The organism is Paenibacillus sp. 1011MAR3C5, from assembly GCF_003591485.1.
Lineage (GTDB): Bacteria > Bacillota > Bacilli > Paenibacillales > Paenibacillaceae > Pristimantibacillus.
Map to the genome: position 1 here is coordinate 173,015 of NZ_QZCF01000007.1, position 57,671 is coordinate 230,685.

Sequence of the window (57,671 nt, forward strand, 5' to 3'; positions counted from 1 at the left end):
TAATGACAACACTATCTGATTCTATTGCCGTATTGTGTACTAAGCATCAACACCAGCATTATCCTGAGTCTCTTAAATTGGAGGCTATACGATTACATGTTGATGAGGGGTGGAGCTACAGCAAGATTACAGATCACCTAGGAGTGCATGATAAGGATCGAGTTAAAGTCTGGATAAGGAAATACCGGGAAAAGGGAGCAGCAGCATTCGAGGATAGACGTGGAGATCCACACAGGGTTGAAACGGAACAAGAACGTGAACTGCGTCGTCTATACCTGGAGGTAGATGTCCTAAAAAAGTGGTTACAAATCTTGAATCGAGAGGGTTGAAGAGCAAGCATACCGTCATTGACGAACTGAAGCCCAAGAGACAAGAGAACAGTAAAGGAACTTTGTGGCTATCTGGGAATCAGTCGAAGCGGTTACTTCGTCTATCTAAAGCGCAAGGATAACGATACTGATGAGGAGTTATAACGTAAGATTCGTGACAAAAGCATAGGGTATCGCAGTATACAGGATGAGCTGTACCGTCAGTACAGGCTTGTAGTGAATCATAAGAAAGTTCTGCGGTTAATGGCAGCAACTTGGTATTAAAGCGATTATACGCCGTAAGTACGCCCATAGAACAAGCTATGTAGCCACTGTATCCGATGGTAGAATCGCTGAGAATAAGCTGCAAAGGGATTTAGCGATCAGGGATGCCAGTACACGTCCCATGCATACTACGACATGCTGCCACAGGTTGGAGCCCAAATCAGCATGTCACGCCGAGGCAATTGTTATGACAACGCCTCAATCGAGAGCTTCTTCTCTCATCTTAAAGTCGAAGCACTCTATCCTTATGATATACGAAGTATCGATGAGGCACAAAGAAGAATTGAGGAATATATACGTTTTTACAAAGAAGATAGGGCACAGCGAAAACTAAACAAGCTGACTCCTGTTGAATACAGGAACCAGCTTGTAGCCTAGATGTTTTTAAATGTCTCCTTAATTGGGGCATGACCAGTGGGGCGGGGTTCTATTTTTTTTCTTCATCCGTATTGATTGATGTGTTCCCAAGAATTACCATGAAATATTCGAATGTGATGCATTACCGATAGCCAAACAAAAATAAATTTGAAGTCTTGCTTTGTATGAATATACAATTTATTTAAAGGTTTATTCAAATAGATTAATTTATCGCAAAAAGGCCTATTTTTATACAAGATACTGCAATTGGAAAATGAGCATATTACCACAGCATTAATTTATCGATTTCTTCCTTATCAAGGAATGGCGCCATATCTTGCAAGGCAGGCGTAGAAAAAGTTCCGTCTGCATTCATTCTTGACATAACCTTTGGAGTAACTGGGTCATCTAGCTTTTGCATTATTTCCAATATTGCAAAGCCGTTTTGGTTACAAAGCCACTCTAAACTCTCGTCAAGCTCTCCATTGCAATTGCAGCGATGATAAGGGCTGTCAAATACAGAAGCCAATTTTTCGAAATCAGGGAAACTAATCCCACTATCAGGTGTACAGCCTACATAGACCCCATTGAAAAAGTTCTTAGAAGTCTGTCTAATAGCCGCATATCCGTCATTTGAAAAAATAACTAGCTTTACAGGAAGCTTATAATGAACAATGGTTTGCAGCTCCTGTAGGTTCATCATAATACTACCTTCTCCGGTTACGCAGAAAACATCTTTTTTTGAGGCTATGGCTGCACCAATTGCCGCAGGCAGATCAAGTCCCATAGAGCCGCAGTTGGGGCTAGTTACAATACGTTGATTTTCTTTTCTTGTACCTATTTGAAGCTTACTGCTGCAACCTGTATTATTACCAAGCGCCGAAATACTATCACTAGGCTCATACTCCTCAAATTTTTTCCAGAAGTTATATGAACAAACTCTTTCATCATCTGTTATATTTTTCATAGCTTCAAAAGGTGTGAATTTGTTTTTTAGCATGTTGCAATAATCGAGCCATTTTTCATCTATGTTGAAAGGTTTAGATTTGTTTTCTATTTTTTCAAAAAATATTGACAAATCAGAATGAATAAACTTATATATATTTAAGCCAGGCTTCTGCATTTCAAATTCATCAACGTCAATAGCAACCACACGAGATTTAGGCGCAAACTGATTTTGTGCAAAGCCAGTTGTTTTAAACCCTAAGGAAGAACCAAAGGACACAATTAAATCGGCATTTTGCAAAATGAAATTACCAGTTCTAGGGCCTATAAAACCAGACAAGCCAAAGTAATTTGGGTGCTCTCTGTACATTACATCTGCAGCAAGAGCAGCACCAATAACCGGTACTCCGGAAATTTCGGCAAATTTCACAAATTGCTCCACGGTATTGCTCATTCTTAAACCGGTACCCGCAAGAAAACAAGGTCTTTCAGCATTTTTAATTAACTCAAATAGTTCCTTCACTTCTATATCGGATATTCCGGGTAATACTATCTTTTCTTCAGCAGCAATGCTATAAAGTTCGTCTTCTTCGATAATTGAGCTTTGAACATTTAGAGGTATATCTAGCCAGACCGGTCCTCTACGACCACTAAAAGAAATATCAATGGCTTTTTGCAGTTCGTGCTTTATTGATAAAGGGTCGATAATCATTTTTGCATACTTCGTCATATTTTGCACAGAACCTATAATATCAAATTCCTGTATTCCCCTGTATCTTAAAGGTAAATCACATGCTTTTGCAGTAGTTTCGTATCTTACTTGACCAGATATTACAATCATAGGCAATCCATCTTGCCATGCGCCCATTACACCTGTTATGGCATTTGTTGCTCCTGGACCAGATGTAACAATAACTGCTGCTGGTTTTCCAGATATATAAGCATATGAACTTGCAGCCATGGAGCAAGCCTGCTCATGATGATTAAAGTATTTATTTATATTATCATTAAGTGCTAAAGCATTATTTAAATGCATTGCGCCGCCACCTACAACTGCAAAGCAATCTGTTATACCATTTTCAACTAGTATATCCATTATTATATCAGCGACTCTTCTCATCTCTATGACTCCTTTGCCATTCTATTTGCATTTGTATTCCTTTTTCTAAAGAAATTAGATCTAGTTCCTTTCTGTACTCCGTCTTTAACCTATCATTTGATGCAGTATATTCCTTGTTAAATCCATCGCTCAAGAACGTAATTTCATTTTGACTGTTAGTTTGTTTGCGCACTTCCTCCGCTATTTGAAAGAGGGTATAGCGTGTACCAGAGCAACAGTTGTAATCATGATAATTAAGGGGCGAATCAATAAAAAACTCGGCAATTTTTGCAACATCGAATACGTGCATATAATCGAAATAGCAGTCTTGTCTAATGGTTATAGGCTCTTTATTATCACAACAGTTTATGCAATGAGTTATAAACTTGGAATAATGGTCTGTAGGTCCATAGCAAGCAAAAATACGCATGTTAATTATGTTTTGGGACTTTAATGCCATCTCATTCATAATATATTTACCAAAACCGTATACATCTTTTGGAATACTTCTCCCAAACTCAGTTTCCTGAATAGACGAAATATCCAGAGTTTTATCAAATTCAGCACCTGAGCCCGAATATATCATTTTTCCATAAAGGTCTTGGTGCCGTGATAGATTTAAAAATCCGGTTAGGCTGTCTTTTAGCATATTGGACTCTATATCATTTTCTGGATTTTTCACTGGGTTAGGGTTTGCAAGATGAAGAATGGCATCAAACTTGCCACTTTTTAAATATTCATAAACTGAATTTGAGTCTAATAAATTTAGCTCCTGCCTGGAAGGGGCCGAAACATCATATTTTTCATTTAATATAGGATAAATATTTCTGCCAATAAAACCAGTTTTCCCAGTGATAAGTATTTTTCGCATGAAGAACCTCAATTTTTTATTTTTGAAATAGGCTATTTGATTTCAACTGAAAAATATCTCTGTGCCATACATTGGTCTTTTTTGCGTTTTGAAATGATAACATTTCCTGTGCTATCCTTAATGACAACACTATCTGACTCTATTGCCGTATTATGTACTAAAGCATCAACACCAATTGAAACTCTATCCCCAATAGGTTTGTTGCCGATTATTTTGGCGCCAGCGCCCAAAAATAATCCCTTACCCAAACGAGGCGCTGGGTTTCCGTTTTCATCTTCATCTGTATTGATTGTTACATTCTGAAAAATGACCAAAAAATCTGAATATACAGCGTTTCCGATAATAGAACCCACAGGATGTCCAAACAAAAAAATATCTGGAAGTCCGGATTTGTACGAGTAAAATAATCCATTTAAAGCTTTATTCAAAAAGATTAATTTATCGCACAAAGGCCTATTTTCAGATATTTTCCATAAACTATTGGACAAAAAAAACAAAAACTGACTATACTGATCAGAATGAAGATGTGAAAAGTAAGCTTGACCATCTTGGGTAAAGCCTCTTAAAGTAATATGTTTAAAACAATACTCTGTACGTTCAAGTGCAAGGCCCATTGCCGAGTCTACATCATGACCTTCAAACTTATATTTGTCAGGAAAAAAAAGATTAAGTTGAGAAGATATATAACTTTTAAGTTCAGTTGTTGTAAGAGACGTAATCATGCAGTCATTATCCTTTCTTCATCTTATGTTCCTTAAACACCCACAGTATATCTCGCGTTCCAAAATTCTGATATTTGCTCTTCCATACATGTTATAACATCACCGTTTGCAACAAATACTTTTGACCATTCTACTGTTTTTTCAACCGCTTTTTCTATATCCCAGCGTGGTTCCCAATTTAGAGCGCTTTTTATCTTTGAACAATCAAGTTTCAAGTAATTTGACTCATGCGGGCCTTCTTGTTGACCAGTATGCCACGTTATTCCATCTCCCCAGCTTTTACAGAAAAGGTTTGCAAGTTCGCCTGTGGTAATACAGTCGCTATCGTTTGGTCCCACATTATAGGAACCCTGAAAATCAAAATTTTCATACTGTTTTTTAATAATTTCAAGATAGACGCTTAAAGGCTCTAAAACGTGCTCATATGGGCGGACTGAAAAAGGATTTCTAACAAAAATGTCCTTTTTGTCTTGTGCCGATCTTACACAGTCAGGAATGATTCGATCAGCCGAAAAGTCCCCTCCACCTATAACATTGCCGGCTCTAGCTGTAGAAACGGGCAACTTTCTCTCGAGAAAGAAAGAACGCTTATAGCTATTAGTAGCCAATTCTGAGCAAGATTTGCTGTTGGCATAAGGCTCAAATCCATCTAGAATGTCGTGTTCACGATAACCCCATTCCCACTCGTTGTTATAATATACTTTATCGGTGGTTACGTTTAAAACTGACTTGACACTGTTTGTAAGGCGAATACACTCCAAAACATTTACTGTACCCATAACATTAGTTTCATAGGTATAAACAGGGTCTTTGTAGCTCTCTCTAACAAGGGGCTGAGCTGCCATATGAATAACAATTTCCGGCTGCTCTTTTTCGAAAACCTCCATAAGTTTCTTTAAATCTCTTATATCCTCAATATATGACTTAACAATGGTATCGATTTTGCATAAATGATATAAACTCGGGTTAGTAATTGGTTGAAGACCATAGCCTATAACGTTGGCTCCGGCACCTGATAACACTTTGCAAAGCCACGAACCCTTAAAGCCTGTATGGCCAGTTATTAAAACAGTTTTATCTTTAAAAAATGATAAATTCATTAATGTCACCATACTTTCCATGGTGCTGTGCCTTCTTGCCATAGTTCATCCAGTGTGTTTTTATCCCTCAATGTATCCATACATTGCCAGAAGCCTTTGTGTTTGTAGGCCGCAAGGTTATTGCTTTCTGCTATCTGTTCAAGTGGTTGTCTTTCGAAAATGGTATCATCGCCCTCAATATAGTCAAAAACTTCAGGTTGCAAGACCATAAAGCCGCCATTGACCCAACCGCCGTCTTCTAGAGCCTTCTCTTTAAAGCTTGTAATGGAATGATCTTTGTCAATATTTAAAACCCCAAATCGGCCTCCTGGCTGTATGGCAGATATGGTTGCAATCTTTCCATGAGATCTATGGAAATGTAGTAGGGCAGGGATATCTATATCACTGACCCCATCACCATATGTCAGCATAAAAGGCTCATTTCCTACATACTCTTTTACTCTTTTTATTCTTCCGCCAGTCATCGTGTTAAGTCCGGTGTCAATAAGTGTTACCTTCCATGGTTCTGCAAAATTGTTATGAACAGTCATTTTGTTGTCGCTAGAAAAATCAAAGGTAATATCCGAATTGTGAAGATAATAGTCTGCAAAAAATTCCTTGATTGCATAAGCTTTATAACCGCAGCATATGACAAATTCATGGAATCCGAAGTGAGAGTAATACTTCATAATATGCCATAATATTGGCAAATCACCAATTTCAATCAATGGTTTAGGTTTAAGATGTGATTCTTCGCTGATTCTGGTGCCAAATCCACCGGCAAGTATAACAGTTTTCATGACAGTCCCCTCTAATCTGTTAAATGTTATAAATATCTGGCTTATACTTTTTAAGGTTGTTTGGAAGTGACATCCATTTGATTACTTCTTCTAATCCTTGTTTGATGCTATATTCTGAGGTAAAACCTGTAAGCTCTTTAATCTTCGAGTTGTCGCATACCAATCTCATTACTTCACTGCCAGCAGGTCTAATTCTCGATTTATCTTCTATATAACAAGCATCTATATTCATAATTTCTTTTACAGTTTCAAAAACTTGTCCTACGCTATATTCTGTATTTGAACCTATATTTATAGTCTGTCCTACACACTTATCGTTCTCGGAGAGGAGGATCAGCCCCTTGCAAGTATCCAAAACAAAATTCAAATCTCTTGTCGGCGTTGGATCCCCAAGCTTGATTTCCTTCATGCCACTCAATAATTGAGATATAATTGTAGGAATAAAGGCTCTTGCAGATTGTCTTGGTCCGTATGTATTAAATGGTCTTGCTATCGTAACTGGCAGTTCAAAAGAATTGTAATAGCTCATAGCTAAAGCATCTGCCCCGATTTTACTAGCACTATATGGAGATTGTGGTTGAAGTGGGTGAGATTCGTCGATAGGAACATATTTTGCTGTGCCGTAGACCTCACTGGTTGATATTTGTATTACCTTGGTCACGTTGTTTCTCAACGCTGCTTGACATACGTTCAAACACCCATTAACATTAGTATCGATATAGCTGGCTGGTGCTACATATGAATAAGGTATAGCGATTAGAGCCGCCAAATTGAAAACGGTATCAATTCCTTTTGTTATGTTGTCGCAGAGAAAGGGATCTCTTACATCACCGCTGACAATCTCAATGTCGTTTTTGCAATCGACATCCTCAAGCCATCCCCAATCATTAGCGGAATTATAAATTGCCAGAGCCCTCACGTTATATCCTCTTTTAACCAACGTTTCCACCAAATGCGACCCGATAAACCCATCTGCACCTGTCACTAGCACATTTTTGGCATTCATATGTTATTCACCCTTCAAATTTTGCTTCATTTATTAAAAAATTATAATAGTTTGATGCCGTAAAAGTCAACGATGGCAACTCAGACTAAGTCAGATAATGGAATAATTTGTCAATTCATGGCAGTAACAATTTTCGCCAGTAACAGATATGATATTAGTATTATCTCACATTATAAACAAAGATAATACTGTACCTAAATTTTGTTTAAGTGTATGATTTAGCTACAAATATTTTAGGAGCATATATTATGAAGAAAATATGTGTACTAACCGGAACTCGTGCTGAGTATGGGTTGCTTTATCATACAATAAAATCAATCGAAAAAAGTCATAAATTGCAACTTCAGCTTATTGTAACGGGCAGCCATCTAAGCGCAAGACACGGACATACAATTGATATAATAAAAGAAGATAATATCAAAATAGATTATGAAATAGATATGCTTATAGATTCGAATAGTAAAAGCTCAATATCAGTATGGGGCTTCTTATGATACAATTATCTACATGTTTCGACAGTCTTAAACCGGATATGATTCTAGTATTAGCAGACAGATATGAAGCATTGGCATTTGCCAGTTGCGCTATGTCCATGAATATTCCTATTGCTCATTTACATCCTGGATTCCCGAAAACACATAACGATGATTTTCTAAGGGGTGTTATCACTGAATCCCTTGATGCTACTGGGCCTTTGTCCAATCCTCGTTATGTAATGCCGGGAATCCAGGATTCATGAAGCGGTAGCCTATCTCGCTAAGCTCGGAGGCTTTTTGGGCCGTAAGAGTGACGGTGAACCAGGTGTTAAGGTGATTTGAAAAGGACTGAAAGAACTAAGAGTCGTTGTTGAGCACTATAAGTTCCTGCTTTAACATTCATATATTGGATATGTTGTGGGTCAAGAATAGATAAGTGAGGGGTAATCATTGAAACGTAAAGTTTGTATTGTGACAGGAACGAGATCAGAGTATGGCTTGCTGTATTGGCTAATGAAGCGTGTTGAAAATGATCCTATGCTAGAACTTCAACTTGTCGTAACCGGAATGCATTTATCTCCAGAATTCGGATTGACATATAAACAGATTGAAAAAGATGGATTTTCAATTGATGAAAAGGTCGAAATGTTAGTATCAAGTGATACACCAAGTGCTATTGCAAAATCAATTGGCTTAGGCACAATATCATTTGCTGATACATTTTCTAGATTAAATCCTGATGTAATAGTTGTTCTTGGAGATAGATTTGAGATTTTTTCTGCTGCTCAAACGGCTATGGTTATGAGAATTCCTATTGCCCATATTCATGGCGGAGAGCTAACCGAAGGGTTAATTGATGATCCAATTCGCCATTCGATTACGAAGATGGCACATATTCATTTTACAGCTAATGAAGAGTACAAGAATCGTGTTATACAGATGGGCGAGCAACCTGGCACTGTTTATAATGTAGGGACACTAGGGGTCGAAGGAATTAATAATACAAAATATTTAAGTAAAAAAGAACTGTCAGAGAGTGTTCAACTGACTTTAGACAAATTTTTTCTTGTCACACTACATCCAACTACTTTGCAAGACAACACATCGGAAGCACAGATAAAAATATTGTTGCAAGCATTGGATGAGTTCCCGCAATATCAAATAATATTTACAAAAACAAATGCTGACACAGATGGACGCATTATTAATAGCATTATTGAAGAATATGTAAAGAAAAATAAAGATAGTTCAGTGGTATACGATTCATTAGGACAGCTTAGATACTTGAGTGCAATTAAACATTGTGAACTTGTAGTTGGTAATTCTTCTAGTGGATTAATTGAAGTTCCGTTTTTCAGAAAACCTACTATAAATTTAGGCGTGCGTCAGAAGGGGCGATTAAAAGCAGACTCTGTAATAGATTGTTCATTTGATGTTAATCAAATTAAAAGTGCGATTGAAACAGCGATTTCTTTGGAATTCAAGGATAAAATAAAGAATATGCCCATGATTTATGGTGAGGGGGATACATCTGAACAATTAGTACAAATTCTAAAAGCGATACCCCTCGGAAACATTGTAATGAAACAATTTTATAATATAACGAGGCAAATATGAAAATACTATTTATTGGATGTGTCGCGTCAAGTGAAAGTTTTTTGAAAGCAATCTATCATGAAACAAATGCGACTATCGTAGGAGTTGTAACTAAGGAAAAATCAAATTTTAATTCAGATCATGTATCTTTAGGTGATTTCTGTGAAATGAATAAAATTGACTGGATAGACTATGAAAATCATAATCAGTTGCTTGAATGGGTTAGAAAAAAAAATCCAGATATTATTTATTGCTTTGGATGGTCAAATTTACTACCAAAGGAAATTTATTCTATACCGCCATTAGGAGCGATTGGTTATCATCCTGCATTATTACCCAAAAACCGAGGGAGACACCCTATAATTTGGGCGCTTGTTTTAGGGTTAAAAGAGACAGGGTCTACATTTTTTCAGCTGACAGATGAACCGGATGCAGGGGATATATGGAGTCAACTGAAAATCACAATTGAAGATTTTGAAGATGCTAGTTCATTATATGAAAAATTATTATTTGTTGGGAAGCAACAGGTAATAGAGCTGACAAGTAATATTATGAATCATAAAATTATTCCTGTAAAACAAGACGAGATGCATGCATCGTATTGGAGAAAGAGGAGTAAACAAGATGGCAAAATAGATTGGCGAATGGGTGCCTCAACAATAGTACAGTTGATAAGGGCCTTGACAAAGCCTTACGTTGGAGCTCATTTTGAATATAATGGTGTCGACATAATTATATGGCGTGCTGAAGTAGTATGCATGAAAAATATCGAAAGTATTGAGCCTGGAAAGGTCGTAAGTGTAGATGGAAACACTTTTGTTGTTAAGACAGCAGATAACCTGCTTCATATTTTAGAGTTTGAAGGTACCACTATGCCTAAGGTAGGGGAATATTTATGAATAAAAGTGTCGTAGTTGTAACACCGCATCCAGATGATGAAACTTTAGGATGTGGTGGTACTTTATTGAAGCACATTAATCAGGGAGATAAAGTTTTCTGGCTAATAGTTACAAGCATGGGGAATACGTTTACTCAAGAAGAAAAAAAGAGAAGATCTACAGAAATAGATAATGTTTCTCGGGAATATCAATTTTCTAATACATTTGAATTGAATTTTGAAGCGGCTAATTTAGATCAAGTCCCAGAAAGTGTTTTAATTGGGGAAATAAGCAAAGCGTTTTACGAAATACGTCCTAATATTGTATATGTTCCATATCCAAGTGATATTCATTCTGATCATAAAACTGTATTTAATGCATCAATTACTTGCACTAAATGGTTTAGAAATCCATACGTGGAAAAGGTTATGGTTTATGAAACTTTATCAGAGACGGATTTTACAATCAATCCAGACGCGAATACATTTAGACCAAATGTATATGTAAACATCGAGCCTTTTCTTGAAAAGAAAATTGACATTATGAGAGTATACGCATTAGAAATGGGTGTGTTTCCTTTTCCGAGAAGTGAAAAAGCTATTCGGTCATTAGCCCATGTTCGCGGAGCAGCAAGCGGTTTTGAAGCGGCTGAGGCCTTTATGTTATTAAAGGAGATAGTATCTTGAGGACATTTATTATTGCAGAAGCAGGGGCAAATGCCGTGTCACAAAACAGGCCCAGCAAGCAGACTATCAAGTTGGAAATTTGGGAGAAGTTACTTCTCAGCTAGCTATGTTGAAAAAGCTTGAGCTTAGTTATGAACAATTTATTGAGTTGCAGCTTTTTTGTATTTCGAACAAATTGATTTTTTATCCACACCTTTTGATTTTGAAAGTGCTGATTTTTATAGATCAGTTGTTACTACAAAAAAATAAAATCTCTTCAGGAGAGATAACCAATCTCCCATTTCTTCATTACATTGCCACTAAAGGGAGGCATATGATTGTTTCAACTGGAATAGCAACTGTAAAAGAAGTTCACTCCGCACTTGCATTTATCTCTTATGGCTTAGCAAATCCTGGACCGGGTGTATGATTTCTATGAGACAGCGGAAGCAAAAGCAGTGCTTCAATCATATGTCACACTTTTGCATTGTACGACACAATACCCAGCACCGGTTAACTCGATAAATTTGAACTCAATAAATGAAATGCAAAAAATATTTCAATTGCCCAAAAGATTCTCTGACTATTCGGAAGGCATTTATCTGCCAATGGTTGCTGTAGGTATGGGGGCAAAAGTTGTTGAAAGCACTTTACCCTAGATAGAACGCTAGAAGGACCTGATCATGACAGCTTTGCGAATCTTTGAGCCATCACCAGAGTCTTTCGATCAGATTGAGTTTCGGGCTATAGGGTGGTAAGTATAACAAGGTGAGAACCGACTGATGTTCGGTCAAAAATGGTTGAATAAGTGCGGCATGAAAAATTTTCGCATTATTCTGAATGAAAACGATTTTTTGCTTCCCTTTGGGAAACCAGGTACGCGAAAGCCCCTGATAGTTGCGAATCATGGACTCGTCAATGAACAGGATTCGGTCGATTTCACCATTTAAGAGTTTTTTATACTGTACAAAGGCTTCTTGTTTCGCTGGGTCTACCTTGGCGAGTATGTAGGTAGGCACTGTAAAGCTAAGCTTCAAGCGATAGAACAGTTCCCTTGTTCCGCGATCGGACACAACACGCCAAATCATTTTTCAATCCATTTTCGGATGAGCGGCGAAGTCCAGTTCATCCTAGCAGGAAAACCTACATCCGCTGGTGTCTGATTCACAATCAGTTGATAGACTTGTTGCTCTTGTTCGGCGCTCAGAAAACGCAGGCGTCCCGGAGCTTTTCGAATTCTCAGTCCTTGGATGCCATCTTGACATTAGGCATTGATGTAGTTGTAAACGTAGAAAGCGAACATCCAATTATGTTCTGAATTTCGGGATTGGTCTGATCTTTTAAAAGGAGTTTTGGCAACCGGGTGTTAAAGTGATTTGAAAAGGACTTCGGGAACTAAAAGTTGTTGTAGAATTCTATAAGTTCCTTCTTTAACATTCATATCTTGGATACGTTGTGGGTCAAGAATAGATTAATGATGAAATGCGGTATAAACGTCTTGATTTCAGCTCTTTCAATTCATAGCAGCATATATTTTTTGGGAAGGAAAATTCAACAATGGCATTCATTCCTCTATCAGTTCCCAACATGGCAGAAAAGGAACAAGAATACGTTTTAGACGCTGTATCAACCGGCTGGGTATCTTCAGTGGGCCCTTATGTTGAGCGTTTTGAGAAAGGAATTGCATCTTATATAAATACGCCTAATGCTGTTGCTTGCCAAAGCGGCACTGCTGGCCTTCATTTATCATTAATTGCTTTAGGAGCTGAAGCGGGCGATTTGATAATGGTTCCGACTTTGACTTTTATTGCCGCTGTTAATCCTGTTCGATACATAAGTGCTGATCCTGTCTTTTTGGACTGTGACGATTCACTTTGCATTGATCCCAAGAAATTGCGTTCTTTTTGCGAAGAATGCTGCTATATAAAGGATGGTGCTTTATTTCATAAAGATACAGACCGTAGAATTCCGGTCTTAGTTGTCGTGCATGTCTTTGGAAATATGGCTGATATGCCTGAAATTTTAAAAATTGCAGAAGAGTTCCATTTTAAAGTGCTTGAAGACGCAACAGAAGCATTGGGCACTAAATATTTGGAGGGGCCGCTTAACGGGTGCATGGCGGGCACCATGGGTCATCTTGGCGTATATTCCTTTAATGGAAACAAAATTATTACGACCGGCGGCGGTGGAATGGTTGTTAGTCAGAATGCCGAACTGCTTCAAAAAATCAAATATCTTTCTACCCAGGCTAAAAATGATGAGTTATATTTTATACATCATGAAATTGGATATAACTACCGCATGACCAACGTTCAGGCAGCTATTGGTGTTGCACAATTAGAACGATTGGAAACATTTATTGCAACAAAAAAAGAGAACTATAAATTATACAAAGAGTTGTTAGAAGATATACCTAACATTTCCATTATGCCTGTGGTTGAGGGGGTCCGTTCAAACTATTGGATGTATAGCGTTTGTTTTGAGAACAGTAAGGTGAGAGATGATGCAATAAAAGAACTGGATAAAGACAAAATACAGACTAGACCTGTATGGGGATTAATTCATGAGCAAAATCCTTATATTAATAATATTACACATAATTTAGAAAAAGCCAATTTTTACGGCAGTCGTATACTCAATATCCCTTGTAGTTCGGGACTAACAATAGATGATGTAAAAACAGTCTCAGCCTCTATGCATAAGCTGCAGTTATAAGGAGTCCTTTAAATTAGCAATAACTTAGGAGGCTTTTTTATATGGAAGTTAAACAATATACAATATCACCAGATACCACAGTTAGAGAAGCTATTAAGAAAATAGATGAAAAGGGAAAAAAAATCATTTTTATTACGGATTCAAGTCTAACTTTGCTTGGTGTTTTTTCAGATGGGGATATGCGTAAATATATATTACGTAATGGAGACCTGAATGTTCCTATTAGAGTGGTAATGAATAGAAATCCTAGAGTATTCAAAAGTATACGGGAAGCTAACAAAATTTCTAAAACAGAAAAACTGGTGGCTTATCCAATTATTGATGAAGATAATAAGTTTATCGATGTGCTATTTTGGAATGACGATAAACATCGTACTACGACAGAAACAACATTAGCTGATATTCCAGTTGTTATTATGGCCGGTGGTAAAGGTACTAGACTTTATCCATATACTCAAATTCTTCCGAAGCCTTTAATACCAATCGGCGAGTACACCATTTCAGAACGAATCATTAATAATTTTAAGCGTTTTGGTTGCGACTCTTTTTCTTTTATACTTAATTATAAAGGAAGTATGATTAAGGCTTATTTTAATGACATTAATAAGGACTATAATTTAGACTATTTTGATGAAACAACTTTTCTGGGAACAGGCGGAGGACTTTACCTTTTAAAGAATAAAATTAACTCAACTTTTTTTCTTTCAAATTGCGATATCATTATTGATGCTGATTACGGCAATATCTATAAATTTCATAAGGAACATAAAAATTTAATAACTTTTGTTTGTGCTTTCAAAAACTTCACAATACCCTATGGTGTTGTTAATTTAGATAATTCCGGAAAAATACAAAGCTTATTAGAAAAACCATCGTACTCTTATCTTACCAACACAGGATTTTATGTAATCGAACCAGAAGTTATACAAGATTTAAAAGAGAATGAATATATAGATTTGCCAGACATTGCTTCGAACTATATTGAACAAGGTAAAAATGTAGGAGTGTATCCTGTCTCTGAGAATGCATGGCTTGACATGGGTCAGTTTAGCGAAATGCAGGAGATGTTTAAAGCATTAGGGGTCGAATAATGGAGGAAATTATGAATGCATACGGAAACCCTTGCAAGGAGGTTGGGACATGGAAAAGCAGGTCTTTATAATCGCTGAGGCTGGCGTTAATCACAATGGCAGTATGGAAGTAGCTAAAAAAATGATTGAAAAAGCAGCAGAAGCCGGAGTAGATGCAATTAAGTTTCAAACTTTTGTTTCAAAAAATTTAGTTTCTAAATTTGCAAAAAAAGCTGAATATCAAATGAAAAACATGTCAGATGAATCAAACAGCCAACTTGATATGCTTAATAAGTTAGAACTAAGTCCATCAGATTTTGCCTATCTCAAAGAATATTGCAAAGAACATAATATAATGTTTTTATCTACTCCTTTTGATATGGAAAGTATTGATGTTCTTAGAGATTTAGATATAAATATGTGGAAAATACCTTCCGGAGAGATTACTAATCTGCCTTATATTATAAAGATTGCAAAACTGAACCAACCAATAATAATGTCGACAGGCATGTGTAATATTGAGGATATTGAAAAGACATTACAGGTTATTAGAAAATATAATTCACAGCCCATAACCATACTCCATTGTAATACAGAATATCCAACACCGCTTGAAGACGTTAATTTAAAAGCCATGCTCACATTAAAGAATCTTTTTAATACTGAGGTCGGATATTCAGACCACACTGTTGGAATAGATGTACCTTTGGCTGCTGTTGCTATGGGAGCATCCATGATTGAAAAACACTTTACCCTTGATAAAAATATGGATGGCCCTGATCATTTGGCAAGTTTGGAGCCTGATGAATTAATACAAATGGTTAAGTCTATCAGAAATATTGAAAGAGCAATTGGAGACGGTAAAAAAACGATCTCTCCATCAGAACGCAAAAATATTGAAATCGCAAGAAAAAGCATTGTTGCTGCAAGACCAATAAGTAAAGGTGAAATATTTAGTGAACAAAATTTAACAACCAAACGCCCAGGCAACGGATTAAGTCCAATGGAATGGTTTAATGTACTTGGTATACCCGCAAAACGAGACTTTACTGAAGATGAGCTTATAGAAATTTGAATAGATACAACCGTATGGTCTACCAACGTCCCTTTGAGACAATTGGGAGACCAGGATTTTAATATAGTTGATTGTGAGCAGTCAATGACTAAATACGCACATATGGTTATGCGCAAGAAATTAAGTATCATTTAGAAAAAGCGTGGTTTCTGTGTCAGAATGGTCGAGGGGGCCCTGTTTGGCTGGATATTCCTCTGGCTGTTCAGGTAGCGCTGGTTGAATTGAATGATCTGACTGGCTTTGATCTTAGCGGAATGGACAATCATGAATACCCTCAATACGATAAAGCATTAACTAGTACCCTCATAAGATAAACTTAAGAGCGTAGCTCGACCTGTTATCTTAGCGGGAAGTGGAGTTCGTCTGAGTGGTTCACACTCCGAGTTTCTTGAACTGATCCAGTTGTCACAGCTTGGAATTCACATGATCTATTATGGGATGAACATCCAGTGTATTGTGGACGACCTGGTACAGTAGGAACTCGTGGCGGGGACTTCAACGTATGAGAGTGGTCATTACAGGTCCAACAGGAGCAATTGGTATGGATTTGATTAATTATGAATTGACAAGCGCATTGAATTTTTGGCTATCTGCCGCAAAGGATCTGCCGGTCTAGTTTTTTACCACAACATTCAATGATCAGTGTCATTGAAGCGGATTTGGCTGAGTATGCTACTCTTAAATTATCTGGACAATATGATGTGTTCTACCATTTTTCGTGAGCGAGTACAATAGGAGAAAGTCGTAATGATGTGTATACCAAGAATAAAAATGTAACGTATACATTGGACGCGGTACGTTTGGCTGAGCAGTTAGGCTGTCATACATTTATTGGGGACGGTTCTCAAGCAGAATATGGTCGGTCTGAATAGCCTCTTACATTCGATACACCAACAATCCCTGAGAATGGATATGGAGCTGCTAAATTATGTGCAGGTCAACTAAGCCGCATTTTGTGCGAGCAATTAAAAATAAAGCAATTTGGACGCGGATTTTAAGTGTGTATGGCTTTTTTGATGACGAACGTACTTTGATAACCGGTACAATTAAGAAAATGCTATCACAAGAGACGCTATCCTTTACCCGAGGGGAACAAGTTTGGGATTTTTTATACAGTGAAGATGCGGCATATATATTATTAAGGTTAGCTTTTAATGGTAAGCACTTTAAGATTTACTGTATCGGTAGTGGAGAAGGGAGAAAGTTAAGGGCGTATCTTGAAGAAATGCAGAGTTTCAGATCAAAAACCTGTTTTTGGTGCGATCCCGTATGTGGAGAATCAAGTCATGCATCTGGTAGCGGATATATTCGAGCTTGAACAAGACATTGGAAAGATTGCTTTTACTCCCTTTGCTTTGGGAGTTCAAAAAACAATAGTAGAGGTCATGAAAAGATTTGATACTTTTAAAAATTCGGTTTGATGTCAGCGTTGGTTTTTGGCGGATTAGTGGATTGACTTTTTAAAGGTATCATTCTTCTCTTCGGAAAGGTGTACTCACTAAATTTATTATGTCAAGAATCTGCTTTTCTATATTGTATTGACGGCCTTGGGAATGGTGTACAAGGCAAGGAATTGTTGTGTTCCGCAGGTGGAAATGTAGTTTCCATAATGAAAAAACTATTGTCAACACTGGCATGTATTCGCTTACAACAAATTGTTTGACAATTCCATGATTTCGGTGGTATAGTCAGATTGTGGGCCAGACCTTACGACGCCTCACAGTATTTGAAGATGAAGGGAATGTTTGCACATGCAAGGTAAAGTTAAATGGTTTAACGCAGAGAAGGGTTATGGATTCATCGAAACTGAGCAAGGCGGCGACGTATTTGTTCATTTCTCCGCAATCCAATCCGAAGGCTTCAAAACACTCGAAGAAGGCCAAGCGGTTGAATTCGACATTGTAGAAGGCGCACGCGGTCCACAAGCTGCAAACGTAGTCAAACTGTAATCATCCGGCTATCATTAGCCACTGTATAGATGGTTCAATTGACAGTGCCTATTACACTCAAAGCTCCGGGAAACCGGGGCTTTTTTCTGTTTGTGGACGATCTCTATTAACGGCGCACTTCCATATTGACGATATAGGAATGAGAAGTCCGATTGTGTTCTGAACAGGAGGGTCAAATCATGAAAAAACTGTCATTGGTTATGATCGTTAAAAATGAAGAATCGGTATTGAAAAGATGCCTCGACAGCGTTAAGGATATTGTAGATGAGATCGTTATCGTTGATACAGGCTCTACTGACCAAACGATTGAAATGGCTCAAGCATATGGTGCAAGCATATATCATTATGAGTGGAACCACCATTTTGCGGATGCGCGCAATTTTGCATTGGAACGTTCTACGGGCGATTGGAACTTGGTACTGGATGCCGATGAATATATAGCGAATGAGTGCGCTGAGGCGATCCGTGCTTTTCTGGAGCAGGGGGATTCTATTGGAAGAGTGAAACGCATAGATAAGTTTAAAGATAAAGTAGGCGAGGCTTATGCCCAGTGTTACATATCTCGGATATTCCCGAAAGGTGTTCGTTATGAGGGCCGGATTCATGAGCAAGCGGTGTCTGATCTCCCGCGCGTGAAGCTGGGCGTCGAGGTTGGTCATGACGGTTACTATGAAACCTCAAGATCCGATAGGAATATCCCACTGCTCCAGATGGAAATCGATGCGCAACCGGATAACCCATACTATCACTATCAAATTGCCAAAGAGTTCAATGGGATTGAAAGCTATGAACAGGCCTATCTACATTTGAAGAAAGCCTATACCGCTCTTACCAAAAAGGAAATGTACTACCCCAATACGGTAGTGGATTACTTATATGCGATGATTTCCGCCAAACAATTCGGCAACGGACTTGAAGTGATACAAAATGAGGCAAAGCGACTCCACGATTATCCAGACTTTCACTTTGTCTGCGGCCAATATTACCTCGAACTCATCCTGAGCGATACAGCCAAGTTTGTTCATCTGCTGCCGCAGATCGAGCAATCCTATCTCAAATGCTTGGAGCTCGGCGAGACGGACCGTTATGATAGCGTGATAGGAACGGGAAGCTTCTCCGCTCTGCATAATCTGGGCGTTTACTATGAAGTCACGGGGAATGTGCAGCAGGCGGCTGCCTATTATCGCCAAGCCGCTGCTTATCAATATGCTCCTTCGGAACAAAGGCTGGCTCAGTTAAGTTGAATTTGACATTTTTCTGAAAATTCCAAATACACTAAAAACTCTTTTGAATTAGGCTCCTGCATATGCTATAATAAGAGCATGTAAAGGAGGAGTGCCCCATGAATTACAACATTCGAGGTCAACGCTTTCAGGTGACAGAAGCTTTGAGAGATTACGCCGAGAAGAAATTAAGCCGATTGGAGAAGTACTTTGACGCCCCAATCGCCTCCGAAATCACAGTAACGTTATCCGTGACGAAAGGTCAACACGCGGTAGAGGTTACGATTCCGCTAGTCGGCGTCATGCTCAGAGCCGAGGAGAAGAGTGCAGATATGTACGCTTCGATCGACCTGGTGGTCGATAAGCTGGAGCGGCAGATCCGCAAGCACAAAACAAAAGTCAATCGCAAATTCAGACAGGGCAGCGGAGTGAGAGCCTTGTTCCGTGAAGAAGGCTCCGCAGTTAGCGTACTTGAGGAAGAGGATGATCTGGAGCTTGTCCGGACCAAGCGGTTTACATTGAAGCCGATGGATGTCGAGGAAGCGATTCTCCAGATGAATATGATAGGACATAACTTCTTCGTCTTCGCCAATGCCGACAATAAGGAAGTCAATGTCGTGTACAAGCGCGATGACGGAAAGTACGGATTGATCGAGCAGAGCTGAGCTGAGTTCCTTTTACTTATGAACATACTACTTTGAATACCGACAGCCCCGCCCCGAAAAGGAGCGGGGCTTTTATATGTTTATCTATGATCCTGGAACTGCCGGAGTTTCTGTTTGTCGGCATTGAGCTGATGGAGCGGAACAACGTCCAGCAAATGAGGGTACCAAACAATCGAACCTTATGGGCATATTCGAGCCAATAGTATATGACCCCGGAGACGGTCAAGCTGGATATCTATGAACGCGATGTTCACTCATTCGAAAAGGGTGTTCGTGATGTGCCAGATGCTCTGGCATGGCTTTTTGGGAAATAGCTTTCCCGTTCCTCTCGATCGCGTCGCCGGGGTACATTGCGGCAGGGTCTACAAACTGTTACAATTTAAAACAAATAGACCTACTACCGAAAGAGGGGAAAACCATGCTCGGACTGGTAAAGAAAATATTCGGAGACGCGAATGAACGCGAAGTCAAACGCATTCAACGTACAGTTGATGAAATCAATAGCATGGAATCAAAGTTCACGGCGCTGACGGATGAGCAGCTGCGCGCGAAGACGGATGAATTCAAGGCTCGCCTGGAAAAGGGCGAGGAGATTGACGCTCTGCTGCCGGAAGCTTTTGCGACCGTACGGGAAGCATCGAAGCGTACACTTGGCATGCGTCACTTTGACGTACAGCTGCTCGGCGGCATGGTGCTGCATGAAGGCAAGATTGCCGAGATGAAGACTGGTGAAGGTAAAACGCTCGTAGCGACGCTTCCAGTATACCTGAACGCTTTGCTTGGCAAAGGCGTGCATGTCGTTACGGTCAACGGATACCTGGCACAGCGCGATAGCGAGATCATGGGCCAGCTGTATAACTTCCTAGGGATGACGGTTGGCTGCAACTTGCATGGCCTGTCTCACTCGGAGAAGCAAGAAGCTTATGCTTGCGATATCACATACGGTACGAATAACGAGTTTGGATTCGACTACCTGCGCGATAATATGGTGTTGTACAAAGAGCAAATGGTACAACGTCCTCTTTATTATTCCATTATTGACGAAGTGGACTCCATTCTCGTGGATGAGGCGCGGACGCCGCTTATTATTTCGGGACAAGCCGCAAAGTCGACAGAGCTGTACCATGCAGCGGATCGTTTCGTAAGCCGTTTGAAGGTTGAAGAAGATTTCACGATCGACGTGAAGCTGCGCAATACGATCTTGACGGAATCCGGAGTTGAGAAGGCAGAGCGCGCTTTCGGCATCGAGAACTTGTTTGACCATGCCAACGTAACGGTCAACCATCATATTCAGCAAGCGCTGAAAGCGAACTTTATTATGAAACGCGACGTCGACTACGTCGTGCAAGAAGACGAAGTCGTTATTGTTGACGAATTTACGGGACGTCTGATGTCCGGACGCCGTTACAGCGATGGCTTGCATCAAGCGATCGAGGCGAAAGAACAGCTCAAGGTTCAGAATGAAAGCATGACGCTTGCCACGATCACGTTCCAGAACTACTTCCGTATGTACCGCAAGCTTGCGGGTATGACGGGTACAGCGAAGACGGAGGAAGAAGAGTTCCGCCGGATTTACGGTCTGGACGTTATCCAGGTGCCGACGAACCGTACCATGATCCGTAAGGATATCCCCGACGTCGTGTACAAATCCGAGAACGGCAAGTTCAAAGCCGTTGTAGAAGAAATCGTGAAACGCCATGCGAATAAGCAGCCGGTCCTTGTCGGTACGATCTCCATCGAGAACTCCGAGAAGCTGTCCGATATGCTGAAGCGCAGAGGCGTAACTCATAAAGTCCTCAATGCGAAATTCCATGCTGAAGAGGCGGAGATTATTTCGCGCGCAGGTCAAGCCGGATCCGTCACTATTGCGACGAACATGGCTGGCCGGGGTACGGATATTTTGCTGGGCGACTCCGTTGGAGAGCTTGGCGGACTTCATATTATCGGTACGGAGCGCCATGAGAGCAGACGGATCGATAACCAGCTTCGCGGTCGTGCCGGCCGTCAAGGCGATCCGGGCTCCTCGCAGTTCTATTTGTCGCTGGAAGATGAGCTGATGCGCCGTTTCGGTGCGGAGAATATTATGGCGATGATGGACCGACTCGGTCTGGAGGAAGATCAGCCGATCGAGAGCCGTATGATCTCCAGAGCCGTCGAATCTGCCCAGAAACGGGTAGAGGGCAGCAACTTCGATACACGGAAGGTCGTCCTGCAATATGATGACGTGATGAACCAGCAGCGCGAGGTTATTTACAAGCAGCGTCGTGATATTCTGGAATCAGCGGATATCCGGAGCGAGGTCATGGAGATGATCAAGCCGGTCGTTGAGCGTATTGTGGAAGCACATTGCTCCGAAGATATTCCGGAGGAGTGGGATCTGCAAGCGATCGTGGATTACGTCCACGCGAATCTGCTTGAGGAAGGCTCTCTGAAGAAGGAAGATATCTGGGGCAAGGAAAAAGAAGAAATTAACGAATTCCTGCTGGAGAAGGTCGTCGCGCTATACAACGAGCGTGAGGAAGCGCTTGGTCCTGAGACCATGCGCGAATTCGAGAAGGTTGTCGTGCTGCGCGCGGTAGACAGCAAGTGGATGGATCATATCGATGCGATGGATCAGCTGCGTCAAGGTATCCATTTGCGGGCATACGGCGGTACCGATCCGCTTCGCGAATATCAATTCGAAGGCTTCGAGATGTTCAAGGAAATGATCGAGACGATCCAAGAGGAAGTTACGAAATATATTATGAAGGCACGCGTTGAGAGCAATCTGGAGCGTCAAGAAGTAGTGAAGGGCCAGACGACATCGACAAGCGGCGGCGGCGAGACACAGGAGAAGCGTCCAGCGAAGCGTGAAGATCGTGCGGGACGCAACGATCCTTGTCCTTGCGGCAGCGGCAAGAAGTATAAGCAGTGCCACGGCAAGTAATCTAATTTGAGGTGAAGCGAAGCCATGATAGACATTACGGTCAAACAGGATTTGCGTGAAATGGCGAAGCGTCTCCAAGAACTTAGGGGGTCTCTTTGACTTAGATCTGAAGCAGGAGATGATCGCCAACTTCGAAGAGAAAATGTCGATGCCCGATTTCTGGGACGACAATGAGCGGGCTCAAAGCCTCATTTCCGAACTGAATGCGGTCAAGTCGGTCGTAGAGCAGTATGCCAAGCTGAACAATGACCATGAAGAGCTCCAGATGATGCTGGAGCTTGCCGAGGAAGAGGACGACGAGTCCATGGGGCAAGAGTTGAAGGAGAGCGTCGAGCAGCTGCTCGACCGAGTAAGCGACTTCGAATTGCAGCTTTTGCTGAATCAGCCTCATGACAAGCTGAACGCTATCGTAGAGCTGCATCCGGGAGCGGGCGGCACAGAGTCCCAGGATTGGGGCATGATGCTGTACCGGATGTATACGCGCTGGGCTGAGAAGCGGGGCTTCAAGGTCGAAGTGCTGGATTACCAGGACGGCGACGAGGCCGGTATCAAGAGTGTCACGATGCTGGTCAAAGGCTATAACGCATACGGTTACTTGAAGGCCGAGAAGGGCGTACATCGACTTGTGCGCATCTCGCCATTCGATTCTGCGGGACGCAGGCATACATCCTTCGCCTCCTGCGACGTCATGCCGGAGATCGATGATACCATCGAGATCGAGATTCGGTCGGAAGATCTGAAGGTGGATACGTACCGTGCTAGCGGCGCCGGCGGACAGCATGTCAATAAGACAGAGTCGGCGATTCGGATTACGCATATGCCGACTGGCGTTGTCGTTGCTTGTCAGCAAGAGCGCTCGCAGATCGCGAACCGCGATCGGGCGATGAAGATGCTGAGGTCGAAGCTCTACGAACGGAAGATCGAGGAGCAGATGAAGGAGCTGGCCGAGATTCGCGGCGTACAATCAGACATCGCGTGGGGCAGCCAGATTCGTTCTTACGTATTCCATCCCTATAGCATGGTCAAGGATCACCGCACGTCGGTGGAGACCGGTAATGTAGGCGCCGTGATGGACGGCGACCTGGATGCGTTCATTGACGGATACTTGCGCAACCAGATTCGTCACGACGCATAAGGAATGCTTACACGTTTTGCATAGCATAGAGGAAGAGTTCCAACACTGTAATGGTGAGGGAACTCTTCTTTTTGGAATAAGGAGATGATACGAGTGGAAGTGGGAAAGATGAGACGCGGTGACCTGGTAAAGCGAAGAAATCCGCAAGCGCAAATCGTATGGAATATTATGCAGTTATTGCTTGGTGCGATGATCGTAGCGCTGAGCTTCAACATGTTTTTGGTGCCTAACGGCATTGCATCCGGGGGTGTATCGGGTATTTCGATTTTGGTGCAGAAGTTGACCGGAATTATTCCGGCGCTAACGCAATGGGCGATTAATATTCCGTTGTTCATTGCAGGTCTGCTGCTGCTCGGACGGAAGTTTGGCGCCAAGACGCTGCTCGGCACATTATTGCTTCCGTTATTCGTCTTGTTGACGGCTTCTGTGCCCGCGCCGACAGATAACCCGATCCTGGCCGCTATCTATGGCGGCATCGGGGTTGGTCTAGGCCTTGGATTGGTATTCCGCGGAGGAGGTTCTACAGGCGGTCTCGACCTGGCAGCCCAACTTCTGCATCGGTATACTGGCCTGCCGTATAGTCTGGCCGTCGTCTGCTTCGATGGCTGCGTCATTATTGCCGCCGGATTCGTCTTTTCGCCGGAAACCTCGCTTTACGCGCTAATCGGATTATTCGTGACCAGCAAGACGATCGATTTTGTGCAAAATGGCCTCCAGCTCTCCAAGGTGGCATTCATCATTAGCGATCATACGGAGGAAGTAGCGCAAGCGATTCTGAATGACTTAGACCGTGGACTTACACGCTTGGATGGTCATGGCGGCTATACCGGTACAGGACGCACCGTATTGATGGTTGTGGTAGGGCAGAACGAAGTTTCTAAGCTGAAGCAGTTGGTCAGGTCTATAGATTCAGGCGCTTTTGTCATTATAAGCAATACGGCTGAAGTGCTCGGACAAGGCTTTAAGCTGGATAACGGCTAAAGGGACGAACATTGTCCCGAGCTCCTGATCATAAATCGTTTTCTCTGCTTTATGACAGAAAAAGACGGCGAATTAGCGTTGTATTAATATTAGTATGACTGTATAATAATACACGACGAACTTATATTTCCACGAACTTCTGAATGATGTACAATAAGAAGTTGTAGATAAAAAACCAGGCTTTTCCTAGAGTCCGGACGAATCTTCACTCGGAACGACATGAGAAAAGCGCTATACATAAAGCCGAAGCCCCGCGCGATTGCTGCCGGAAATCGGCTTGCCAAGATTAGAGCCGTATTCTGAAGCTGACGGGTCATCCGTCGATCAAGCAGCGGTTCGCAAGTGGGGAGAGATGCATGATGAGCAAGAAGATAGGTGTGGCCATTGTTGGTTCCACTGGTTATGGCGGAGTAGAATTGATGCGTTTGTTAGAGGCGCATCCATATGCTGAGGTGACCTCTGTCATTTCGTCCTCCAGCGCGGGAACGCCGATTGCGGATGGATATCCGCATCTGACCGGCATTCGCGAAGAACTGCTGGACGGCGTGGATGCGCAGGCCATTAAAGCCAAGGCGGACGTCGTGTTTCTCGCTACGCCTGCGGGTGTGGCATCCAAGCTGGCTCCGGAATATCTGGAGGCCGGCTTGAAAGTCATTGATTTGTCCGGCGACTTCCGTCTGAAGTCTCCTGCACTGTATGAGCAATGGTACAAGAAGCCTGCAGCGGATGAAGCGTATTTGCAGAAGGCGGTATTCGGCCTTGCGGAGATCTACGGCGACAATGTGAAGGATGCCGACTTTATCTCCAATCCGGGTTGCTATCCGACAGCGACGCTGCTTGGACTCGTACCGGCGATCAAAGCGGGCTTTATCGATCCGGCTTCGATTATTATCGATGCGAAATCCGGCGTCTCCGGCGCAGGCCGCGGGGCATCCCTGGGTACGCATTATTCGGAATTGAACGAGAACTTCAAAGCCTACAAAGTCAATCAGCATCAGCATGTGCCCGAGATCGAGATGGTGCTTTCCGATGCGGCGGGTACACCGATCGTAACGACATTTACGACGCATTTAGTACCGATGACGCGCGGCATAATGTCGACGATGTATGCAACGGTCAAGGACAACAGAAGCCTTGGCGATTTTATCGAATTGTATAAAGAGTTCTATGAGGGCCGCCGTTTCGTTCGTATTCGTCCGGAAGGACAATGGCCGGGCACGAAGGAAGTATGGGGCTCCAATTATTGCGATATCGGCTTTGCGGTGGATGCGCGCACGAATCGGGTTACGATAATCTCGGTTATCGACAACCTGGTGAAGGGCGCGGCAGGCCAAGCAATCCAAAACTTGAATCTTTTGATGGGCTGGGATGAGGCGTCAGGTCTGCAATTCGTTCCTGCTTATCCGTAATTATATTTCATATCGAATAGAGTTAAAAAGTTTGCTTTTCAGCACCAAGAAGATTGGACGAAGGTAGGAAATGAGGAACGGAGCGTAGCGTAGCTACGAGAGTACTAAAATGTTTCCGTAGGAAACATACTTCGAAAGCTTAGGCTTAGTTCCGGCTGAGTTCAATATTCGATGTCGAATAGACTGCTTGAAAAGGCTTCGTGATCAAAAGTGAACTTTTTAACTACCTTATGGTAAAGGGAGAAACGATTCACGATGGGACAGGACACTGCGTCAACTCCGTTCACAGTGGTAGCGGATGGCTCGATTACGACACCAAAAGGATTCCGGGCCGGAGGACTTCATTGCGGTTTGAAAAAAACAACACGCCACGATCTGGGAGCGATCGTCTGCGAGGTGCCGGCGACGGCAGCGGGCGTCTATACGACGAACGTATTCCAGGCGGCTCCTCTGCAAGTAACAAGAGAAAGCATCGCAGCGGAAGGTCTGCTGCAGGCGGTGCTTGTCAATAGCGGCAATGCCAACGCTTGTACAGGCGAGCAAGGCGATGCGGACGCGTATGAGATGCGTGCCAGATTCGCTGAAGCGATCGGCGTTCCGGCAGACCATGTAGCCGTAGCGTCGACAGGCGTAATCGGCGAGAATTTGAAGATGGACAAAGTCCGCAGCGGCATTGACGCTCTGCCTTCCCAGCTGGATGGCGGGCAGCCGGGCGCGGACGGCTTCTGCCAAGCGATTCTGACGACCGATCTGGTACAGAAGATGGTATGCGTGGAGCTTGAGCTTGATGGCAAAACCGTAACGGTTGCCGGTGCAGCCAAAGGTTCTGGCATGATCCACCCGAATATGGCGACGATGCTCGGCTTTGTGACGACTGACGCGAAGATTGGCAGCGAAGCGCTGCAGGCTCTTTTGCGCCAGGCGACAGACTATACATTTAATATGATTACCGTTGATGGCGATACGAGTACAAATGATATGCTGGTCGCTTTGGCGAGCGGACTTGTGGACCATGGCGAGCTTACACCGGAGCATGAAGGCTGGGCGGCCTTTGCTGCCGCGCTGCGTTATGTATGCGAGGTATTGGCCAAAGCGATTGCGAGAGACGGAGAAGGCGCGACGAAGCTTGTTGAGGTTCAAGTGCATGGGGCGGTCAGCGACGATTCGGCTGCTGCGATTGCCAAGACGGTGATCGGCTCCTCCTTGGTGAAGTCGGCTGTATTCGGAGCGGATGCCAACTGGGGCCGTATCATTGCGGCGGTTGGCCGTGCGGGACAGCCGGTTAATCCGGCTACGGTCGATATACGGCTTGGCGATATCGTGACACTTGAGCAATCCCGTCCGGTGGCCTTCAACGAGGAAGTGGCACTGGAATATTTGAAGGGCGATACCGTTGTGATCGTTGTCGATCTTCATAACGGGGAAGGCTCTGCGACAGCTTGGGGCTGTGACCTGACCTATGATTACGTCCGCATTAATGCGGCATATCGGACTTAAGGAGCCTATAAGGCTGCAGGGTGGAGGATGAAGCAATAATGGAACAGCGGTTTGTGATGAAATGCGGCGGAAGCACGCTCGCGGCTTTGCCTGACGACTTTTTTGGAGAGCTTCGGGAGCTGCAGCAATCCGGTGTAAAGCCCGTGATCGTGCATGGTGGCGGACCTGCCATCTCGGAGACGTTGACGAAGCTTGGCATTGAGACGGAATTTGTAAACGGGCTGCGCAAAACCAATAACGACGTGCTGGATGTTGTGGAGATGGTGCTTGCCGGCCGAATCAATAAAGAAATCGTACGCAAAATCGGAATGAACGGTGCGCAGGCGCTCGGCTTGTCTGGTGTGGATGGCGGCTTGATCCAGGCCCGTCCGGTTGCGAATGCATCCGAAATCGGATTTGTAGGCGATGTGATGGACGTCGAGTCCGGCATTATCGAAGGCATTATGGGAATGGGCTACATTCCGGTTATTGCGCCAATCGGGATCGACGCGAGCGGACAGCGCTACAATATTAACGCCGATACAGCAGCTGGAGCGGTTGCCTCTCATCTAGGCGTTGAACGTATGATTGTTGTAACGGATGTGCCAGGCATCTTGAAGACGGTGAACGGGGAGAAGCACGTGCTTCCTTCGGTTACCGTTGAAGAGATCGAGGAGATGATTGCAAGCGGTGAAATATACGGCGGCATGATTCCTAAGGTACGGGCTGCCATTCAGTGCATACAGGGCCGAGTTCGTGAAGTGGTCATCGTTAGCGGGCAAGAAGCAGGTGTATTGACGCGTGCAGTACGCGAAGGCGGCGTCGGCACAAGTATCGTACAAAGCAAGCAAAGGCAGGTGTAAGGATAGATGAGCGAGAATAAAACGGCTGCAGCCGGGGCGTCATTGCTTCCTACATACGCGCGATATCCCCTCACGCTGGTCAAGGGCGAAGGAAGTTGGCTGTGGGATGATGCGGGGAACCGTTATCTGGACTTCATGAGCGGCATTGCCGTTACGAATCTGGGTCATGCGCCAGCACGCATTAAGGAAGCGCTCGTGCAGCAATTGGATCAGCTGTGGCATGTGTCCAATCTGTTTCATATACCAAATCAAGCGGATGCGGCCAAGCTGCTGACGGACAATAGCTGCGGAGACGCTGTATTCTTCTGCAACTCGGGTGCGGAAGCGAACGAAGCGGCGATCAAGCTGGCTCGCCGTTATCAGCAGCTGGTCCAGAACAACGGCCGTTATGAAATTATTACATTCGATCAGTCGTTCCATGGACGCACGCTGGCGACGCTGACGGCAACAGGGCAATCGAAGGTGAAGGAAGGCTTTGCTCCGCTGCCGGAAGGCTTCAAGTATATTGCTTATAATGATATTGCAGCGCTGGAGTCGGCGGTTAGCGAGAAGACGGCTGCCATTATGCTGGAGCTGGTTCAGGCGGAAGGCGGCATTCACCCGGTTGACCAGACCTATATCCAGCAAGTTGCCGAATTGTGCAAGCGTGAAGGCATCCTGCTGATCGTCGACGAGATTCAGACGGGTATAGGCCGTACAGGCAAGCTGTTCGCTTATGAGCATTTCGGTATCGAGCCGGACATCTTCACACTGGCAAAAGGTCTCGGTAGCGGCTTCCCAGTTGGCGCAATGGTGGCGAAGGAGAAGCTGCGTGAAGGCTTCAGCGCAGGCAGTCATGGCTCTACCTTCGGCGGTACGCCGATTGCTACGGCGGTCGTGAAGGCGACGCTTGAAACGATTGTAGGAGACGGCTTGTCCGCTAGAGCGGCGGAGCAAGGCGGGTACTTGATGTCGCAGCTTCGTGAGAAGCTGGCGGGCTCGAGCTTTGTGAAGGAAGTTCGCGGTCTCGGCTTGCTGGTCGGTATTGAATGCACAGGGCCGGTAGCGGATGTTATCGCAGATGCGCAGAAGCGCGGCTTGCTTGTCATTACAGCTGGACCGAATGTCGTTCGCTTACTGCCTAACTTGCTGGTAACCAATGAAGAGATCGATGAAGCTGTATCTATTTTGGCGGATCTGTTGAGCGATAGATAAGCTCAAAAAGGTTTTATAATATGTCTTTTGAGCCAAGGGAAGCGGAAAGAACCAATTGTTATGGAGAAACGAAGTGTTCGCCTTTGCAGATGGCAGGTTACCTTAGCAACCCAAATTCAAAACCTGCGGGCTGCAACAGCGATCGGAATAATAATTGGTTCTTGTAGCGGTTGTCTTAGACCAAAAAAGTGCAACTTTTATTGTCATCCATACGAAGTGGTTTTGCTCACGCAAAACCTAAGTATCGCTTACGAAGTAAGGTTTGCTCCGCAAACCTAAGCTTATGCTTACGAAGTTAGGTTTGCTCCGCAAACCTTTTAGGAGGGAAACAACATGCAAGTAGTGAACGAGGAAATAGCCCATAGCCTGAAAGGGCGCGACTTTCTGATGCTGGTTGATTTTACGAAGGAAGAGCTGCACTACCTGATCAACCTGGCTATCGATCTGAAAAGAAAACAAAAGGCCGGCGAAACCCATCATATTCTGAAGGGCAAGACGCTGGGCATGATTTTCGAAAAATCGTCAACGCGCACGCGCGTTTCGTTCGAAGTAGGCATGTACCAACTCGGCGGTCAAGGTTTGTTCCTGAGCAGCAACGATCTGCAAATCGGCCGTGGCGAGACCATCTGGGATACCGCTCAGACGCTGTCCCGTTACCTAGACGGCATCATGATCCGTACATTCGCGCATCGCAAAGTGGTAGAGTTGGCTAGAGGCGCTACGATTCCGGTCATTAACGGTCTGACGGATCTGTCCCATCCTTGCCAAGCGCTGGCCGACTTTCAGACGATCTATGAGAAGAAGGGTACGCTGGAAGGCCTGAAAATGGCATACATCGGCGATGGCAACAACATGGCGCATTCGCTTATGATGGGCGCTGCCAAGCTGGGCATGCATATGTCCATTGCAACACCGGAAGGCTACGAGCCAGACTCCGATCTGATTCAACAGACGCAAGCGAATGCGGCTGAGACAGGCTCCCGCCTTGTTATCTGCCACGATCCGAAGGAAGCTGTTGCCGATGCGGACATCATCTATACCGATGTATGGGCGAGCATGGGTCAAGAAGCAGAGCAGAAGGAACGCGAGCTTGCTTTTGCGAACTTCCAGGTGAACGACGAGCTGGCGAAGTACGCGAAGAAAGACTTCCAATTCATGCACTGTCTCCCGGCTCATCGCGGCGAAGAAGTAAGCGAAAGTGTCATCGATGGCGCGCAATCCATTATTTTCGATCAGGCAGAAAACCGTCTCCATGCGCAAAAAGCGATCATGGCGGCGATCATGTCCTAATGGCATAGATAATTTATAAGTGAAGGGATGTAAGAGGAGATCATGGCAAAAGAAAAAATCGTGTTGGCTTACTCCGGCGGCTTGGATACTTCCGTTATTCTGAAATGGCTCAAAGAAACATATGACGCCGAAATTATCGCTTTTACAGCAGATATCGGACAGAAGGATGAACTCGACGGACTGGAAGAAAAAGCGCTGGCAACTGGCGCTTCCAAAGTATACATCGACGACCTCCGCGCTGAATTTGCAAAAGACTTTATTTATCCGATGTTCCAAGCGGGAACGCTGTATGAGGGACAATACCTGCTCGGCACTTCCATCGCGCGTCCGCTAATCGCGAAGCGCATGGTTGATATTGCTCGCGCGGAAGGCGCAACAGCAATCGCTCACGGCGCTACCGGCAAAGGCAACGACCAAGTTCGTTTCGAGCTGACGGCTGCCGCGTTGGCGCCAGAGATCGGCGTTATCGCTCCATGGAGACTGGAAGCATTCCGCGAGCAGTTCCCTGGACGTGCGGAGATGATCGCTTATGCCGAGAAGCATGGCATCCCGGTTACAGCATCGGCTGCGAAGCCTTATTCCACAGACCGCAACTTGCTGCACATCAGCTTCGAGAGCGGTATGCTGGAAGACCCTTGGTTCGATCCAAGCGCTGAGGAGAATGAAGACATGTACGTGCTGAGCGTATCGCCTGAGCGTGCGCCAGACCAAGCGGAATATGTGGAATTGACGTTCGAGCAAGGTGACTGCGTAGCATTGAACGGCGAGGCAATGAGCCCGCTTGAAGTGATGGAGCGCCTGAATGAGCTGGGTGGCAAGCACGGCATCGGCCGTGTCGACATGGTCGAGAACCGTTTTGTCGGCATGAAGAGCCGTGGGGTATATGAAACGCCAGGCGGCACAATTTTGTTCACTGCCCATCGCAAAATGGAATCCCTGACGATGGACCGCGAAGTCATGCATCTTCGCGACTCCTTGATCGCGAAATATAGCCAGCTTGTTTACAACGGTTTCTGGTTCGCTCCTGAGCGTATTGCTTTGCAAGCGCTCGTGACAGAATCGCAGAAGAACGTAAGCGGCGTTGTACGCCTCAAGCTGTACAAAGGCAACGTAATCGGCGCTGGCGTGAAGAGCCCGGTCAGCTTGTACAACCCGGACATCGCAACGATGGAAGCAGATCCATCGCAAGCATACGATCAAGGCGATGCAACAGGCTTCATCCGTCTGAACGCACTTCGTCTGAAGGTTTCCTCTGGCGTAGAGCAAAGCAAAAACTAATAGCCGGATAAGGGCGGAAGCTAGTGAAAGCATGCAGGCCGGAACGGATATAGTTCCGGCCTAAGATTGAGGAAGAAGGCGGCAGATGGCTGCATGGCTTCCTTGTTCCGCGCATGCTGAACAGCTTCCGTTCCCTTGCATTCGGAAGGGAGTGCTGGATACAGTGAGCAAACTATGGGGCGGTCGTTTTACGAAAAAGACAGACCAGCTGGTAGAGGAATACACAGCTTCGATCATGTTCGACAAGGAGCTGGCTGAGGAAGACATTCAAGGAAGCCTTGCACATGTCACTATGCTGGGCAAGCAGGGTATTCTGCCTGCCGATGATGTAGAGAAAATTAAGGATGGTCTTCATCGCGTGCTTCAGCGCATTAAGCGCGACGACATTGAATTCTCCATCGGGGACGAAGACATCCATATGAATATCGAAAAAACGCTGATCGACGACGTAGGTTCGGTAGGCGGCAAGCTGCATACAGGTCGCAGCCGCAACGACCAAGTCGCAACGGACATGCACCTTTGGCTGCGCAAGCGCGTAGTGGAATTTGTAGATATGCTGCAGAAGCTGCAATCTGCGCTAATTGCGCAAGCGAAGGCGAATACTGATACGATTTTGCCGGGCTATACGCATTTGCAGCGCGCACAGCCAATTCTGTTCGCTCATCACCTGATGGCGTATGTATCCATGATCGGACGCGACATCGAGCGTCTGCAAGACAGCTACAAGCGGATCAATGTATTGCCGCTCGGCGCTGGCGCATTAGCAGGCACGACGTTCCCGATCGATCGCCATTTTGTAGCAAGTCAATTGAAGTTCGATCGCGTGTATGAGAACAGCCTGGATGCGGTAAGCGACCGTGACTTCATTTTGGAATTCCTGTCGCATGCCTCCATCATCATGATGCACTTGTCACGTCTGAGTGAGGAGCTCATCATGTGGTCCAGCACGGAATTCCACTTTGTTGAGCTTGACGATGCGTTCTGCACGGGCAGCAGCATCATGCCGCAGAAGAAGAACCCGGATGTGCCGGAGCTTGTGCGCGGCAAGACGGGCCGTGTCTACGGCAATCTGGTCGGCTTGCTGACCGTGCTGAAGTCGCTTCCGCTCGCTTACAACAAAGACATGCAGGAAGACAAAGAGGGCATGTTCGATACCGTGAAGACGCTGCAAGGCGCGCTTCAATTGTTTGCGCCAATGATTGCGACGATGAAGGTCAATACGGACCGGATGCGCCAAGCCGTCAACCAAGATTTCTCCAATGCAACGGATATCGCAGACTTCCTCGTTGGCAAAGGCATGCCATTCCGTCAGGCGCATGAAGTGATCGGCAAAACCGTTTTGTACTGCATCGAGCAAAACAAATATTTGCTGGATCTGACGATCGAGGAGTTCAAGCAGTTCTCCAGCTTGTTCGACGACCGCATCTATGCGGTGCTTCAACCGGAGCAAGTCGTCAACGCCCGCAATGTATACGGCGGCACAGCGAAGCAGCAAGTCGAAGCGGCAATTGGCCGCGCCGACGTGGCGCTCGCAGAGACGGCAGCTTGGGTCGCGGAGTATTTGGAGCGAAGCAGGTAACAAGGGAACTTCATGTTTTGCCGTCACCAGCAGTACCTCATAAATAGGCACTGCCGGTGCGCGGCAGGACATGTACACATAGGGAGTTCCAGGCAACAAAAAAGGACGGGTCTTCGACTCCGTCTTTTTTTGTTTGTCGCGAGTATTAAATTTTAGTTGCTGCTGCATGCAGGTCGCTTTCATCGACTTCATAAGCGCGGGTTCCAGAATCAAATCAAACCAAATGAAGTCGGCATAACCGACCTAGCTCCATGTTACTGCCATCATTCATCAGATAAGTAAAGTTCCTTAATCGATTACAGCCCATCCTCAACCAGAGAATCGCCGGGCGACGGCGTAGCTTGAGGGGCTAGAGTAGCGTGTAGCGAATCTGGCCCTGTCTCGATCAGTGTAGGCTGGGCACGATAGGTGTCTTTGGATACTCGCTCGCGGGAGACCGCCTTGCCGTCCCGGAGATGCGTGCGGTAGGTTTCTACGATGTAACCGGGTTTTCCTTTTTCCACGACTACCGTTTTTCCCACTGGAAGAGCAGGATTGACCGATTGCTGAGTTTTCGGAGAGACGGTCTCCAGAGTGACGGATTCGATTTCGTAGCTTTCGTTGCTCGGCATGGTTCCGAACAGCTTGATTGTCAGCTTTTTGTTCTCGACAGACGTACGGATGAGCAGGCCTTTTCCTGTCGTATTGCGGAATTTGAAATCAATGGCATCTGTCGCGTAGGTTGCATCGTGTCCAAGCGGGAGATAAGCGACAGGCAGCGAATGATTGCGTCTTTCTTCAATATCAAGTCCCGCGCGCAGTATAGCCTGATAGAGGGTGCTGGATACTTGGCAGATGCCACCGCCGATGCCGGGCACAAACTTTCCATTGAGAATAACGGGGGCTTCGCGGTAGGTATGCTCCTTCTCCGCTTTGGCGATCAACTCACTGTATGCGAACACTTCGTCCGGCTTCAAGTACCAATCGTCGAGCGTTTTGGCCGTGACGCTTACATTATGCGAACGCCCCTCAGCACTTGAGCTGAAGTCGGTCGTAAAGGACATAATGAGCCGATCGATTCCTTCTTCCTTCAGCTTCTCAAGCGTGATATCTGGATGTATCGTACTTATAGGCAATTCGGCAACCAAAGTGCTGCGATGACCGGTCACCTCCTCTCCAACCTCGAGCTCTTCCAACAGAACCCATTGATCGGCTTCGTTCACTAAGCTGGGCAGGTCTAGCCTATAGGCATCGGTATGAGGCGTAAAAATGACCTCGTCCATCTTCGTAATTTCCCGCGAGGCATTCTGCGGGGCGTTGTTCTCTACCCAGCTCCATTGCTTGCGAAGAGCAGACTCGAACGCGCTTTTTTCCCAGCTTTGCGACAATGTGAAATGGCTCGGGAAGTGATAGCGATAGCGTGCGCGTTCCCACAGGCTTCCTTTCTTTAACTGCAGCAGAGCGTCTCTGGCCCCGGTGAACTCTGCCTGATAACCAAACTCCGATACGATCCAACTTCGGCTGTCCTCCGCGACTTGGTTCGCCTGCACGGTAATGCTGCGCTTCTCTAATGCTTGCTCATACTTATCCAGCAAGGTGATGGCGTCGTCAATGTACATGCCGCCGATTTGCAGCTTGCCTGCGGTTACGCCTTCCGGCACTAAATCCTGACTGGCGTATTTCCACATCACTACGAATCCTGCTGCCGCCGTAAGCAACACAACGGCACACACTCCCCATAACGCCCATTGCAGCTTCTTCATGCCAACGCACCCTTCCCCGTATAAGCACATTCCTACATCCATATGCGATTCTGGCTCTCTTCATGCCGCAGAGCTCGCGTCATTCAGCAAGGCAGCATTCGCAACGTTGTGCCTATAACGCAAGACATCTTTCAACGAATACGATGCTGATTATCCAGGAAAGATGCCGCCAAAATGCATAAAAAAGTTATGCATTATATGGAGAGTAATCGTATTGTTTTTCGACAAAGTCCACGATAATGAGAATCATGAAAAAAGCGGAATAGGCTGTTCTGTTGAAGGAATTAGCCGCACGCTGTCGAAATAGTAAAACTGACTACATACAGGATGTGATACTGTGATCGAAATGCACGACATATGGAAGACGTACGCTGACGGAACGAATGCACTTCGTGGCGTATCAGTTCGAATAGATCGAAATGAGTTTGTTTATGTCGTCGGCCCATCCGGCGCCGGCAAGTCTACATTTATGAAGCTGATTTACCGGGAAGAGGTTCCGACCAAAGGCCAGCTATCGGTTAACGGATTCAATATCGGCAAGCTGAAGCCTCGCAAAATCCCATACGTCCGAAGAAATATCGGTGTCATCTTTCAGGATTTCAGACTGCTGCCAAAGCTGACGATATACGAAAATGTCGCTTTTGCGATGGAAGTAATCGAGGCGCCTCGCAGAGTAATCAAGAAACGTACGATGGAAGTGTTGGATCTTGTCGGATTGAAGCATAAGCATAATTCTTTACCGTCCCAGTTATCTGGCGGTGAGCAGCAAAGGGTGTCGATTGCCCGGGCAATAGTGAATAATCCGTCGGTCATTGTGGCGGACGAGCCTACCGGGAACCTGGACCCGGAGACATCGGCAGGAATTATGAACCTGCTGGAGGAGATCAACTTCCGCGGTTCAACAATTATCATGGCGACGCACAACAAGGAAATCGTAAACAGCATGCGCAAGCGGGTTATAGCCATAGAGAATGGCCTGATCGTCCGTGACGAGGCGAGAGGGGAGTACGGCTATGAAATTTAGCACGATCTTGCGGCATCTGCGAGAGGGTGCCAGGAACATCATACGGAATGGCTGGATGTCGTTTGCGTCGATGAGCTCCATCTTTATCTCGTTGTTTATATTGGGTGTTTTTGTCCTGCTTGCACTGAATGTCAATTCCATGGCGGACCAGATCGAGAGCAGAGTTCAAATAAGAGTGTTCTTACAGACGGATGTGGAGCAAGCCAAGGTTACGGAAGTGCAGAATAAGATCGGGAACCTGGAAGAGGTTAGCAAAGTAACGATCGTCTCCAAGGAAGAAGGGCTTAAGATCCTCCGTGATGCGATGGGTGCCGAAAACGGGGATTGGCTGGAAGGCTACAACAATGAAAATAATCCTCTCCCTATTTCTTACACGGTAGAAGTGTACGACCCGCAGTCGGTTGAGACGGTCGCTTTGAAAATTGATGGCATCAACAAAGCGGATGAAACCAATCCGATTAACCAAATCAAGTATGGGCAAGGCACCATAGAGACGTTGTTTAAAGTGACCAATGCGGTTCGCAATATCGGTTTTGTGATCGTCATCGGCCTTGGCGTAACCGCTATGCTGCTTATTTCCAACACCATCAAGATGACGATTATCGCAAGACGCAGAGAAATCGGCATTATGAAGCTGGTGGGCGCGACGAATGCGTTTATACGCTGGCCGTTCTTCATTGAGGGGGCATTGATCGGCTTTGTCAGCTCGGTACTGACGACCGCGGCCATACTCGGCAGCTACGCACAGATTATTAAGCTTACGAAACTGGACTTATCGCTGATGATGGTCAACCTGATCCCACTGAAGGAAGCGGGAATGACAGCAGCATTGTTAATTATCGCAATCGGCACATTGATCGGCATTTGGGGCAGCACCATTTCGGTACGAAAGTATTTGAAAGTGTAGGTGAATGGTTCAATTATGAAAAAAATAAGCGCGTTTATTGTAGCTGTGGCTATACTCGCCGTGTTTGTTCTGCAGCCTTCAGGCGGCAGCGAGGTCAAGGCGGCCTCGCTATCCCAGATCGAGAAGGATATTAAAGCAGCCAATCAGCAAATCAGGGAAGCAGAGCGCAAGGCTGCCAATGCGGCCAAGGATGCAAAAAATGCAGAGGCGCAGAAGCTGACAATAACCTCGAAGAAAGAAACGCTGCAGAAGGAAATTAACACCCTGAATAAAGAAATCGACAAAGTTGCAGTTGCTTTGACGAAGAAGCAAGAGGAGAAAGAAGAGAAGCAGCAGGAGCTGGTGCAAACCGGCGTTGAGCTGGAAGAAGCTGTTCAGCGGGTTGTGGAACGCGAAGCGCTTCTGGAGACTCGCATGCGCATGATGTATTCCAACGGATTCGTATCTTATATGGATGTTCTATTCAGCGCAACTAGCTTTACAGATTTCCTGGATCGGTTCGATGCGCTGCAGACGATCCTCAGCTCAGACCGCGATATTCTGACCGCTCATAAAAAAGACCAGGCGCTCGTAGAGGAGAAAAAAGCCGATATCGAGGAGCAATATGCGGAGCTGGAGGCGCTCTATCATGAGCTTGAGCTGCAGCAAGCCGATCTGGTCAAGAAGGAAGCGGATAAGGAAGTGCTCGTTGCTTCCTATAATCAGAATTTGAACCAATTGTCCGAGACGCTTGAACATCTGGAAGTCATCAGCGAGGAGCAAGAGAAGCTGCTTGTCGCGCTGGCGGCGAAGGTATCCAAGCTGAATGCAGAGAAAAACCGGATCAAAAATCCGTACACGGGTGGCAAGCTGGGCATGCCGATCGATCCGGGTTATCGGGTAACGTCGAGTTTTGGCACTCGGATTCACCCCATTACGAAAAAGAAGCACACGCATACCGGAATTGATTTCGGTGCGCCGCAAGGCACAGACATCTATGCGGCTGAGTCTGGTGTCGTCATCGTATCGCAGTTGTGGAGCGGTTATGGCAACTGTATCATTATTGATCATGGCAACGGGCTATGGACATTGTATGGACATATTCGCAACGGAGGTCTTCTTGTTGATGTAGGAGATCAGATCAAGAAGGGCCAAAAAATCGCAGAAGTCGGCAGCACGGGCAATTCTACCGGACCGCATCTTCACTTCGAAGTACGCAAAAACGAAGTGCCGGTCAATCCGAGCGGCTATTTGAAATAATAAGCCTATATACAGCAACAGCAAGCGGGCAGCCCAGAATTTGGGCTGCCCTTATTATTCAAGGCGCATCAAGCTCGAATTGGCATTGCCGCAAATAATTGCCTCCCGCTTGTCATATACTATTGGGGTCATGAAAGCTGGATAACAATGAAGGTGGTGTACCGAGGTGTATTTCAAGGGACGTACGGTTTTTGCTTTTGTCATGGCGACGATGATCGCCTCCGTACTGGTGACGATGACGCTTGCGGATCAATGGATTCAGCATGGAGATCAGCGTTCTTCATCCGCTGTAGCTGCAGCTGCTGCAGCAGATGAACAGGGCCGCTATCCGTTGAGTGCGGACGAGCTTGCCAAGCTGAATGCGGTGCTGGAGTTGATTGAATCCAAATATTACGAGGATGTTGAACGCGAGGAATTGCTGGACGGCGCAGTCAGCGGAATGATGAAAGCGCTGGATGATCCGTATTCTGTCTATATGGAGAAGGAAGTTGCACAGCATTTCTCTGAATCAATTGAAGGCTCCTTTACCGGAATTGGCGCGGAAGTGACGACGGAGGATGGGAAGATCATCGTCGTATCTCCGATCAAGGGATCGCCTGCCGAACGTTCAGGCCTGCTTGCCAAAGACGTGCTGATCTCGGTTAATGGCGTCAGCCTGAACGGCTTGAACTTGCAGGAGGCCGTCACAAAGATTCGCGGTCCAAAGGGGACGAAGGCGAAAATCGTTGTGCAGCGCAGCGGCTTCTCGGAGCCGATACAGCTGGTGCTCATCCGGGATGACATTGATGTGGAGACGGTGTACAGCACGATGAGACCGGACGGGATCGGAGTGATTGAGATCCGTCAGTTTTCGCTTAATACCGCGAAGAGATTCAAAGATGAGCTGGAGAAGCTGGAAGGCGAAGGGTTGAAGGGGCTGGTCCTGGACGTGCGGAATAATCCGGGAGGCGTTCTTCCCATTGTCGTCGAAATCTCGCAGCTAATGATGAAAGAAGGCTCCACCGTCGTTCAGGTTGAATACCGGGACGGGAAGCGGGAGAAGACGCTGGCCAAGGGCGGCTCGCAGAAAGATTACCCGATTGCCGTGCTTACCAACAAAGGGAGCGCCAGCGCCTCGGAGATCCTGGCAGGCGCATTGCAGGAAGCGGCCGGAGCTACGGTTATTGGTGAGCAGTCCTTCGGCAAAGGTACGGTTCAGGTCAGCTATAATAAAGCGCTTGGCGATGGAAGTCTGCTTAAGATGACGATCGCGAAGTGGCTAACACCTAACGGCAACTGGATTCACCAGAAGGGCATTACACCGAATCAGATCGTCGAACCGCCGGATATGTATACGGTCGCCAGAATGAATGTGCTTGAACCGTTGAAGGCCGACAGCTTGAGCGAGCAAATTCGCAGTGCGCAGATCATGCTTCACGGACTGGGGTTTGAACCTTCACGCGAGGACGGCTACTTCGACGAGGAGACTGTTGAGGCTGTAAAAAAATTTCAGACGCAGCATCAGCTTCCGGCAACCGGAGAAATTGATGCCAAGACCGCAGCGCAGCTGGAGCAGGCCGTTATGAAGTGGATTCAAAATAAAGATAACGACGCACAGCTCCTGGAAGCGGTAAAGTCTGTCAGCAGGAAATAGGCTAGCATGTGTCGAATGAATATAAGGTTGGCTTCGCATAGTCGGGGCCAGCCTTTTTCATTGGAAATCGGACAGATTGGGGAGTGTTCGCTTGGAGACGGCGCTAGCTATGTTGCAATTGCTTGCGGAATCCGCTTTGCAGCTGCTGATACAACCTTTTTATTATATAGCGGTCTTATTTATCGTATTGCAATACAGCAGGCAGATGAGAATGGAGCGTCAGTTATTTGCTGTCAAGCTTCACAGCTGGGTTAATCTGACCGCGAAGGCGGTGCTGACAGGGCTATTAGCGGGACTTGCGGTATCGGTCGCGGGAGCGTTCATCGGGTCCACGCTGACCCCTGCGGCTGTCCTCTGGTTATGGGCGATTGCGGCGGTACTGATGCTTATCCGAATCCGCTATCTTTGTTTTGCATATAGTGCGGGTATCATTACGCTCTTGCAATGGGGCTTCTCCTTCACTCCGCTTGCCGATCGGACGGACTGGATGGGCAGCATGGCCGCCTCGCTTGCTCGCGTGGATGCAGCAGGATTGCTGCTGCTGGTCGCTCTGCTACATCTTGCGGAAGCCATATTGGTCAGCATGCAAGGCGACCGGTTGGCAACGCCTCTATTTCTTGAGGGCAAGCGAGGCAAGCTGGTAGGCGGCTATTTGCTTCAAGGCTTCTGGCCAGTGCCGCTGTTCCTGCTTGTGCCGGTAACCGATTCAGCAGGCGGCAGCGTCTCGACGACGAGCTTGCCCTGGACCCCGCTCTTCGGAGCGGATTGGTCGCAAGGCTGGACGTTTGTTGCGTTGCCGATGATTATCGGCTTTACAGAGATGACACGGACGATGCTGCCGCAGGTCAAGGCCAGACATGCCGCACAGGGCCTTCTCGTCTACAGCCTCCTTCTGGCTGGAGCTGCGATTGCAGCCTGGTGGCAGCCGGTTCTGCTGCCGCTTGCGGCGGCCGCCTCGATCTTGCTGCATGAGGCGATCGTCTGGCGAAGCAAGCTTGCAGAGTCAAGACGCACCCCGCTGTATGTGCATGACGCGCGCGGTCTGCGCATTCTCGGTGTTGTGCCGGGAACGCCGGCAGAAGCAATGGGCCTTATGGCAGGCGAGATTCTGCATAAGGTGAACGGGATGCGCGTGTTCACAAAGGAAGAGCTGTATAGCGCGCTTGCGATCAACTCCGCATTCTGCAAGCTGGAGATTTATAATATCGAAGGTGAGCTGAAGTTTGCCCAGAAGGCCAGATATGCCGGTGAGCATCATCAACTAGGGGTCATTCTGGCGCCGGATGAACAGGCGAATTACTACGCTGCGAGCGGGCCGGCTTCACTTGTGGGACTGCTTCGCGGCATAAGGGCGGCGAACCGCAGAGGCAAGGGCGAAGCACGCGAAAACAATATGTAAGCAGATGAAGGTTGTAACAGGGCTGTTCGTGAGCGTGCGGGCGGTCCTGTTGTTGTTTCCGGCAACTGGCAGAAGCAAACTGGAAAAAACGTGAGATCATGCGTTGCGCGAATAAAAGGTAAGAGCTATAATAAATGGGAACACATATTCCTATGATGTGCTATGCCTGATTTCCTTAGGGGGCATTTGACTATAATGATAATAGATAGAGAAGGTAAGGAGGACAAGGAGTGACGGATAAGGCAATGAGCGAACGATTATTTCAAATTCAGTCCGAGTATAGTCCGCAGGGCGACCAGCCGAAGGCGATAAAGGAACTGGTGGAGGGCGTAAGGGCCGGCAAGCGGCATCAGACCCTGCTTGGTGCGACAGGTACGGGCAAGACGTACACCATTGCCAATGCCATTCAGGAGCTGAACCGGCCTACGCTCGTCATCGCGCATAACAAGACGCTGGCCGCGCAGCTTTGCAGTGAATTCAAATCCTTTTTCCCCGACAATGCGGTTGAATATTTCGTGAGCTACTACGATTACTACCAGCCGGAAGCCTACATCCCATCCACCGACACCTTCATCGAAAAGGATTCCAGCATCAATGATGAAATCGACAAGCTGCGCCACTCCGCCACAAGCTCGTTGTTCGATAGACGCGATGTGATTATCGTAGCCAGCGTATCTTGTATTTACGGCTTGGGTTCGCCGAATGAATACGGCAGCCTCGTACTTTCCCTTCGTGTGGGGATGGAGAAATCCCGCGATGAGATTCTGCACAAGCTCGTAGATATTCAATATGCGAGGAACGATATCAGCTTCACGCGCGGCACATTTCGTGTAAGAGGGGATATTATCGAGATATTCCCTGTTGCCAATAACGAAAGAGCCATCCGCGTGGAGCTGTTCGGCGACGAAATCGAGCGCATATCGGAGATCGACGTGCTGACGGGTGAGATTATTGGGGAGCGGGAGCATATCGCGATCTTCCCAGCGTCACACTTTGTAACACAGGAAGAGACGATGAAGCTGGCTCTCGTCAATATCGAGAGAGAGCTGGAGGAGAGGCTGGCGGAACTGCGCGAAGCCGGCAAGCTGCTTGAAGCGCAAAGGCTGGAGCAGCGTACTCGGTATGACCTGGAGATGATGGCGGAGATGGGCTTCTGCTCCGGCATTGAGAACTACTCGGGTCCGTTGACATTCAGGGAACGCGGAGCGACGCCGTATACGCTTCTCGATTATTTCCCAGAAGATATGCTCGTCGTCATCGACGAGTCTCATGTATCGCTGCCTCAGATCCGCGCGATGTTCAATGGAGACCGGGCACGTAAGGAGATGCTGGTCAATCACGGCTTCCGCCTGCCTTCAGCCATGGATAACCGACCGCTTCGATTCGAAGAGTTCGAGGATAAGACCAAGCAGCTGATCTATGTATCTGCGACGCCGGGACCGTATGAGCTGGAGCGTTGTCCGACCATGACGGAGCAAATCATCAGACCGACGGGGTTGCTTGATCCGATTATTGAAGTTCGACCGACGAAGGGCCAGATTGATAATATGCTGGAGGAAATCCGAGACCGGATTGCGAAGGACGAGCGCGTGCTGGTTACGACTTTGACGAAGAAGATGGCGGAGGATCTTACCGACTATCTGAAGGAAGTCGGCATTAAGGTTCGTTACCTGCATTCCGATATCAAGACGCTGGAGCGGCTGGCTATTCTAAGGGATCTTAGGCTTGGCGTATTCCATGTGTTAGTGGGCATTAACTTGCTCAGGGAAGGACTTGACCTTCCGGAAGTATCACTAGTCACCATTCTTGATGCGGACAAGGAGGGCTTCCTTCGTTCAGACAGGTCGCTGATCCAAACGATCGGACGGGCAGCCCGGAATAGTGAAGGCCGAGTCATCATGTACGCCGATAAGATGACGGATTCGATGGATCGCGCCATCAAGGAGACGGAACGCCGCCGGACTATTCAGATCGCATTTAACGAGAAGCATGGCATTGAACCGCAAACGATCCGCAAGCGTGTCCATGATGTGATTGAAGCTACCAAGGTCGCCGAGCAGAAAGCGGATTACCTTGCTGGAGCGGGCACAGACAAGATGTCGAAGAAAGATCGCCAGTCGCTCATCGAGCGTCTGGAGAGCGAGATGAAGGTAGCGGCCAAGAGCTTGCAGTTCGAACGTGCTGCCGAGCTTCGTGACGCGTTGCTTGAGCTTCGCGCCGAGATGGGATAGTAGGAGGGAAATCCAGTGGCAAATGACAAAATTATTGTAAAGGGCGCACGCGCCCATAATTTAAAAAATATAGACGTGACGATTCCCCGTGACAAATTCGTTGTGTTGACGGGCCTGAGCGGTTCGGGCAAATCCTCTCTCGCATTCGACACTATCTATGCAGAAGGGCAACGTCGCTACGTGGAATCGCTGAGTGCGTATGCACGCCAGTTTCTGGGGCAGATGGAGAAGCCGGATGTAGATTCTATTGACGGGCTGTCTCCGGCAATTTCGATTGACCAGAAGACAACAAGCCGCAACCCTCGTTCCACGGTAGGCACGGTGACGGAGATTTACGATTACTTGCGACTTTTGTTCGCTCGTATCGGACGGCCTCATTGTCCTGAGCACGGCATCGAGATTTCGTCCCAGACCGTTCAGCAGATGGTGGATCGGATTATGGAATATCCGGAGCGTACCAAGCTCCAGATCATGGCACCGCTTGTATCGGGACGCAAGGGCGAACATGCGAAGCTGCTGGCTGATGTGCAGAAGCAAGGCTTCGTTCGCGTGCGAGTGAACGGGGAGCTGCGTGAGCTTAGCGAGAAGATCGAGCTGGAGAAGAACAAGAAGCATACGATTGAAGTGATCGTGGACCGGATTGTCGTGAAGCCGGACATTCATGCACGTCTGGCCGACTCGCTGGAGACGGCTTTGAAGCTGGCGGATGGCCGCGTACTCGTTGATGTGATGGAGAAGGAAGAATTGCTGTTCAGTTCCAATCTGGCTTGTCCGGAGTGCGGGTTCAGTATTGAGGAACTGGCTCCGCGCATGTTCTCCTTCAACAGTCCATATGGCGCATGCCCGGATTGTGATGGCCTTGGTGCGAAAATGATTGTTGACCCTGATCTATTGGTACCGGACAGCAGCAAGTCGATTGAAGAAGGAGCCTTCTTGGCATGGGCAGGGAGCACGTCGAATTACTACCCGCAATTTCTAAGTGCAGTATGCATGCACTACGGCATTCCTCAGAACGTACCGTTGTCGGAGCTGACGACGGAGCAGATGAAGAAGCTGCTTTACGGAACGGGTGGAGAACGTGTTCGCTTCTTGTACGAGAATGATTTTGGTCATCGCAAGGAAGCCTATGTACCGTTCGAGGGTATCGTGAATAACCTGGAACGCCGCTACCGCGATACGGCTTCCGACATGATGCGGGAGCATATCGAGAATTACATGAGTGCGAAGCCATGCGGAGGCTGTAAAGGACAGCGTCTGCGCAAGGAAACGCTCGCCGTTACGATTGGCGCGCAGAACATTGCGTATGTAACGGATCTGTCCATAGGCGAAGCCCAGCGTTACTTTAACGGGTTGTCGCTGACGGATAAGGAGCAGACGATTGCTCACCTGATTCTGAAGGAAATCAACAGCCGGTTAGGCTTCCTTGTCAATGTAGGCTTGGAATACTTGACACTCAGCCGTGCCGCAGGTACATTGTCCGGCGGCGAAGCCCAGCGGATCCGATTGGCTACGCAGATCGGTTCAAGTCTGATGGGCGTTCTGTATATATTGGACGAACCGAGCATTGGCCTGCATCAACGGGACAATGACCGCCTGATTCAGACGCTGGAGCATATGCGCAACCTGGGTAATACGCTTATTGTCGTGGAGCATGACGAAGACACGATGATGGCTGCCGATTATATTATTGATATTGGTCCCGGTGCGGGCATCCATGGCGGCCAGATTATCGCGCAAGGAACGCCAAAGGAAATCATGGAAGACGAGAACTCATTGACAGGCCAATACCTCAGCGGCCGCAAATTCATTGAGGTTCCTTTGAAGCGCCGTGCAACAGGCGAGAAGTGGATCGAGGTTCGGGGAGCCAGGGAGAACAATCTTCGCAATGTGAATGTGAAGTTACCGCTTGGCGTATTCTCGGCTGTAACCGGCGTCTCGGGCTCTGGCAAGTCGACATTCATTAATGAGATTCTGTACAAGACGCTTGCGCGCGACTTGAACAAAGCGAGAGTACGTCCGGGACAATATAAGGAAATGAGAGGCATCGAGCATCTGGAGAAGGTTATTGATATTGATCAGTCTCCAATTGGCCGTACGCCGCGCTCCAACCCTGCCACATATACGGGCGTATTCGATGATATCCGTGACCTTTACGCCAGCACGAATGAAGCAAAGGTGCGCGGCTACAAGAAAGGACGCTTCAGCTTCAACGTCAAGGGCGGCCGCTGCGAAGCCTGCCGCGGTGACGGGATTATCAAGATCGAAATGCATTTCCTGCCCGATGTGTATGTGCCATGCGAGATTTGCAAGGGCAAGCGCTACAATCGAGAGACGCTGGAAGTGAAATACAAAGGCAAGAATATATCCGAAGTACTGGAGATGACGATCGAGGACGGTTGTACGTTCTTCGAGAACATTCCGCGTATTCACCGGAAGGTACAGACGCTGCTGGACGTAGGCCTTGGCTATATGAAGCTGGGACAGCCGGCAACGACGCTCTCCGGCGGCGAAGCTCAGCGTGTGAAGCTGGCGGCGGAGCTGTATCGCCGGAGCACAGGCAAGACGCTTTATATTCTGGATGAACCAACAACGGGCTTGCATGTGCATGATATCGACCGCTTGCTTACCGTTCTGCATCGCCTGGTCGATTCTGGTGAGTCTGTTCTTGTCATTGAGCACAATCTGGATGTAATCAAGACGGCAGATTATCTGATTGACCTTGGACCGGAAGGCGGCAACGGCGGTGGCACCATCGTCGCAACGGGTACGCCGGAGCAGGTCGTTAAGGTGGAGCAGTCGTATACGGGACGTTATCTGAAGCCAATCCTGGATCGAGACAGGGAGCGAACCAAGCAGCTCTACAGCCATAAAGAGCAAGTGGGTGCAGGAGCAGCGGAATAAGTGGTTAATTGCATGTTTTATACCTGGAACGTATAGGGAATGAATGTTGTATTTAGATAAACAAGAAGCTGTGAATAGGTAGGGTTATCCTTTCTATTCATGGCTTCTTCTATGGAACTCCGATGTCGATAGATGTTGAAAATATGCAAAAAGAGAAGCGTATGCGAAAAACATCACAACTTTGGTTATAGTTATGAGAAGAGATGGACATTTTATAAAAGCGGGAAAGTTTAATTGATGATGTAAGGATATAGCAAGCTACATACGCACAATAAATCGTGACAAACTTGTTACAATATAGATTCAGACTTGCATCGGGAGCGTCAAGAGGCTAACATAGATTAATATTAGGTTACGTGTGACTAAAGGAGGTCCCCTTATGTTTCTGGCGGAAGAAGCGGTAGAAGCTGTCAAAGGATTCGAACCATTCGATTACTTTATGCTGGCCTTTACAGTAATCATTGCGATCGGATTCGTGCGTCTCCTGATGGCGCGTCCAAGAAAAAACTTGTTCGCCATCGGCTTCACGGCTGTAGCGCTCGGATTGTTCCTGTTTATTGACTACGTGATGATTTTTGAGGTTGGTCTGTACCGCGTCATTGGCTAATGACAGGAAACAGAAAGCACCGCCGGATTTTTCCGGCGGTGCTTTTTGTTTGAAGCGTTATGCTTACACCCACCACATGTCGCCAAGCGGCTCGCGGATCAGCACTTGCTGCAGGTTTTGAACGGCTTTCGTGAAGCCTTCATCGATAGACATCAAGCCATCTTCATGCTCGATGCTGACCACGTAATCGTAGCCTACGAGACGAAGTGCGCTGATGATGTCCGCCCATACCTTCAGATCGTGGCCGAAACCTACTGTACGGAACTGCCATGCGCGGTCCAGCATGAGCGAATACGATTGCATATCCGTTACGCCATGGCGATTCACGTTGATTGGATCAATCGTAGTGTCCTTGGCGTGGAAGTGATGGATCGCATTCTCGCGGCCCAGGATTTGAACAGCTTGTACCGGGTCGATGCCTTGCCACCACATATGGCTTGGGTCAAGGTTGGCGCCGATGGCATCGCCAGCGGCTTCACGCAGGCGAAGCAAGGTGCCTGGGCTATGAACGGAGAAGCCGCCATGCAGCTCAAGTCCGACTTTGACACCGGCATTCGTAGCGATCGAACCGATCTCAGACCAATATGGAATAACTTTTTGCTCCCATTGCCATTTCAAGATTTCTTGATATTCATTCGGCCACGGTGCGACAGGCCAGTTCGGATATTTGGCATCCTCATGATCGCCTGGGCAGCCGGAGAAAGTATTGACTACGCCAACCTCAAGACGGTTGGCTAGCTCGATCGTTTTGCGGATCAGCTCGTCATGCTCCTTCGCAATTGCTTTCTGCGGATGAAGCGGATTGCCGTGGCAGCTCAGTGCGCTGATCATCAGTCCACGCGATTCTACTGCGTGTTTAAACGCTTTCAGCTTGCCTGCGTCTGCCAGCAGTGAATCGGGATCGCAATGGGCATTGCCCGGATATCCGCCAGTTCCGATCTCGACAGCTTCAAGACCCTTGGAAGCGATATAGTCGAGCGCATCATCCAAAGTCCGGCCCGAAAACAGTACACTAAATACGCCTAATTTCATGAAACATTAACCTCCTGAATCCATGTGGATGGATCGAATTCAAAGTCAGCTTTAGTATAGCATTTCCCATTGTGCAAGAGATGTGTGCAACAACATATTTGGCAAAATAGCATAATAACTGGGCAAAAGTGATATGAGCAATGAGCTGGCAGCAATGTGTTGTGGAATCAAAAGACGCTGTTTGTTAGAATAGTAGAAGTAAAAGGCAATACTATAGTTGGAAGATATGGCGCAAGTAATGTTAATCTTGCGATGAGAGGAATCGAAAATAGATGATAACAAGATCGGATATAGAATTGCTGGCACCCGCCGGCGATTGGGATTGTATGCGGGCGGCTGTCGCCAATGGGGCTGACGCGATTTTTTTTGGTGTAGAGAAATTTAATGCAAGAGCGCGGGCGAACAACTTTCGTTCGGAGGAATTGCCGGAAATTATGGCGTTCCTTCATACGTATGGAGTGAAGGGTTTCTTGACCTTCAATATATTAGTGTTTGAGGACGAGCTTCGAGATGCGCAGAAGCTTATCGAGATGTGTATAGATGCTGGCGTGGATGCCGTTATTGTCCAGGATCTTGGTCTTGTGAAGCTGATTCGAGAGCTGTCGCCGGACTTTCCGATCCATGGCTCTACCCAGATGACGATTACATCGCCGGAAGCCGTAGAGTTCACGAAGCCATTTGATATGGAGCGTGTTGTGCTGGGGCGTGAGAACAATTTGAAGCAAATCCGTACAATTGGCGAGCAAGCGAAGCTTCCGATGGAAGTATTCGTGCATGGCGCTTTATGCGTATCGTATTCCGGCCAATGCTTGACGTCCGAGATGTGGGGCGGGCGTTCCGCTAACCGTGGTGAATGTGCGCAAGCTTGCCGATTGCCATACGATCTGATGGTGGACGGTGAGCATAAGCCGATGGGCGATGTGGCTTATCTGCTTTCGCCAAAGGATCTGGCAGCGATTGATCTGGTGCCTGAGCTGATTGAGGCGGGCGTAACGTCCTTTAAAATTGAAGGCAGGTTGAAAAGCCCGGAATATGTAGCGAACGTTGTCAGCAAGTATCGTGCTGAGATTGACAAATATTTTGACGGCGACCGTTCCAAGCCGTCGAAGGAAGACGTTCGGGAGCTGCAACAGAGCTTCTCTCGCGGCTTTACGCATGGCTTCCTCGATGGAACCAACAATAAGGAGCTTGTTGAAGGGACGTTCCCGAAGAGCCGCGGCGTATACCTTGGCAAAGTAGAGCGTGTGATGCGCGACGCCGTAACGATCCGTCTGGACGCGCCGACCAAGCGCGGCGACGGTATCGTGTTCGATGCGGGAGATCCGACGAAGAAGGAGGAAGGCGGACGGATCTATGACTTGCGCCGCCAAGGCGTGAAGATGGAAGGCGAAGCGCCTGAAGGGGCTCTGATCGAGATTGTGCCTGGCCGCAATGATGTTGACTTGCGGAAAGTCCATGTAGGCGACCGGGTATGGAAGACCAGTGACCCTGCGCTGGACAAGCGGCTCAGAGCGTCCTTCGAGACCGAGAAGCCGTACCGCGTATTCCCGCTGCATGTCCGCGTAACGGGAACAATCGGCGAGCCGCTATGTACGACTTGGACGGATGTACAGAAAGGAACGACGATCGAGGTCGTATCCGAGATGCCGCTTGAAGCGGCACAGAAACGTCCGATGGATGCTGCGCTTCTGGAGGACCAATTAGGGCGTCTTGGCGGGACGGTCTATCAGCTGGATTCGCTGGAAGTCGCCCTGCAAGGTGATTTGATCGTACCGATCCGCGAGTTGAACCGTATTCGCCGCGAAGCGGTGGAGCAACTGGCGGGCGAACGTCCGAAGCCGCCGAGATATATCAAGCATGAGGTGGACGCTTTTTCGGATGCCTATCAGAACAGCGAGGCGGGACTGGTTGCAACCCGCAGCGGGAAGGACGCGCAATTGACGGCGCTTTGCCGCAGCCTGGAGCAGGTCGAAGCAGCAATTCGCGCAGGTGTGTCGTATATTTACGCCGACTTCGAGTTCATTAAGCAATTTCCTGCAGCAGTTGAGGCGGCACGCAAGGCAGGCACTCCGATTGCGTTAGCAACACCGCGCATTCATATGCCTCGCGAGAATGGCTACCATGCCAATATTCTGAAGCTGCAGCCGGATGCGGTGCTGATCCGGAATACGGGTGCGCTATATTATTACTTGCGCGAACGCAGGATGAATCCGGACAAGCCGTTCCCTAAGCTGATCGGCGACTTCTCGCTTAATGTGGCGAATCATAAGGCCGTTAAATTATTTGCAGAGGCAGGGCTTGATCTGATCACGCCTTCGTATGACCTTAATATTCAGCAGATGGTCGATCTGCTGGAGCATTCGGATACGACGAAGCTGGAGGTTGTTATTCATCAGCATCTGCCGATGTTCCATACCGAGCATTGCGTCTACTGTACATTCATGAGTGAGGGCACGGATTATACGAACTGTGGAAGACCATGCGAGGAGCACCGGGCTTCACTGCAAGACCGCATTGGCATGTCTCATCCTGTACGCGTGGATGAGGGCTGCCGCAACACGGTGTATAATGCCATCGAACAGTCGGGTGCGGAATATATCCGCAACTTCATAGAGCTGGGTGTACAGCACTTCCGCGTTGAGTTTCTGGAAGAGACGGGCGATAAGGTAAGCGAGGTATTGTCGCTCTATCGCGATGCGCTGGATGGACGGATTAGCGGTACGCAAGTATGGCGCAGCCTGAAAGCGACGAATCAGCTCGGCGTTACGCGCGGACAGCTGGTGAAATAGAGAGATAAAGAGAGCCTTCCATCACACTGGAAGGCTTCTTTTTGTTCCAGCACCTTATTTCATGGCCGAAACGGAACTAGACCTATGCTGAAAACAATCGATCAGTCATTTTTTTATTTGCATGCAACCGGAAGGCCTGCTAACCGCATCGTATACAATAGAGGCATCATTGATATATTTAGCTCATTAAAGATTCATATCATAAAGGGTTTCCAGATGGCAGGGACCGGCAAGGCAGGTGGCAGGATGGACGAAGAGCGTCAGCGGATCGAACAATTAAAGAGAGGCGAGGAGAGCGCATTGTCATGGTTGATGGAGCGCTATGGCAGCGACGTTCTTCGAACAGCTGCTTTGCTATTGAAGGATCGCTACTTGGCAGAGGATGTGAGCCAGGAGACCTTCTTGACTGCATTCCGGAAAGCGGATCAATACCGGGGAGACGGTTCGTTGAAGGGCTGGCTGCTTCGCATTGCGATAAATTTGTGCAGAAGCAGGATGCGGCGCGCGTCTTGGCAGCGGCTTTTCTTGAGAGAATGGATGGATTTGGATCAAGATGCCGCTGACCGGTCTGTATGGACTCACAGCGAAGAGCCCGGCTCAACAGGCTGGATGGACAGGATGACCTTGCGGGAGGAGATTGGCAGATTACCGCTGCTTTATCGGGAAGTCATTGTACTTTATTACTTTCATGAGATGCACACTGCAGAAATTGCCCATGTGCTGCAAGAGTCGGAAGGTACGGTGAAGAGCAAGCTGCACAGAGCGAGAAAAAAATTGAAGCGGCAATTGGAGGAAGGAGGCTGGGAATATGAATCAAGCTGGGGAGGATAAGAAGCTACGGGACCAACTTCACAGGGAGATGGAGCCGGTGGTGTTCAGTGAAGAGATGCAAGCGGCTGTCTTGAAACGTGCGGCTGCACCCAAACCTTCTTGGTGGAATCGGGAAATCCATATTCCGGCGCCGGTCGTGACAGCCTTACTGCTTCTGGTTATCGCTGTACCTGTATACGGCTGGCAGCAAGCCCATTCCATGCAAGCGAATGTTGTAGCGGATACGAGCGGGAAGGGCTCTCAGCAGGAGGAGCGAATCATCGTATCGACCGCAGGCGTATTTTATGCCTCGCAATTGGAAGGGGAGGATCGTTAATGCGGCTAAAGGTAAGAACGCTGGCGGGGATGCTTGCGACGCTGCTGCTGCTAGGGTGGTTCGGTTATAAGGAGCTTCCGTCTTTTTTATACCATCAAGGATATAATCAGGCATTGCTGCAATGGTTCCCGAATGATGAATACGCGAGACCTGCGATTAATAGGCTTGCCATGGATATCACGAGTGAGATGGGGACGGGCGACTCGGAATATATATTCGTCAAATCATCCGGAGGCGCGTCATCCAGTGGTAGTGGCAGTACGAAGCTTGATCGTGAGGAGCGAGCTGACATTATACATAAGCTGGAGAAACTGCTCGCTCAGTACGGTCACACGGAACAGATGTCCAGTGTCGCTTATAATCTGGCATTGATGCATTTTTGGATGGGCAATTGGGACCGTGCGGAGAGTCTGCTGCTTGCGATTGAGCGAATGGGAGGCCATGGGTGGATATCGCAGGAGGAGCAGGGGGCTTATCTGGCCATACTGGAGTCCAGGCATAAGCAGAAAGGGCTGCCGTCTTTGGAGGGCATTGTCCGCATCGGCGACCAGCCTGTTCCGAATGCTTTTGTTATGATTCAACGGGCAAACGATTCAACCTATTATTCCCCCCCGCTTACCCATTACCCGGCAACGATTACGGATGAGAACGGACGGTATCGGTTTTATGGCATTGACCCCGGCGAATACAACGTAGCCATTGGGGTGCGGACGGAGCAGATTAACGGATACTACATGACGGAAACCGAATCGAAGACGGCCGACATTGACGGAGAGGCAACAGCGTTGCATGATGTGCAGTTTGTGCCGCAAGTGATGGCGGTATCCCCGGGGCGCAATGAACTTATTCAAGGAGATGAGCTGCGGCTTCAGTGGAAGTCCTATGATGGCGCGGCTTATTACAAGCTCAACATTACTTACATGCACCGTGATCGGAGCGGCAAGTATACAGGCGCCACGACAACCGCGTTATCTGATCAGAAATATAGCAGCCAAGAAGCTGTATTTTCCATCCGCGAGATCAATGGCGTCTATACGATGTCTGGAAAGAGCTACGGGCAGAATGGAGAAGTGACGCTCAATACGGCCGGACTGCTGGGGATGCTCTATCCTGGCGGGGAGTTCGCATGGTCGGTAGACGCTTACGACGAGCATGACCGCAAGCTGTCGAGCTCTGCGGGATACTTCCTGCACCAAGACGCGATTACGCCGATCTTCCGAGTAGCGGACATTGGCCTGTCGGAAGGGGATCGTCTCGTGATAGCGGCACAGTATGAAGAAGCGATTGAAGCATATAAGCGCGAAGGTGACAATGACCATGCGCTTCGTGTACTCGCGAGACTGGCCGATCAAGGCATAGGGAAGGAGGATGGCGATCCTGCAAAAGCGCTGGCTTACATGGAACGAATACGAGAGCCGTGGGAGTCGGATAAGGAATTCATCCATACCCTGCGTGATCGCATTCAGAGGCAGAAGCGGGTTTGACAGACGACATGCCCTGACTTAGCATAGAGGAATACGGGTCCGTATCGACTTGCATCGTTTCGGTGCGTGGGATGGCTCGACGTTATTCTGATTGGATAAGAAGCGAGGCGTACACATAGATGAAGGAAGAATGGTTTGGGAAGTGGCGGCATGCCTTTAAGCTTGATCCCGACAAGACGATATCGGATGAAGCGCTGGACGCAATCTGTACATCTGGCACGGATGCGATTATTATTGGAGGCTCCAGTGGTGTAACTTTTGAGAATACAGTCGATTTAATGTCGCGTGTTCGCCGATACGAGTTGGATTGTGCACTGGAGGTTTCCACGATGGATGGGGCGGTTCCGGGTTTTGACGGTTATTTCGTTCCCATCGTACTGAATACGGATCGCTCGGAGTGGATTATCGGCAACCAAATCGAAGGATTGATGACGTATGGTACATTCGTTCCTTGGGAGGAGACTGCTGCTCAAGGCTATATTATATTGAACGAGGATGCTACTGCCGCCAAGCTGACGGGCGCCAAGACGGAGCTTGAAGTCGACGAGTTGATTGCCCATATCCGCATGGGCGTCCAACTGATGAGGCTGCCCCTCATTTATATGGAATACAGCGGCCGGTTCGGAGACATGGAGATGCTGCGCAGCGCCAGGAGCGTATGCGGCGAAACCAGGCTCTTCTATGGCGGAGGTATCGATTCTGCCGAGAAGGCGCGGCAGGCGGCAGAGTGGGCCGATACGATCGTTGTAGGCAATGTCATATATACAGATTTGGCGGCTGCACTATCGACGGTGGTTGCTGTAGACAGTCTGCAAAAATAGACCTTTGACGGCGGCCTTATTCCCCTCTTCCGACTATAATGGAATAGAAGTCGAGAGGCGGGGCTGGGATGAGGACATGAAAGCAGTGATTGCCAGGCTGTTGAAGCGCAGGCGGAGATCGTTCCCGAAAGCTGCTTGCCGAAGAAGTCGATGCCGGAAAATGCGAAGAAAGAATCGCCGGACACGACTGCGTGTCTATTATTATTATGCGCAAGGTGACGGTGTGAAGCGGTCGTTCTGGAATGAGGATGCGACGCCAGGCTATAAGAGCCATATACCGGCACGGGGGAACATGCTGCTGTCCAATGTATTTGTAGACGGCATGCTGCAAGCGCCGGAGTTATATCGTATCGATCGAGGCGTAATTCACTTTCAATCCGATCAGGCACCGCCCGCAGATTCGCGCATCATTGCACAATTTATTGTAAGGAGAACATAAAGAACCGAACACCCTGTAGCCAGCAAGTCTACGCCAGGTGTTCGGTTGTTTTGTTTTATGAGAATAAGAATAGGTGGTAACGACTTCGAAGACGGTGAATACAATGCGTGCCTCCGAAGGAATAGTCGCGGCTGTCGCAGATGTAATCTCCAGCACAGTATCCGATACGGTCGTCACGAGGCCTTCCTCCTGCACCTGGCCGTCAACAATGAGCTGATAGGCATATTCCGTTCCGGGTGGAGGAGTGCTGACATTAACAGCGAATTGGGTTACGGTGGCACCGGTGTCGTCCAACCACGTTTCCTCAGCAGGACCGATATTCGTTGCGGTATTGGCCGCAAGCGCGATGCCTCCGGCAGGTGCCGTCATGAAGTAATTCAGAATCGAATAGTCGACGGCTACCGAAATCGAACGAGGCAGAATCAAGCTAGCCATAGGATCACCTCCTTTCTAGCTAGTAGATGCGGCTGCCGGACAACCCGCAACGGACATATGCTCTCCAGCAGTTGTCTGTAGAGGAGAAATACCGAATTTCCAGCGATAATCGGAAACCTCAAATTGACACGCATGTGGTCCTTGTCTAAACTGAAATAAGGCGAACAAATGGCGAACAAAGGAGTTAGAAGCATGTTCAATATGTTCAATAAAATCGGGATCGACGAAGCTGTGCAGAAGCTCAATCCGCCTCAGCGCGAAGCCGTGCAGGCGACGGATGGTCCTTTACTCATTATGGCGGGAGCGGGCAGCGGCAAGACCCGCGTGCTTACGCACCGTATTGCTTATTTAATTGAGAAGAAGCGGGTAGCGCCGTGGAGCATTCTGGCGATTACATTTACCAATAAAGCATCAAGAGAAATGCAAGATCGGGTCAGCTCGCTAGTCGGGCCGTCCGGCAGAGATATCTGGGTTTCAACTTTCCACTCGATGTGCGTGCGAATTCTGCGCAAGGATATCGACCGCATTGGCTTCACCTCCAATTTCTCGATCCTGGACTCATCGGATCAATTGTCTGTTATCCGCAACTGCATGAAGGATCTGAATATCGATACGAAAAAGATCGAGCCCAAAGCTGTGCAAGCCTCCATCAGCAGTGCCAAAAACGAACTGATTGCGCCGGAGCGTTATGAAGAAAAGGTTGGCGATTATTTTGAGGGTATTGTGGCAAAGGTGTATGCGATGTATCAGAAGCGCCTGAAGAGCAATAACTCGCTTGATTTCGATGATCTTATTATGAAGACTATTCAGCTGTTCAAAGACATGCCCGAGGTGCTGGAATTCTATCAGAACAAGTTCCGTTACCTTCATGTAGACGAATACCAGGATACGAACCGCGCGCAGTACATGCTGTGCCGCATGCTGGCGGACAAGCATCATAATATATGTGTAGTCGGCGACAGCGACCAGTCTATCTACCGCTGGCGGGGTGCGGATATTACGAATATCTTGAACTTCGAAAGCGACTATCCGGAAGCCCGTTCGATTATGCTGGAGCAGAATTATCGTTCCACCTCTAATATATTGGACGCAGCTAATGCAGTCATTAAGCGCAACACAGGACGTAAGCCGAAGAAGCTATGGACAGATCAAGGTCCTGGCGATCGGATTGCGTTGTATCAAGCCGATTCCGAGCATGACGAAGGTTATTATGTGACGGGCGAGATTCGCAAAAATGTGAATAAAGGACGCCGTTTCTCCGATCATGCCATCTTGTACCGCACCAATGCGCAATCGCGGGTAATCGAGGAAATTTTGATCAAATCGGATATTCCTTATCAAATTGTCGGCGGCATCAAGTTCTACGACCGGAAGGAGATTAAGGATCTGCTTGCTTATCTGCGGCTGATCTCCAATCCGGATGACGACATAAGCCTGACGCGCATTATCAATGTTCCGAAGCGGGGCATCGGCGATACGACGGTCGGCAAGCTGGCGGATGAGGCAGCGCGCAGAGGGGTTTCCATCTACCAAGTGCTCGCAGATATGGGCGATCTGGATGTGAATGGCCGAACGCGTACACTGCTGGGCGAGTTTTACGGACTGATCTATAATTTGACGGCCATGGTCGATTATTTGACCGTTACCGAGTTAACGGAGAAGGTACTTGAGTTATCCCAGTACCGCATAGAGCTGCAGCGCGAGAATACGCTGGAATCCAAGGCGCGCGTGGAGAATATCGACGAGTTCCTGTCGGTTACGATGGACTTTGAGCAGCGGAATGAAGATAAGTCGCTCGTGGCCTTCCTGACTGATCTGGCCTTAATAGCGGATATTGATTCCATGAATAAGGACGAAGAAGAAGAAAAGGCAGACGATGCAGTCATTCTAATGACGATGCATAGCGCCAAAGGACTAGAGTTCCCC

General features: G+C 47.3%; 53 protein-coding genes (1 of these 53 cut by a window edge). 43 read left to right on the forward strand and 10 right to left on the reverse strand.

Features of this window, described 5'->3' with window-relative positions:
• Positions 1-2: 2 nt before the first annotated feature.
• The 3 genes from D3P07_RS20855 (at position 3) to D3P07_RS20865 (ending at position 971) form a co-directional block, all read left to right on the forward strand.
• Positions 3-329 (forward strand): helix-turn-helix domain-containing protein, encoded by a 327-nt coding sequence (locus D3P07_RS20855; RefSeq protein ID WP_119802191.1) that lies wholly within the window; start codon positions 3-5, stop codon positions 327-329.
• Between the two features lie 165 nt (positions 330-494).
• On the forward strand, positions 495-593 hold the full coding sequence (locus D3P07_RS27945; RefSeq protein ID WP_397334613.1) for an IS3 family transposase: 99 nt from the start codon (positions 495-497) through the stop codon (positions 591-593).
• A 135-nt stretch (positions 594-728) separates the two neighbouring features.
• On the forward strand, positions 729-971 hold the full coding sequence (locus D3P07_RS20865; RefSeq protein ID WP_259391622.1) for an IS3 family transposase: 243 nt from the start codon (positions 729-731) through the stop codon (positions 969-971).
• 262 nt (positions 972-1,233) lie between these two features.
• Here D3P07_RS20865 and D3P07_RS20870 read toward each other — a convergent pair whose 3' ends face one another.
• The 6 genes from D3P07_RS20870 to D3P07_RS20895 are packed head-to-tail and all read right to left on the reverse strand — an operon-like array spanning position 1,234 to position 7,472.
• Positions 1,234-3,015 carry a thiamine pyrophosphate-binding protein gene (locus D3P07_RS20870; protein ID WP_119802192.1) on the reverse strand — a complete coding sequence of 594 codons (1,782 nt, stop codon included), beginning with the start codon at positions 3,013-3,015 and terminating at the stop codon, positions 1,234-1,236.
• Positions 2,999-3,865 (reverse strand): NAD-dependent epimerase/dehydratase family protein, encoded by an 867-nt coding sequence (locus tag D3P07_RS20875; protein WP_119802193.1) that lies wholly within the window; start codon positions 3,863-3,865, stop codon positions 2,999-3,001. Before D3P07_RS20875 ends, D3P07_RS20870 begins: the two co-directional genes overlap by 17 nt.
• A 32-nt stretch (positions 3,866-3,897) precedes the next feature.
• Positions 3,898-4,587 carry an LbetaH domain-containing protein gene (locus D3P07_RS20880; protein ID WP_119802194.1) on the reverse strand — a complete coding sequence of 230 codons (690 nt, stop codon included), beginning with the start codon at positions 4,585-4,587 and terminating at the stop codon, positions 3,898-3,900.
• A gap of 32 nt (positions 4,588-4,619) precedes the next feature.
• The gene (rfbG, locus tag D3P07_RS20885) at positions 4,620-5,708 is read right to left on the reverse strand and encodes a CDP-glucose 4,6-dehydratase (protein ID WP_182914437.1); all 1,089 of its coding nucleotides are present in this window, start codon (positions 5,706-5,708) and stop codon (positions 4,620-4,622) included.
• A complete protein-coding gene (gene rfbF, locus D3P07_RS20890) occupies positions 5,693-6,466 on the reverse strand; it encodes a glucose-1-phosphate cytidylyltransferase (RefSeq protein ID WP_119802195.1) in 774 nt (257 codons plus the stop codon). Before rfbF ends, rfbG begins: the two co-directional genes overlap by 16 nt.
• 19 nt (positions 6,467-6,485) lie before the next feature.
• On the reverse strand, positions 6,486-7,472 hold the full coding sequence (locus D3P07_RS20895) for an NAD-dependent 4,6-dehydratase LegB (RefSeq protein WP_119802196.1): 987 nt from the start codon (positions 7,470-7,472) through the stop codon (positions 6,486-6,488).
• Positions 7,473-7,720: 248 nt separating this feature from the next.
• On the opposite strand from D3P07_RS20895, the gene D3P07_RS27320 reads away from it, so the two are divergent.
• The 7 genes from D3P07_RS27320 to D3P07_RS27670 all read left to right on the forward strand — a co-directional run bounded on the left by D3P07_RS27320 (position 7,721) and on the right by D3P07_RS27670 (position 11,746).
• The gene (locus D3P07_RS27320) at positions 7,721-7,966 is read left to right on the forward strand and encodes a hypothetical protein (RefSeq protein WP_220482038.1); all 246 of its coding nucleotides are present in this window, start codon (positions 7,721-7,723) and stop codon (positions 7,964-7,966) included.
• A complete protein-coding gene (locus tag D3P07_RS27950) occupies positions 7,963-8,211 on the forward strand; it encodes a UDP-N-acetylglucosamine 2-epimerase (RefSeq protein WP_220482039.1) in 249 nt (82 codons plus the stop codon). The genes D3P07_RS27320 and D3P07_RS27950 overlap by 4 nt, the downstream gene beginning before the upstream one ends.
• 187 nt (positions 8,212-8,398) lie before the next feature.
• Positions 8,399-9,565, forward strand: a complete 1,167-nt coding sequence (neuC, locus tag D3P07_RS20905) for a UDP-N-acetylglucosamine 2-epimerase (protein ID WP_119802197.1) — start codon at positions 8,399-8,401, stop codon at positions 9,563-9,565.
• Complete coding sequence (locus D3P07_RS20910; protein WP_119802198.1) at positions 9,562-10,443, forward strand: methionyl-tRNA formyltransferase; 882 nt, start codon at positions 9,562-9,564, stop codon at positions 10,441-10,443. The genes neuC and D3P07_RS20910 overlap by 4 nt, the downstream gene beginning before the upstream one ends.
• Positions 10,440-11,108 (forward strand): PIG-L deacetylase family protein, encoded by a 669-nt coding sequence (locus D3P07_RS20915; RefSeq protein ID WP_119802199.1) that lies wholly within the window; start codon positions 10,440-10,442, stop codon positions 11,106-11,108. Before D3P07_RS20910 ends, D3P07_RS20915 begins: the two co-directional genes overlap by 4 nt.
• A gap of 4 nt (positions 11,109-11,112) precedes the next feature.
• A complete protein-coding gene (locus tag D3P07_RS27665; protein ID WP_259391629.1) occupies positions 11,113-11,517 on the forward strand; it encodes an N-acetylneuraminate synthase family protein in 405 nt (134 codons plus the stop codon).
• A gap of 28 nt (positions 11,518-11,545) precedes the next feature.
• Positions 11,546-11,746 carry an N-acetylneuraminate synthase family protein gene (locus D3P07_RS27670; RefSeq protein ID WP_259391623.1) on the forward strand — a complete coding sequence of 67 codons (201 nt, stop codon included), beginning with the start codon at positions 11,546-11,548 and terminating at the stop codon, positions 11,744-11,746.
• A 51-nt stretch (positions 11,747-11,797) separates the two neighbouring features.
• On the opposite strand, the gene D3P07_RS20925 is transcribed toward D3P07_RS27670, so the two are convergent.
• Positions 11,798-12,160: a transposase gene (locus D3P07_RS20925; RefSeq protein ID WP_182914438.1), complete on the reverse strand. Its 363-nt coding sequence runs from the start codon at positions 12,158-12,160 to the stop codon at positions 11,798-11,800.
• Positions 12,161-12,644: 484 nt separating this feature from the next.
• On the opposite strand from D3P07_RS20925, the gene D3P07_RS20930 reads away from it, so the two are divergent.
• The 18 genes from D3P07_RS20930 to argH all read left to right on the forward strand — a co-directional run bounded on the left by D3P07_RS20930 (position 12,645) and on the right by argH (position 33,915).
• Positions 12,645-13,802, forward strand: a complete 1,158-nt coding sequence (locus D3P07_RS20930; RefSeq protein WP_119802201.1) for a LegC family aminotransferase — start codon at positions 12,645-12,647, stop codon at positions 13,800-13,802.
• A 41-nt stretch (positions 13,803-13,843) separates the two neighbouring features.
• Positions 13,844-14,893, forward strand: coding sequence for a sugar phosphate nucleotidyltransferase (locus D3P07_RS20935; protein WP_119802202.1), 1,050 nt, complete (start codon positions 13,844-13,846; stop codon positions 14,891-14,893).
• Positions 14,894-14,942: 49 nt separating this feature from the next.
• On the forward strand, positions 14,943-15,947 hold the full coding sequence (gene neuB / locus D3P07_RS20940; RefSeq protein ID WP_119802203.1) for an N-acetylneuraminate synthase: 1,005 nt from the start codon (positions 14,943-14,945) through the stop codon (positions 15,945-15,947).
• A 928-nt stretch (positions 15,948-16,875) separates the two neighbouring features.
• On the forward strand, positions 16,876-17,265 hold the full coding sequence (locus D3P07_RS27955; protein WP_119802204.1) for an NAD-dependent epimerase/dehydratase family protein: 390 nt from the start codon (positions 16,876-16,878) through the stop codon (positions 17,263-17,265).
• Positions 17,234-17,368: a hypothetical protein gene (locus D3P07_RS27675; protein ID WP_259391624.1), complete on the forward strand. Its 135-nt coding sequence runs from the start codon at positions 17,234-17,236 to the stop codon at positions 17,366-17,368. Before D3P07_RS27955 ends, D3P07_RS27675 begins: the two co-directional genes overlap by 32 nt.
• 330 nt (positions 17,369-17,698) lie before the next feature.
• On the forward strand, positions 17,699-17,896 hold the full coding sequence (locus D3P07_RS20950; RefSeq protein WP_087569424.1) for a cold shock domain-containing protein: 198 nt from the start codon (positions 17,699-17,701) through the stop codon (positions 17,894-17,896).
• Between the two features lie 179 nt (positions 17,897-18,075).
• Entirely contained in the window at positions 18,076-19,140 is a 1,065-nt protein-coding gene (locus D3P07_RS20955; RefSeq protein WP_182914439.1) for a glycosyltransferase family 2 protein, read from the forward strand.
• A gap of 98 nt (positions 19,141-19,238) precedes the next feature.
• Positions 19,239-19,784 (forward strand): ribosome hibernation-promoting factor, HPF/YfiA family, encoded by a 546-nt coding sequence (hpf, locus tag D3P07_RS20960; protein WP_119802205.1) that lies wholly within the window; start codon positions 19,239-19,241, stop codon positions 19,782-19,784.
• 418 nt (positions 19,785-20,202) lie between these two features.
• Positions 20,203-22,710, forward strand: a complete 2,508-nt coding sequence (gene secA, locus D3P07_RS20965; protein WP_119802206.1) for a preprotein translocase subunit SecA — start codon at positions 20,203-20,205, stop codon at positions 22,708-22,710.
• Between the two features lie 24 nt (positions 22,711-22,734).
• Positions 22,735-23,845, forward strand: a protein-coding gene (gene prfB / locus D3P07_RS20970; RefSeq protein WP_119802207.1) for a peptide chain release factor 2 whose coding sequence is annotated in 2 segments (ribosomal slippage) — positions 22,735-22,806 and positions 22,808-23,845 — 1,110 coding nt in all. Because the reading frame shifts where the segments join, the coding sequence is not laid out codon by codon here.
• Between the two features lie 108 nt (positions 23,846-23,953).
• On the forward strand, positions 23,954-24,826 hold the full coding sequence (locus tag D3P07_RS20975; protein WP_259391630.1) for a YitT family protein: 873 nt from the start codon (positions 23,954-23,956) through the stop codon (positions 24,824-24,826).
• A gap of 359 nt (positions 24,827-25,185) precedes the next feature.
• Entirely contained in the window at positions 25,186-26,235 is a 1,050-nt protein-coding gene (argC, locus tag D3P07_RS20980; RefSeq protein WP_119802209.1) for an N-acetyl-gamma-glutamyl-phosphate reductase, read from the forward strand.
• A 255-nt stretch (positions 26,236-26,490) separates the two neighbouring features.
• Positions 26,491-27,732 carry a bifunctional ornithine acetyltransferase/N-acetylglutamate synthase gene (gene argJ, locus D3P07_RS20985; RefSeq protein WP_119802210.1) on the forward strand — a complete coding sequence of 414 codons (1,242 nt, stop codon included), beginning with the start codon at positions 26,491-26,493 and terminating at the stop codon, positions 27,730-27,732.
• Positions 27,733-27,770: 38 nt separating this feature from the next.
• The gene (gene argB, locus D3P07_RS20990; protein WP_119802211.1) at positions 27,771-28,574 is read left to right on the forward strand and encodes an acetylglutamate kinase; all 804 of its coding nucleotides are present in this window, start codon (positions 27,771-27,773) and stop codon (positions 28,572-28,574) included.
• A 6-nt stretch (positions 28,575-28,580) separates the two neighbouring features.
• A complete protein-coding gene (locus tag D3P07_RS20995; protein WP_119802212.1) occupies positions 28,581-29,768 on the forward strand; it encodes an acetylornithine transaminase in 1,188 nt (395 codons plus the stop codon).
• A gap of 333 nt (positions 29,769-30,101) precedes the next feature.
• On the forward strand, positions 30,102-31,058 hold the full coding sequence (argF, locus tag D3P07_RS21000; protein WP_119802213.1) for an ornithine carbamoyltransferase: 957 nt from the start codon (positions 30,102-30,104) through the stop codon (positions 31,056-31,058).
• Positions 31,059-31,100: 42 nt separating this feature from the next.
• Positions 31,101-32,336 (forward strand): argininosuccinate synthase, encoded by a 1,236-nt coding sequence (locus tag D3P07_RS21005; protein WP_119802214.1) that lies wholly within the window; start codon positions 31,101-31,103, stop codon positions 32,334-32,336.
• A gap of 163 nt (positions 32,337-32,499) precedes the next feature.
• Positions 32,500-33,915, forward strand: coding sequence for an argininosuccinate lyase (gene argH / locus D3P07_RS21010; RefSeq protein ID WP_119802246.1), 1,416 nt, complete (start codon positions 32,500-32,502; stop codon positions 33,913-33,915).
• Positions 33,916-34,211: 296 nt separating this feature from the next.
• Here argH and D3P07_RS21015 read toward each other — a convergent pair whose 3' ends face one another.
• Positions 34,212-35,657 (reverse strand): VanW family protein, encoded by a 1,446-nt coding sequence (locus tag D3P07_RS21015; protein WP_182914440.1) that lies wholly within the window; start codon positions 35,655-35,657, stop codon positions 34,212-34,214.
• Between the two features lie 337 nt (positions 35,658-35,994).
• Here D3P07_RS21015 and ftsE point away from each other — a divergent pair, with 337 nt between their 5' ends.
• From ftsE to D3P07_RS21055, 8 genes are all read left to right on the forward strand, one after another.
• A complete protein-coding gene (gene ftsE / locus D3P07_RS21020; RefSeq protein WP_119802216.1) occupies positions 35,995-36,681 on the forward strand; it encodes a cell division ATP-binding protein FtsE in 687 nt (228 codons plus the stop codon).
• A complete protein-coding gene (gene ftsX / locus D3P07_RS21025; protein WP_119802217.1) occupies positions 36,671-37,588 on the forward strand; it encodes a permease-like cell division protein FtsX in 918 nt (305 codons plus the stop codon). The genes ftsE and ftsX overlap by 11 nt, the downstream gene beginning before the upstream one ends.
• 15 nt (positions 37,589-37,603) lie before the next feature.
• Positions 37,604-38,827, forward strand: a complete 1,224-nt coding sequence (locus D3P07_RS21030; protein WP_119802218.1) for a murein hydrolase activator EnvC family protein — start codon at positions 37,604-37,606, stop codon at positions 38,825-38,827.
• A 166-nt stretch (positions 38,828-38,993) separates the two neighbouring features.
• On the forward strand, positions 38,994-40,460 hold the full coding sequence (locus D3P07_RS21035) for a S41 family peptidase (RefSeq protein ID WP_259391625.1): 1,467 nt from the start codon (positions 38,994-38,996) through the stop codon (positions 40,458-40,460).
• Between the two features lie 91 nt (positions 40,461-40,551).
• Complete coding sequence (locus tag D3P07_RS21040; protein ID WP_119802219.1) at positions 40,552-41,859, forward strand: PDZ domain-containing protein; 1,308 nt, start codon at positions 40,552-40,554, stop codon at positions 41,857-41,859.
• A gap of 245 nt (positions 41,860-42,104) precedes the next feature.
• Positions 42,105-44,090 carry an excinuclease ABC subunit UvrB gene (gene uvrB, locus D3P07_RS21045; RefSeq protein WP_119802248.1) on the forward strand — a complete coding sequence of 662 codons (1,986 nt, stop codon included), beginning with the start codon at positions 42,105-42,107 and terminating at the stop codon, positions 44,088-44,090.
• A 15-nt stretch (positions 44,091-44,105) separates the two neighbouring features.
• Positions 44,106-46,991, forward strand: coding sequence for an excinuclease ABC subunit UvrA (gene uvrA, locus D3P07_RS21050; protein WP_119802220.1), 2,886 nt, complete (start codon positions 44,106-44,108; stop codon positions 46,989-46,991).
• 379 nt (positions 46,992-47,370) lie between these two features.
• The gene (locus tag D3P07_RS21055) at positions 47,371-47,598 is read left to right on the forward strand and encodes a hypothetical protein (protein ID WP_119802221.1); all 228 of its coding nucleotides are present in this window, start codon (positions 47,371-47,373) and stop codon (positions 47,596-47,598) included.
• Positions 47,599-47,661: 63 nt separating this feature from the next.
• On the opposite strand, the gene D3P07_RS21060 is transcribed toward D3P07_RS21055, so the two are convergent.
• Positions 47,662-48,630, reverse strand: coding sequence for a sugar phosphate isomerase/epimerase family protein (locus tag D3P07_RS21060; RefSeq protein ID WP_119802222.1), 969 nt, complete (start codon positions 48,628-48,630; stop codon positions 47,662-47,664).
• A 272-nt stretch (positions 48,631-48,902) separates the two neighbouring features.
• Here D3P07_RS21060 and D3P07_RS21065 point away from each other — a divergent pair, with 272 nt between their 5' ends.
• From D3P07_RS21065 to D3P07_RS27960, 6 genes are all read left to right on the forward strand, one after another.
• Positions 48,903-51,419: a U32 family peptidase gene (locus D3P07_RS21065; protein WP_119802223.1), complete on the forward strand. Its 2,517-nt coding sequence runs from the start codon at positions 48,903-48,905 to the stop codon at positions 51,417-51,419.
• Positions 51,420-51,503: 84 nt separating this feature from the next.
• A complete protein-coding gene (locus tag D3P07_RS21070) occupies positions 51,504-52,250 on the forward strand; it encodes an RNA polymerase sigma factor (protein WP_119802224.1) in 747 nt (248 codons plus the stop codon).
• Positions 52,228-52,566 carry a hypothetical protein gene (locus D3P07_RS21075; protein WP_119802225.1) on the forward strand — a complete coding sequence of 113 codons (339 nt, stop codon included), beginning with the start codon at positions 52,228-52,230 and terminating at the stop codon, positions 52,564-52,566. The genes D3P07_RS21070 and D3P07_RS21075 overlap by 23 nt, the downstream gene beginning before the upstream one ends.
• Complete coding sequence (locus D3P07_RS21080) at positions 52,566-54,050, forward strand: carboxypeptidase-like regulatory domain-containing protein (protein ID WP_119802226.1); 1,485 nt, start codon at positions 52,566-52,568, stop codon at positions 54,048-54,050. Before D3P07_RS21075 ends, D3P07_RS21080 begins: the two co-directional genes overlap by 1 nt.
• 119 nt (positions 54,051-54,169) lie before the next feature.
• A complete protein-coding gene (gene pcrB, locus D3P07_RS21085) occupies positions 54,170-54,871 on the forward strand; it encodes a heptaprenylglyceryl phosphate synthase (RefSeq protein WP_119802227.1) in 702 nt (233 codons plus the stop codon).
• Positions 54,872-55,031: 160 nt separating this feature from the next.
• Positions 55,032-55,310 carry a DUF4183 domain-containing protein gene (locus tag D3P07_RS27960; protein ID WP_182914441.1) on the forward strand — a complete coding sequence of 93 codons (279 nt, stop codon included), beginning with the start codon at positions 55,032-55,034 and terminating at the stop codon, positions 55,308-55,310.
• Here the strand turns inward: D3P07_RS27960 and D3P07_RS26755 are convergent.
• On the reverse strand, positions 55,212-55,745 hold the full coding sequence (locus D3P07_RS26755; RefSeq protein ID WP_147384550.1) for a hypothetical protein: 534 nt from the start codon (positions 55,743-55,745) through the stop codon (positions 55,212-55,214). The two genes, D3P07_RS27960 and D3P07_RS26755, sit on opposite strands and share 99 nt — an antisense overlap.
• A gap of 201 nt (positions 55,746-55,946) precedes the next feature.
• Here D3P07_RS26755 and pcrA point away from each other — a divergent pair, with 201 nt between their 5' ends.
• A protein-coding gene (gene pcrA / locus D3P07_RS21095; protein ID WP_119802249.1) for a DNA helicase PcrA crosses the window boundary here: on the forward strand, positions 55,947-57,671 show its 5' portion. It continues 609 nt past the right edge of the window; the window shows 1,725 of its 2,334 coding nt (coding positions 1-1,725); the start codon lies at positions 55,947-55,949; its stop codon lies off the right edge, out of view.

Bases quoted from the DNA above. Each gene is read 5' to 3' on its own strand.
- D3P07_RS20855 (WP_119802191.1), top strand. From the start codon at position 3: ATGACAACACTATCTGATTCTATTGCCGTATTGTGTACTAAGCATCAA.
- D3P07_RS20865 (WP_259391622.1), top strand. From the start codon at position 729: ATGCTGCCACAGGTTGGAGCCCAAATCAGCATGTCACGCCGAGGCAAT.
- D3P07_RS20870 (WP_119802192.1), bottom strand. From the start codon at position 3,015: ATGAGAAGAGTCGCTGATATAATAATGGATATACTAGTTGAAAATGGT.
- D3P07_RS20875 (WP_119802193.1), bottom strand. From the start codon at position 3,865: ATGCGAAAAATACTTATCACTGGGAAAACTGGTTTTATTGGCAGAAAT.
- D3P07_RS20880 (WP_119802194.1), bottom strand. From the start codon at position 4,587: ATGATTACGTCTCTTACAACAACTGAACTTAAAAGTTATATATCTTCT.
- rfbG (WP_182914437.1), bottom strand. From the start codon at position 5,708: ATGGAAAGTATGGTGACATTAATGAATTTATCATTTTTTAAAGATAAA.
- rfbF (WP_119802195.1), bottom strand. From the start codon at position 6,466: ATGAAAACTGTTATACTTGCCGGTGGATTTGGCACCAGAATCAGCGAA.
- D3P07_RS20895 (WP_119802196.1), bottom strand. From the start codon at position 7,472: ATGAATGCCAAAAATGTGCTAGTGACAGGTGCAGATGGGTTTATCGGG.
- D3P07_RS27320 (WP_220482038.1), top strand. From the start codon at position 7,721: ATGAAGAAAATATGTGTACTAACCGGAACTCGTGCTGAGTATGGGTTG.
- D3P07_RS27950 (WP_220482039.1), top strand. From the start codon at position 7,963: ATGATACAATTATCTACATGTTTCGACAGTCTTAAACCGGATATGATT.
- D3P07_RS20910 (WP_119802198.1), top strand. From the start codon at position 9,562: ATGAAAATACTATTTATTGGATGTGTCGCGTCAAGTGAAAGTTTTTTG.
- D3P07_RS20915 (WP_119802199.1), top strand. From the start codon at position 10,440: ATGAATAAAAGTGTCGTAGTTGTAACACCGCATCCAGATGATGAAACT.
- D3P07_RS20930 (WP_119802201.1), top strand. From the start codon at position 12,645: ATGGCATTCATTCCTCTATCAGTTCCCAACATGGCAGAAAAGGAACAA.
- D3P07_RS20935 (WP_119802202.1), top strand. From the start codon at position 13,844: ATGGAAGTTAAACAATATACAATATCACCAGATACCACAGTTAGAGAA.
- neuB (WP_119802203.1), top strand. From the start codon at position 14,943: ATGGAAAAGCAGGTCTTTATAATCGCTGAGGCTGGCGTTAATCACAAT.
- D3P07_RS27955 (WP_119802204.1), top strand. From the start codon at position 16,876: ATGTGCAGGTCAACTAAGCCGCATTTTGTGCGAGCAATTAAAAATAAA.
- D3P07_RS27675 (WP_259391624.1), top strand. From the start codon at position 17,234: ATGCATCTGGTAGCGGATATATTCGAGCTTGAACAAGACATTGGAAAG.
- D3P07_RS20950 (WP_087569424.1), top strand. From the start codon at position 17,699: ATGCAAGGTAAAGTTAAATGGTTTAACGCAGAGAAGGGTTATGGATTC.
- D3P07_RS20955 (WP_182914439.1), top strand. From the start codon at position 18,076: ATGAAAAAACTGTCATTGGTTATGATCGTTAAAAATGAAGAATCGGTA.
- hpf (WP_119802205.1), top strand. From the start codon at position 19,239: ATGAATTACAACATTCGAGGTCAACGCTTTCAGGTGACAGAAGCTTTG.
- secA (WP_119802206.1), top strand. From the start codon at position 20,203: ATGCTCGGACTGGTAAAGAAAATATTCGGAGACGCGAATGAACGCGAA.
- D3P07_RS20975 (WP_259391630.1), top strand. From the start codon at position 23,954: ATGAGACGCGGTGACCTGGTAAAGCGAAGAAATCCGCAAGCGCAAATC.
- argC (WP_119802209.1), top strand. From the start codon at position 25,186: ATGAGCAAGAAGATAGGTGTGGCCATTGTTGGTTCCACTGGTTATGGC.
- argJ (WP_119802210.1), top strand. From the start codon at position 26,491: ATGGGACAGGACACTGCGTCAACTCCGTTCACAGTGGTAGCGGATGGC.
- argB (WP_119802211.1), top strand. From the start codon at position 27,771: ATGGAACAGCGGTTTGTGATGAAATGCGGCGGAAGCACGCTCGCGGCT.
- D3P07_RS20995 (WP_119802212.1), top strand. From the start codon at position 28,581: ATGAGCGAGAATAAAACGGCTGCAGCCGGGGCGTCATTGCTTCCTACA.
- argF (WP_119802213.1), top strand. From the start codon at position 30,102: ATGCAAGTAGTGAACGAGGAAATAGCCCATAGCCTGAAAGGGCGCGAC.
- D3P07_RS21005 (WP_119802214.1), top strand. From the start codon at position 31,101: ATGGCAAAAGAAAAAATCGTGTTGGCTTACTCCGGCGGCTTGGATACT.
- D3P07_RS21015 (WP_182914440.1), bottom strand. From the start codon at position 35,657: ATGAAGAAGCTGCAATGGGCGTTATGGGGAGTGTGTGCCGTTGTGTTG.
- ftsX (WP_119802217.1), top strand. From the start codon at position 36,671: ATGAAATTTAGCACGATCTTGCGGCATCTGCGAGAGGGTGCCAGGAAC.
- D3P07_RS21030 (WP_119802218.1), top strand. From the start codon at position 37,604: ATGAAAAAAATAAGCGCGTTTATTGTAGCTGTGGCTATACTCGCCGTG.
- uvrB (WP_119802248.1), top strand. From the start codon at position 42,105: ATGAGCGAACGATTATTTCAAATTCAGTCCGAGTATAGTCCGCAGGGC.
- D3P07_RS21055 (WP_119802221.1), top strand. From the start codon at position 47,371: ATGTTTCTGGCGGAAGAAGCGGTAGAAGCTGTCAAAGGATTCGAACCA.
- D3P07_RS21060 (WP_119802222.1), bottom strand. From the start codon at position 48,630: ATGAAATTAGGCGTATTTAGTGTACTGTTTTCGGGCCGGACTTTGGAT.
- D3P07_RS21065 (WP_119802223.1), top strand. From the start codon at position 48,903: ATGATAACAAGATCGGATATAGAATTGCTGGCACCCGCCGGCGATTGG.
- D3P07_RS21070 (WP_119802224.1), top strand. From the start codon at position 51,504: ATGCTGAAAACAATCGATCAGTCATTTTTTTATTTGCATGCAACCGGA.
- D3P07_RS21075 (WP_119802225.1), top strand. From the start codon at position 52,228: ATGAATCAAGCTGGGGAGGATAAGAAGCTACGGGACCAACTTCACAGG.
- D3P07_RS21080 (WP_119802226.1), top strand. From the start codon at position 52,566: ATGCGGCTAAAGGTAAGAACGCTGGCGGGGATGCTTGCGACGCTGCTG.
- pcrB (WP_119802227.1), top strand. From the start codon at position 54,170: ATGAAGGAAGAATGGTTTGGGAAGTGGCGGCATGCCTTTAAGCTTGAT.
- D3P07_RS27960 (WP_182914441.1), top strand. From the start codon at position 55,032: ATGCGAAGAAAGAATCGCCGGACACGACTGCGTGTCTATTATTATTAT.
- D3P07_RS26755 (WP_147384550.1), bottom strand. From the start codon at position 55,745: ATGGCTAGCTTGATTCTGCCTCGTTCGATTTCGGTAGCCGTCGACTAT.